We start from the raw sequence: 57,671 nt of genomic DNA, 5'->3' as shown, positions 1-57,671 counted from the left end.
GTGTATTATTTTAAAACGCTTAGAGATGATTTTTTGAGAGAGTTCCATAGTAGAATTGTAAAGAAAGAAGAAAAGTCTATTGATTTTTACCGTATTTGTAAGGAGAAGTTTTATAATTTATTTGGTTCAATTACTTACCTACCAAAATTTGAGGTTTATTATTACACCTCTGAAGAAAGATATATTCTTTTAACATCCGAAAACAAAGAATTACAAGTATTTTTCGCTGAGAAAATTCCAATGAATATTCTTTTAGAATATACAAGTGAAAAGGTAGAGTGGTTAGTCAATAATCCTAAATTAAAGAGAGATTTTGCTTTTATGTTAGAGCAAATGAACATGTATGATGATTATTCCGATTTGTTAAATGAAGTATTTGAAAACAAACAATCATATTTTACATATATCATAGCAGGTAGAAATGCAACAGTTAGTTATTCAGAACTATTTGAGAAATATTTGTTTGCCAATGTTCAAAATAAAGTATTAGAAAACAGTAAGTTATCGTATAGTAAGAAAAGATATAATGTTGATGAAGTTCTTATGTTAGAGTTTATGAAGCAAACTTCTTTTATAAAAGAATATTTTGAAGAATATGGAAACTTTGATAACTTAATAGATTACAACTTAGATGCAGAAGATAGTGCGAAGATAGTCTTGGAACAGATAAATAAAATCATAAAAGGTAAATATATAATAGATGAAAACGGAGAGAAAATAATTTATGATAATCAAGAAGATAATTATGTTCTGTTATCGAATGCATCATCAGGACAACAAGAAGTGATACGAATTTTGCAAGATATATTCATTAATATCATAGAAGAGAGAAAAGTATTTAGAGTAGTAGAAGAACCCGAAGCACATTTATTTCCTTCTGCTCAAAAACAGTTGATAGAATTATTAACTTTTTTAATGAATCAAAATGAAGATAATCAAATTATTATCACTACACATAGTCCGTATGTACTTACAGTTTTTAATAATTTGATTTTTTCAAAACGAATTACTGATAAAAACCCTGATGCAAATAACGAAATAAACGAAATTATCCAAAAAGAATTTTGGATAGATTCAGATGACTTTTCTGCGTATAATTTAGGGAAAACTGATGATAGTGAAAGAAAAGCACAATCTATAATAAACGAAAAAACAGGACTTATTGAGCAAAATTATTTAGATGAGGTTTCTGAAAAACTAGGAAATGATTTTCAAAAGTTATATTCTATTCATCAAAAATCATTTAGCAGAAGATGAGTAAACAAGAATCATTTAAAGAACTTTTAATAGAAAAATTCTCAACTGCAAAAGAAATTATCCAAGTAGAAAATAGAGAAGTTTTTTATATCACAGATTATGAAAACCAATCTTATATCGTTTTTGAATATGATGAAACCGATGCTACAATTTATTTTCAAGGAAATGATGAGATAATCAAAATTGAGAATATAAATGAAGACAATTTATTCAAAGTGGTAAATAAAAAGCAGACTGTTTTTGTTCCTATTGATGGCAAAAAAGGACTTATACAAGCTGAAAGTTCAAAATGTGATTTTATGATTTTTGATGAAAATACAGTTTGTTTTGTAGAAGTAAAACTAAATGCAACTAGCATAAGAGATGGGAAAATCAGCCATAATAGAAGCAAAGCACTTGAACAAATCATCAAAACGATATACACTTTTGATAAAAAATTAGATGAAAATTATAAAGGATTAAAATTAGAGGGCTATGTTTGTACACCTAAAATTTACCCACGCCAAAATGCAGCATGGGAAAATTTAGCCGTAGAGTTTTTGGAAGAATATGGTGTTCCTGTCTTTGAAACAAATATCAAAATATTTTAAAAAAGCGAAGGCATATCATTTTTTGTTTCTGTTTCAATTTTCTTTGGAGGCACTATGTTTTTATATCCTTTTTCTTTCAGTTTTTGAATCAGAAAAACAGCCATTTCTGCCGTTTTGATATTTTCTGGTTGATGTAACCAAAAATAAAATTCTTTTAAACCTTCTTTTATCCAATTATCCATTCTTTCTACCCAATCTTCCATTCTTTCATAATCTGTTTTGTCTAAAGAATTTCCCACCAAACGCAAAACCATGGTGTCAGAAGTCAATCGCATGTGCATTACATCACGCCTTCCCGAAACATCAGTCATGAGAGCAGTAAAATTATAGCGACGCATAACCGAAAAAACTTCGCTTACAGCTTCTCTACTTTCTTGGTTGGGATAATCAAACCAATCTTTATGACGAAATTCGATAGCAAGACGAGTATCAGCAGGGAAATTTTCTAAATAATTAATTAAAACTCCTGCTTTCTGTGGTGAAAAATGAGGGGGAAGCTGTAAAAAGCAAATGCCTAATCTATCTCCAAAAAGCGCAACTCTATCACAAAAGACATTTGTCAAGTCTTCACAATCTACAAGTTGTTTATGATGACTAATTCCTTTATATATTTTGGGGCAAAATAAAAATCCTTTAGGAGTCATCTCTTTCCATTTCAAAATTCTCTCTTCAGGTGGAATTTGATAATGAGTAACATTGAGTTCGATAGAATCAAACTGACGTGAATAATGATATAAAAAATCAGTGGGTTTTGCTTTTTGGGGATACCAAATTCCTTTCCATTCAGGTGTTCCCCAAACAGGTGCAGCAATACGAATAATAGGTTTTGGTGTTGGTTCTAATTTTGATAAGAATGCCTCCGTTTCTGGATGGTTATCTAGCAATGTAAAATCTATATTATTTATATTTTGTAATTTTCCAAATTCCATAATTGAATGATTTCTTGTATGTGTTACTGTCGTAAGGCGAATAGATAATCAAATTAAATTATACCACACGCTGATTTAAGTTCTGGTTTGTTTATAAAATATTGCATTTTATTAAATTTGACGTGGTTTCATCTAAAATAAATTAATTTTGTGGTATTTAAGTTTTAAAAAAGGTGTATTATTGTTATATTGTTTGGTGTGATTAATTTGATATAATCTTTATTTGTATTTTATCAAGATTTTTTGTTTGAAATAATTCCTATATTCTTTCAAACTTAACTCCCCAAATAATTTATTGTTTTTCATTGTTTTCCTTATTATGCACCCTTTTTTTTTCCATAAGAATGCCCTTAAAAATCTCTACACTCTTTTTTGTTTTATTATTTCTACTACCTAATTTTTTAGTTGGTCAAGATATTACTATATCTTACAATTCAACGGAAAAAACAATTAGTATTGCTGATAAATTGACCTATTTGGAAGACACTACAAGTCAGCTCATTTCAAATCCAAATCACATTTTAGATTTCAAAGCTAACTTTATCAAAAATGAAGGAGAGGTTCTGAATTTTGCTAATACTCAATCTGCATTTTGGTTTCGTATTGAAATAGAGCGAAAAGTAGATGAAAAGATATACCTTGAAATTAATAATCCTATGTTGGATTCAGTTATATTTTTTGAAAAAATAGATAATAAACTACAACAATTAGGTGTGTCAGGAGCTTCATTTGCCTTTCAAAAAAGAGAAATACAATATACAGAGCCTAACTTTTTATTACCACTGAATGAAGGAGAAAAGAAAGTATTTTATCTCTACATAAAAAGTAATTTTCCTACCCAAACTACTTTATCTATTGGTACAGCAAAGAAAATTCTTGAAGCACAACATCCTTTTGATATTGCAATTGGTGTTTATATTGGAATTATGCTTGTGATGGGACTTTACAATTTATTTGTGTTTTTTTCTGTTCGTGACAAACTCTATTTATATTATGTAATTTATGTTTTTGGAATTTGTCTAACTTATACGATGTTCAAAGGATATTCTTTTGAGTTTTTGTGGTCTGCTTCTGAAAAAATCAATTTTTATATTCCTGTTATTTCTTCATTTGTAGTATTTTTTATGCTTCTTTTTGCAAGAAGTTTTTTAGAACTACACAAAAATTATCCTAAATTAGACAAAGGTATATTTGTATTACTATTTATGACAATAGTGAGTATGATTGTTGGCTTGCTAGGAGTATATGGTATAAGTGCAATCATTGGACAATTAGCTGTTATTTTGATGGCTATTTATTTATTAGCAACAACTATTTATCTCTTAATTAAAGGATACAAACCTGCTCGCTTCTTCTTATTTGCTTGGTTTATTTATTTGGTTGGCTTAATCATATTTATCTTGCAACTTAATGCGGCAATTCCTCATACTTGGTTTACTAATAATGCTGTTCTTTTTGGCTCTGCTTCAGAAGTAATTTTATTGTCTTTGGCACTTGCAGACAGAATTAATTTATATAAAAGGCAAAAAGATACAGCTCAAAAACAAATTTTGGAAAAAACTATAGAAAATGAAAATTTAATAAAAGAACAAAATAAAGTATTAGAAATAAAAGTAAAAGAAGCTACAGAAGACTTACGTATTTCGAACGAAGAGCTAAATTCTACCAATGAAGAATTAAATGCAATGCTTGAAACAGTACAATCTCAAAATCAAGTTATTGAGAAAAGCTCAAGAGAGATTCTTACAATGAATGATGAATTGAATGCTACAAATGAAGAACTTAGTTCAACTAACGAAGAACTAAACTCTACCAATGAGGAATTAGTTGCGACAGTAGAAACAGTAAAAAGACAAAATAAAATTATTGAAGAATCAAATAGAAACATTACAGATAGTTTGCGTTATGCTCAAACGATTCAAGATGCTATTTTGCCTTTTCAAGAACGAATGGATAACCATTTGAGGGAATACTTTACTTTTTATCGTCCAAAAGATATTGTAAGTGGAGATTTTTATTGGCTTACAGACTTGAAGGGAAAAGTATATTTAGCAGTTGCAGATTGTACAGGTCATGGTGTTCCAGGGGCATTTATGTCTATGATTGGTTCGGCTGCTCTTGATGCGCTTGTTGATAGAAATGAATTAGAAGATTCAGATAGAATTTTGGAAGAGCTTCATCTGACTATCCAAAAAGCCTTAAAACAAAAAAATAGTACCAATGATGATGGAATGGATGTCGGACTTTGTATTATGGAATATTTAGAAGATGGAAAATGTAAAATCCTTTTTTCAGGTGCAAAACGTCCTTTGTATTACTTTAAAAAAACAACTCAAAAACTACACGAAATAAGAGGAACTAGACAAAGTATAGGAGGCTATTCAAAGAAAGAAAGAATACAATTTGAAGTAAACGAAATAATCTTAGAAAAAGGAGATGTTTTTTATTTGTGTAGTGACGGATATGCAGACCAAAATGACTCAGATGATAAGAAATTTGGTTCTCATAGTCTTAAAAAGTTGCTTCAAGAAATAGCTTCACTTTCTATGAGGGAACAAGGAGTAATAGTAAAACAAAAGTTTGAAGAACATCAAGGAAATGAACCTCAACGGGATGATATTGCTATTATTGGAGTAAAAATAGTGTAATTGAAAATTAGTTTTATTTTTCTTGTAAAATGGAAATAAAATTATCAATTAATACACAGCAAGTTATTTTGAGTTAATTATCACATCATTAAGTAAATGGGCAAAATAAAGCCTTGCCATTGTCGGTATCTTACCGACGACATAATAGATAATAAAGAATATTATAGTTGTGCTTTGCTTTATTCTGTAACTAAGAGAAAATTTATCTATTTTTTAGAAATTGTACTATTTCAAAAGGATATTTTGTTATAAGTAGGTTTTATGAAATATCTACTATCATAAGGCAATGTTTTAAAAAACTTAAATATTTTAGGTTTTTTGTCAAATAACTATGTTTTTCTTAAAAAAAAATAATACATTTATACTATCGCTGAAAAAAACAGACATATTTATAGCGTCTTCATGAAAAAACGTTTTTAAATATTATATAAAAAAATATTTTTTATGAAATAAATATGTGCTACTTATTACAATTAACAATCATTTACACTTCAATTTTGATGAATACGAAAAATACATACTCAAAGTTACGGATTGTTTTGTGTTTGCTTGCTCTTGGTATATTTACTACCACAGGACTTTGGCTATTTCAAAAGCTAAATGCAGATACTGAGCAAGTCATGACTTATCAGTTCGATGAGAACACAAATCCTGAATTCTTAAAGGGAAAAGAAAAACTGGCTTACTATCAATACTTATCTGAAAAATATGCAGGATGGACAAAGAAGGACATGAAAAAACTTCCTAAAAAAGATCGTATTGATTTAGCATTGCTTCAAGATCGTGCACGTACTGCTGATCCAAATACAGGAGAGGTTCCTGTCGATGCTCGTATAAAAGCGAATGAACAGACAGATATTAGAGTTGCTGATGCTATCAATCAACGACGCATAGACAATGTCAATTGGGTAGAGCGTGGACCTAATAATGTTGGTGGACGTACTCGTGCAATTATGTATGATCCAAATGATGTTACAGGCAAAAAAGTATGGGCTGGTGGCGTTGGTGGTGGTCTTTGGTACACCAATGATATCACTGTAACAAATCCTACGTGGGTTGCTGTAAATAACTTTTGGGAAAATATTGCAATCTCTACTATTGCTTATGATCCTTCTAATACACAAATTTTCTATGTAGGAACTGGTGAAGGCTGGCTTAATGGTGGTGCACAATTTGGAGCAGGTATCTGGAAAACTACTGATGGAGGTACTACTTGGAATCGTTTAGCATCTTCTACATTAGCTGTAACTGCTGAGTTTGCTTATATAACAAAACTTGTTGTTACACCTACAGGTAGAGTTTTAGCTACTTGTCGTAACGGAGGAAATGGAGGAGTTTACTCTTCTATTGATGGGGGCGCTACTTGGATTGAAGTTCTTAATGGAGAAGGTGGTGCTGATTTAGAAGTAGCAGCAAACGGAGATGTATATGCTTCTATTAATTTTTTGGCTCAGTATGCAGGATTTAGCACAGGACAGATTCATAAATCTACTGATGATGGAGCGACTTGGACAAATGTTACGCCTGCTTCTATTCCTGCTAATAGTGGTAGAATAGAATTAGCCTCAGCACCTACAAATTCTCAGATAGTTTATGCAGTTGCAAGTGATGGAAGTAATATTGCCTTTTTTAAGAAAACAATAAATGGAGGAACAACTTGGACGGATGTAACTGTACCAAAGTATCTTGAACAAGGAACATGTGCGCCAGGAACACAAGATTTTACTCGTGGACAGGCTTGGTATGATTTAATATTAAAAGTGAATCCAACTAATGCAGATCATGTAGTTGTTGGTGGTATTGATGTACACCGTAGTACAGATGGAGGAGCTACTTGGACTGGTATTTCTTATTGGACAGGTGGTTGTGGAGAATATGTTCACGCAGATGTACATGAATTCGCTTACAAGCCAGGTAGTGCTGATGAAATGCTTGTAGGTAGTGATGGAGGAATTTCTCGTACTGCAAATGTAACTGCACCAACTCCTAACTTTGCTGATAAAAATTCAGGATATAATGTTACTCAGTTTTATGCTGTAGCTATGGATCCTGCAAATCTTTCAGCTAATTTCTTAGCAGGAGCTCAAGATAATGGAACTCAACGTTTCACTATTTTAGGTACAAATCCTACTACTGAAGCAACAGGTGGGGATGGAGCATTTTGTTTTATTGACCAAGACAATTCTAATGTCCAAATTAGTTCTTATGTATATAATAACTATCGAATTTCTACTGATGGTGGAAACTCTTTTACGCCAGTAGCAACTTCAAATGATGGTTCTTTTATCAATCCAACTGACTATGATGATGCTGTAAATTTATTATATTCTTATAGAGCTACTAATGGAGGCTTATATAGATGGGCGATTCCTGCTGGAACAAAGACAAGTATAACAGTTTCTAATGCTACAGGAAATACTACACATTTAAAAGCATCTCCTTACTCTCCTGCTGGTACAACAACTCTTTATGTTGGTACAAGCACAGGTAGAGTCGTGAGAGTAGAAAATGCTCATACAGGAACTTCATTTACAGGTACTAACATAGCAGCTGCTGCTATGGAAGGTGCAGTTTCAGTTTCTTCTATTGAATTCGGTGCCAGTGAAAATGAGATTATAGTTACTTATTCTAACTATGGTAGTACAGTACAGAATGTATGGTATACAAATGATGGAGGAACTACTTGGACAAGCAAAGATAATGGACACGGATTACCTAATATGCCAGTACGTTGGGCTATGTTTAATCCTAATGATACTAGACAAGTATTAATTGCTACTGAAACAGGTGTTTGGAGTACTGAAGATATTACTGCTGCTCCTGCTGCGGATTTTTGGGAGCCTACTAGCACAGGACTTGCAAATACTCGTTGTGATATGCTTCAAATTCGTAGCTCAGATAATTTAGTCGCAGTAGCTACTCATGGTAGAGGTTTATTTACAACAAATGCATTCTCTCCAGCTGCTGCTCTCTTTGGCATAGATAAAAAAATTACTTATGCAGGTACAAATGTTCTTTTTACAGATTATTCTGCTAAAGCAACAAGTTGGAGTTGGGATTTTGGAGCTGGAGCAACTCCAGCTACAGCAACTACAGTAGGACCTCATAATGTAACTTATAGTACAGGAGGAGTAAAAACAATTACCCTTACTATAAATGGAGGAGGAAGTGCTGAATTAACAATGTCTAAAACTGTTACTGTAATTCCAAATCGTAATGTACCTTATACATTAGCTGATGGAGGAAATTTTGAAGTAAATACGAGTGACTTTGCTCCAGAAAATGTCAGTGGCTCTACACCATGGGAACGTGGTAACTCTGCTATTGCAGGTAAAAATGGAGTTGTAAGTGGTGCAAATGCTTGGGTGACTGGGTTGGCTGTTACTACATATGGAAGTAATTCTAATGCAAATCTTTATGCTCCTAACTTTGATTTTTCAGCAGCAGGTAATTATACGCTATCTTTTCAGGCTAAACACTCATTTGAAAGTGGTTGGGATGGAATGATAGTAGAATACTCTACAGATAAAGGAGCATCTTGGTCTAAATTAGGACCAAGTGTTACAGGTACAAACTGGTACAACTCAGTTACAGCAGGTAATGGAACAGGTTTTGGAGTAGGTGGTACTCCATTCATGTCGGGAACACTTACTAATTATACTACAAAATCACTTGATGTATCTAGCTTAAGCGGAAACGCAAATGTAGCATTTAGAGTAGTATTTAAATCAGACACAAATACAGAACAAGCAGGTGCAGCAATAGATGATTTTGAAATTTCATTTGTTCCTAATACACCTCCTGTGGCTGTGAATCTTTCAGTAAGTGCAAATACAGGCTCAGAAGCTGCTGCAACAGCTATTACAGTAACAGCAACTGCTGCCTCTGCTGTAAATGGAAATCAAACAGTAAATTTAGGTGTTAGTGGAACAGGAATTACAACAGGAGATTATACTCTTAGTAGTCCTATTATCACTATTTTAAATGGTCAGACTACAGGTACAGCAACATTTACTATAGTAGATGATGCACTTTTTGAAGGAACAGAGACAGCAACTCTTACTATTTCATCTCCTTCATCTGGACTTACATTAGGTGGTACAACTACTCAGAATATTACTATTACAGATAATGAGGCTGCTCCTACAATTTCATTGGGTGCAATTGCTCCAACAACATATTGTGCAGGTTCTACTATTAGTGTTCCATTCACAACAACAGGAGTATATGCTGCTGGAAATACGTTTACAGCTCAGCTTTCTGATGCGACAGGAGATTTTACTACACCAACAGCTACTCAAGCAGGTACAACTCCAATATCTTTGGTAATTCCGAATACAGCAACAGGAACAGGTTATAAAGTAAGAGTCGTTGCATCTAACCCTAACACAACAAGTAATTCATCTGTTGATATTACAATCAATGTACTGCCTACTAACATAACAACAGTAGCAAACCCTGCTACTATTGCTAGTGGAGGAAATAGTGATATTGAGGTACCATTATCTCAGGCAACTGTAAGTTATCAATTACAAGATGCAGGAAATAATAATATAGGAACTCCAGTTGTAGGAACAGGTGGAACGATTACATTAAATACAGGAAACCTTACTACAACTACTGTCTTTAAAGTAGTAGCAACAAATACTACAACAAGTTGTTCTCGTACATTAAATAATGTAACAGTTACAATACCAGGCACTGGAGGAGGATCAGCTCCTGTAACTGTAGGTGTTCCTACTCGTTTTGTAGCTACTGGAGTTTCTACTTCACAAATTGATTTGAGTTGGACTGCTGTTGGTGGTGCAACAGGTTATCTTCTTTATGAAGGAAACACACTTCTTGCTACTATTAATTCAGGTGCTACTGATAGCTACGAACATACAGGTTTAGAAGCAGATACCTATCACGCTTATAGATTGTTTGCACTCAATGGTTCTGTTCGTTCTTCACGAGCAGCTCAAACAAATGATGCTACTTTCCCTAATGCTCCTACTGTTGTTTCTACCACACCAAGTTGTGGAACAGGTTCAGCAGGTGTTGTTCTTAGTGGAAGTGGAGCAATATTTAATGTTTATACAACAGAAACAGGTGGAACAGCAGTTGATCAGACTGATAATAACAACTATTCAACGCTTACTATTTCTGAAAACACAACTTATTATATTAGTATGATTGGTGTTTATGGAAAAGAAAGTCAGACTCGTACCCAAGTAGATGTTGTAGTAAATACACCATTTGAAGCAACTATTTCAGAAGGTACTTCTGTTCGTAGTTGTGGTGCAAGTGCTACCTTGACTGCTAATGAAGTAGCAGGAGCAACTTATGTATGGCTAAAGAATGGAGTTGAACTTACTGATAGTAATTCAAGTTCTTATACAGTTACTGGTAGTGGAAGTTACCAAGTACGTATTATGAGAGAAACGTGTACAACTACTTCAAGTAGAAGTCGTGTTATTCTTAATTATGCTCCTATTGCTGAAATTACTAATGGTACTTTAGCTCGTTTCTGTGATAATGGAACGCTTAGAGCAACTGAATCTGCTAATGTTGCTTATTCTTGGACTCTTGATAATGTAGTTGTTGGCACAGAAAGAGAAGTTTCAGTTTCTCAATCAGGACAATATATACTTACAGTTACTGAAGATGGTTGTACTGCTAGTGATAGCATTGAAGTTGAAGTTACTTCTTTAGCTCCTATATCATTTACTGCTTCTGATTCTGTATTCTGTTTAGGTGAACAAGTAACTCTTACAGCTGATTCAGTTAGTGGTGTTACTTACAACTGGAGCAGAAATGGAGTTGTATTCCGTAGTAATGTAGGTAATTCTATTACAGCTAGTTCAAGTGGATCATATAGTGTTACTATTTCTCAAAACGGTTGTACAAGTGCTTCTTCTGCCTCAGTAAGCATTGAGCGTTTAAACATTGGCACAACTTATCTTCGTAATACAGAAACTACTCTTTTCTTAGAGCCAGCAGACGAATCTACTGAAATTAGTAGTGTAGTTTGGTTCTTCAATGGAGAAGAAAGTGCTAGTTTGAGTGGTGAGACAATTACGCCAACAGAAAGTGGTAATTATTCTGCTCTTGTGACATATTCAACAGGTTGTACTTTCCAAACTCGTACAGTATCTTTCAGTATTCCAGTAGTAGTGGTAGGTGAAGAAGAAGAGTTCATCAAAGCTCTACGTATTTATCCAAATCCTAGTAATGGAACTTTCTTAATTGAATTAGGAGAAGTTAAAGATGCAGTTACAATTACAGTGGTTGATGCTCTCGGGCGTGTAGTAAAAACTGATATTATTCCAGCTAATACAAGTTCTTATAACTTGAATTTGGCAAGATTTACTTCAGGAGCTTATACTGTTCAACTCAAAACAGATAAAGGTATAATTGTTAAAAAATTGATGAAAGAATAATTGTCAATTTTATATAATTTCTTTATATAGAATAAATAAAAAAAGGAAAGTCTTAATTGACTTTCCTTTTTTTTATTTGTAGATTTTTTTATTCCATAATCAAAACAATAAGTACAAATTTCGTCAATCTCAAGTTTAGATAATTTTGCTTCCAATTTTTAATTTAGTTGTGTTTTTTATAGTATGGTAAATTTTCGTTGGTTTGTTCATTTTTGTATTGTGCCCAATGTTTTGGCTGTGAGTAGATAACATAATAGTCAACTATATCAATCAAAAAAATTCCTCACTCCTTTTTTTGATTGGAATGAGGAATACTTGGTTATTATAAATACTTTTAAAGCATGATATTTCAATACATTTATAGGTTCTTAGTCTATTGGAAAAATCTCAAAATCAGTATATTCTTTCCAATTACTTGTCCATTCATCAAATAACTCAGGTTTATTTGTTTCCATAAGTTGAAAACAAATACTTTGTTCTTTATTAACCCAAGAGTTTAAGTAGTAAAGACCTTCAGGAAGCATTCTTCCTTTCTTATTCCATAGTTCATTATTTTTTTCTAGGCAATTAGGTTTGAATTTTTCAACAACCATAAATTTTTTCATAGCTTTATTTTTTTAAAATGTCTAACTTGTTTAGTAATTATATTCCAAAATAAGAAAATAATCATCAACTACACAAAAAAACTCCTCACTCCTTTTTTTGATTGAAATGAGGAAATTTTCTAGTGCAAGATTCTATCTTGTACTTGTTCTTTTGCAAGCATATGCTTGTTGAAACGATAGACACAAAGTAGAACCTTGCGTCAGAAGGGAATAAAAAAATGACTAGCTACACAAGTCTAAGCCCAACAGAGGAAACTAAATAGCAAATACAAAAACCACGGCTACAAGCCGAATACATATAAATCACTCGTTAAAAACGAGCGATAGCAATTTTTGGATAGCCGAGCAAGAGCAGGGTTACATAATATTTGCTAGTTTTCCAAATTCGTCTTTGGTGGTCATCATAACGGCAAGCCGAAACTAAAGACTAACAACGGCAGTAGAATATTACTAACAGATGAGATTTATGGCATTTTTTTATAATACCTTCTGAACTTATCAGACTGTTTCAATATTTTATTGATTTCAATTTGTTCTATTCCTATTAGATTTACTATCATTGCATAAAATAGAATTTGAGAGTGATAAAATAAATATGATAAGTCATATATTTCCTCAATATTTCCATCATGATTTACATGAGTTAGTGTATTTCGACAATCCTTTATATTTTTTACAAACTCTTCAAATTCATTCTCGTTGATAAAACCATCTAAAGCCACTTTTAATTTGTTCAGATAGTGCATTACCTTTTGCTTATAATCTATATCACCCACCTGTTTAGGTACTTTAAAGTATTTGTTATAAAATTCTAGCTCTTCATCTGTAAAGTTTAATGTTTCCTTATTTTTTAGAATTTTATCATACCCTTTTTGCTTTAGTTCGTTTAATGCCTTTCTATTTTGAGAGTAATCTATTTCATTATCTCGGTTATAAAATGTTTCAATGGCTTGACAGATATTAAGTAAACCATTAGTAAATTGAACATTTGTTAACCTAGTATTTCCTTTTTTCCAAAAAGGTAAAACAGCATGTAAAAAAATATCAATAGAACTGTGATATATATCATAGTTTTTAAACCAATTAGACAAATAGTTAACTAAAACTTCTGGTCTAATATGTTGAGAGCAAAAGAACATATGGTGAGCAAAAAGTCTTTTATTATCAATCTCTTGATTTGAGTAAGTATTAAAAACTTCGATGCCTCCTCCCTTATGCCATTCGTCTGTACTGTTTGTTATAGCAAATTCATCTATAGTTGAAATGGGGTAGCCAACAGCAAAGGTTAGAAATGCTCTAAACTTTGCTGATAAATTGAGGTAGTCTTGAAGAGAAGTAGGAGTATCAAAGTTAAAATTGACATAATGTTTAATTTCTAAGTCATAGTTTCTTAATAACAAACCACCTTTAGAGTAAAACTCTCTACTTATAGTTACAGAGCAGTTTTTTTCAATTTGAAACTCTGTATCAGGGACATAAGGTATTGTAATAACATTGTCCTTTTGAGACGAGTGTGTTTTATAAAAAAACAGTTGTGTCGTATCAATCCAAGAATCCAAAAAGTTATAACGAAATGAATAGCTGTTGAATTTAATGTTTTCAGTAGAGTAGAAGTGTGTACCAATAAAAGCAAAATTAGGTCTGTAAACAGATTCATAGAATTTATTAGTAATGGATTGTTCTAACATTGGCGCACCATCTTCACCCCCAGAGTGATCATAAAGTGTTATATAATCTCCTTTAGAGGTAACACCTAAGATGATTTTACAGCAATTAATAACTTCCCATCCTTGTTCAGTTATAATTTCACCTGCAATATCTCTTTCAGAAAAGAGTGTTAATTTAATTTCGTTTTCTTTCTGATTGATAATAAGAATGCCTGGAATTTTGATTTCTTGTTGTTTGGGAGAAAACCACTCACCTCTATATTCTTGTAATTCTTTCACTTTAAATAATTTAAAAAAATACTATATCTATAAAAACCCACCCGTATAATTCCCTTCCACTTTAGCCAATTCCTTTGGTGTTCCTTCAAAACAAAGATGTCCACCATTTTTTCCTCCTTCTTTTCCTAAATCAATGACCCAATCGGCTGCACGAATAACCTCTACATTGTGTTCGATGACAAGTGCCGTATGTCCGTGTTCGATGAGTGCATTGATAGATTTTAGGAGCTTCGAAATGTCGTGGAAATGTAAACCTGTTGTGGGTTCATCAAAAATAAATAAAATATGTTCTCGGTTGGCTCTGTCGCTGGCACTTTTGGTAAGAAAAGCAGCTAATTTTACACGCTGAGCCTCTCCACCTGAAAGCGTATTGGAAGACTGTCCCAACTGAATATATCCCAAACCCACATCTTGCAAAGGCTGCAAACGTGCCATAATCGGTTTCGAATCTTTGAAGGTAATCAAGGCTTCATCAACTGTCATATCCAACACATCAGCGATATTTTTTCCACCAAACTCTACTTCCAATACTTCCGACTGAAAACGTTTTCCTTTGCATGACTCACACGTCAAATAAATATCTGCCATAAACTGCATTTCTATTTTTATTTTTCCTTCGCCTTGACAGGTTTCGCAGCGTCCACCTTCCACATTAAACGAAAAATAAGCAGGCGTAAAACCTCGCTGTTTTGAAATAGGTTGGTCTGCAAAAAGCGCACGAATGTAGTCATATGCCTTCACATACGTAACTGGATTAGAACGAGAAGATTTACCAATCGGATTTTGGTCGACCATTTCTACGCTCGTTACTTTCTTCAAATTTCCGTCTAATTTATCCATTTTTCCACTCTCGTCATTGTGATTTCCTAAGTGTTTGGCAAGAGCAGGATATAAAAGCTGACGCACCAAAGTAGATTTTCCAGAACCCGAAACACCTGTAACTGTCGTCAAAACCCCCAAAGGAAATTTGACCGAAATATTCTTTAAATTATGCTCTCTTGCGCCTACTACTTCAATATATTCATTCCATTTTCTTGGCGTTTGAGGAACAATTACTTGCATTTCATCACGCAAATATTTTGCTGTATAGCTTTCCGAATCCTTTTCCAATTCTTCTAAAGTTCCTTGAAAAATAAGATTTCCTCCATGCGCTCCTGCATCAGGTCCAATATCGATAATTTGGTCAGCAGCTCGCATAATTTCCTCTTCGTGTTCGACTACAATAACTGTATTTCCCAAATCACGCAGTTTTTTTAATACTTTTATCAAGTTTTGTGTATCTCTTGGGTGAAGTCCAATACTTGGCTCATCCAAAATATACATCGAACCCACCAAAGCAGAACCCAAAGAAGTTGCTAGTTTTATACGCTGAAATTCTCCACCTGAAAGTGTTGCCGTTTTTCTATTTAAGGTCAGATATTGCAAACCAACTTCATTGAGATATTGCAAACGGTTTCTAATTTCTATCAAAATTCGTTTCGAAACGCTTTCTTGATGTTCTGTAAGCTCTACTTCTTGGAAAAACTGAGTGAGTTCGTCTAAAGGAAGCAAAACTAATTCTTGAATTGATTTTTCACCTATTTTGACATAACCAGCTTCTTTTCTGATGCGTGTTCCCAAACAGTCAGGACAAACTCTTCTACCTCTATATTTTGACAACAAAACTCTATATTGAATTTTGAAACTCTCTTTTTCTAAATCTTCAAAAAACTCATCTAATCCTTTAAAATATTTATTTCCAGTCCAAAGAAGTTGTTGCTGTTTTTCTGTCAAATCTTGATAAGCACGATGAATAGGAAAATCAAAATCAATTCCTTTTTGGATAAGTGGAGTAAGCCATTTACTCATTTTTGGCGTTCTCCAAGGCGCAATTACACCTTCATAAACCGACATTGTTTTGTCAGGAATTACTAAGTCATCATCAATTCCCAAAACCGTTCCGAATCCTTCACACGTACGACACGCCCCATAAGGACTATTAAAACTAAAAAAATTGATATTTGGCTCTTCAAATAACATTCCGTCGGCTTCGAAACGGTCTGAAAAACTCGTTGTTTCTACTTCTTTTCCTTTTTGATAAATTTCCACAACACAATCTCCTTTACTTTCATAAAATGAAGTTTGAACAGAATCAGCAATACGGAAACGGTTTTGTTCGTCGCCTTTTTTGATTACTCCTCTATCAATCAGTATGTAAAGCGTATGTTTTTGAAGACGTTTGAGTTCAGCTTGTTGTTCTTTTGTTAGTCTTGAAATAGGTTCTTTTGCTTTAGTCGCTTTCTTTGTTGGCTTTTTTCCTGCCTTTTTTAATTTTTTCTTTTCTTCTAAATAATCTTTCTGGTTTTCGCCTTTGTGTTCTTCTAAAAAGCTCTCCAAATTCTGCTCGGTTTGGTCTTTTCCACTTTGTGCTTCTGGGTCAATTTCTTTTGGTAATAATTGCTCTATAAAAATGACCTCTTCTCCAGCTTTTATTCTTGTAAAACCTTGCTGTAAAAGGATATTTAATTGGTCTTCAAAAGTTCGTTCTTCAGGAATTACCAAAGGCGCAAGAATCATATACTTTGCGTTGCTTTCTGTCTGCTCATCTCCATAATTTTCAATAAAATCTACTACATCAGAAATAGTATCTTTCTTTACCATCTCTCCAGAAATAGGTGAGTAGGTTATTCCAATTCTTGAAAAGAGAAGTTTTAGATAATCATAAATTTCTGTCGTCGTTCCCACTGTCGAACGTGGATTACGAGTATTTACCTTCTGTTCGACGGCAATAGCAGGAGAAACGCCACGAATCCAATCCACATCGGGTTTTTCCATTCTACCCAAAAACTGACGAGCATAACTACTCAAACTTTCCACATACATACGTTGCCCTTCTGCAAAAAGTGTATCAAAGGCAAGCGACGATTTTCCAGAACCCGAAACGCCAGTAATGACAATCAGTTTATTTCTTGGAACGGCAAGACTAATATTTTTGAGGTTATTTACTCGTGCACCTTTTATGACAATATTTTGTTTGGTATCATAACCTTCTAACTCTTTTACTCGCTTTTCTTCTGCTTCTTTTGCTGCTATTTCTTCTTTTGTGAGGGCTTTTTCTGTGGTAGTGGGCATTTTGGGAATAATCTATATTTTGAATTATGTAAAACAGACATCCCTGTCTGTTTGAATTTATATTTATCGTTTTTAGACAGACTGGGAAGCCTGTCATACAGTTGTACAATTAGCAAAAATAACCATTTTTAGCCAAAAAAGTTAGCAAGAAGTTAGATTTTAATTTAAGAATTAGCAATAAGATGGTAATTTCTTGATTTAAAAAAATCGTCAAATTCTGTATTTTTTGTAGATGGAAACTCTGTTTCAATTTCACTATTTAAGGTTTCTATTATTTTATTCCCTATTAGTTTATTATGAGTTCCTCGTAAGGCTTTTTCATACCAATTTATCAAATCTATTTCTGTTACAATAGTCTGTATTCTTGACTTCCAACCTAATTGATTGAGAAGAGAAAGAATTATTTTTTCTTCTGCTTTTTTACACACAATCACTATTCTATCTGCTGTAATAGAATTTACAATGCTTTCAGCCATTTCTTCATTCAATGATAAATGCTTTATTTGAATAGCTAAACCAAAACTAGACCACATGTCCAAACCTCTATCTGCTGCATTTGTAACACCAACTCTATGAATTTTTGCTTTCGTTTTGAAATGATTTTTATCTGTTGAAAGGTTAAGAATACGAGAAGTAAAATCAGAAAAGTCTTCTAAAATAGGCTTTTTAGAAGGGTTATAAGAAACTTCAATATCAATTTCTAAGGTTTCAATTAATGACGAAAAAAGCGCAAAAACCACTATTTCATAAATTTTATCAATACTTCTTTTTAAACCTTTCTCTTTCCAAAATAAATCTAAAAATTCTGTAAGTTGGAAATTAGTTTTATCGTGCAATTTGCAATAATCTAAAGCACTATTCATTTGAGTAAAACGCTTTGAAAATTGTGTATAAATATGAGCTTCTATTTTTCCATTTGTTTTTCTATTTTCTTTTCCTAAAATTTCTAATAAAGCAGGAGGAACAGCATTCTGATTGAAAATATCATCTTGATAGCGAGCTGAAGAAGTGCTAACTCTACCCAAAAATTTAGTACAAATTATGTCTCTCCATTTTTTAGAAGGATTGCGATACGTTTCCAAACTGGCAAGGTCAATATCTTTTTCTACTCTATCTCTATACAAAATTTCAGCAATTTGGATAGGTTTGTATAAATGAACTCTTGACTTTTTGATGACATTATCTAGTGCCTGTATTGCTATTTGAATATTCATAAGTAGAGTCTAAAATAGTAAGTTGTTTTATTATAGGAATGATTTTTTTGTTTTCTATTGCTTCTATCATATTCTTTGCAACGGCTTCAAAAACTGGAATAGCGACACTATTTCCTGTCAGTTTTCGCATGGCTGTATAACTAACTACCACTTTAAAATCTTCTGGAAAGCCCTGTAATCGTAAAAGTTCTTTTTCAGAAAGTCTTCTGTTTCCATTTACTAATAAATAATTATAAGAACCTCCTGCACGCAAAGCACAAGAATAAGGCAAAACAGAAATATTTCCTCCTTTGTTTTCGTGCCAAATAGAAGGAAAAAAAGGTTCTTTTTTTAATCTTGTTTGTCTTTTATCTACGATTTTTTGAGAAGCAAATAGTTTTTTATCAACTTCGTTTTCAGGTATCAAAAATTCAGTAAGTGGAGGGTATTCTCCTACAGGTTTTGGAAATTGAAAATCAATATTTTCTTTAAATCCTACAATAATGGTACGTTCTCTTTTTTGTGGAAGCCCAAAATCTAAAGCATTCAAAACGGTATGATGTACGAAATATCCTAACTCTTTTAATTTTTGTAAAATAACTTTAAAAGTTCGTCCTTTATCGTGTGAGCGCAACTGTTTTACATTTTCTAATAAAAATGAATACGGTTTTTTTGCTTTCAAAATTTCTTCAATAGTAAAAAAAAGTGTTCCTCTAGTATCTGCAAAACCTTCTCGGTTTCCAATTACTGAAAAAGGCTGACAAGGAAATCCTGCTAATAAAATATCATGGTTTGGAATTTCTTGTGGCAAAATTTGAGTAATATCTCCATACGGTTTTTCATCAAAATTTGCTTCGTACATTTTTTGAGCGTCTTTATCCCATTCTGAAGTAAATACATTCTGACAATTATACTTCTCAAAAGCCAAACGAAGTCCTCCAATTCCTGCAAATAAATCTATCGTTTTTAAGTTTTTCATAGAACAAAAATAACCATTTTTAGCCAAAAAAGTTAGCAAGAATTAATATTTTATAGAAATGTCGTAACAAATATCTAAGCAAAAAAACTCTATAACTACGTTTTGTAATTATAGAGTTTATATCAAAAAAAGAAAACTTTAATTTAATTGTCTGTTTTTTCAAAGTTATCTACTATCCTAATAAAAATATTCTAATTGAGCAATTCCACCCCACTCATTAAAATTGCGTTCTCCTTCTGTTAGGATAGTTTGGTAGGTCGGAATTTGTCCATTAGTTATACGAGTATTTGGAAACACTAAATACACTACATCACCAGATTGCCCTCCATTTTTAGGATTATTATTGATTCCTAATAGTTCGGCTGCTTTAATAGATGCTTCTCCCAAATGATTTGTTGGTCCTACATCGGCATAAATAGCATAACAAAACTTACCATTTCTTTGATTATAAATCACTCCAAAATCGCCTAATTTTGCTCCCATAGCCTTACTAGCTGGCAAGACTAAAAATGGAATTGTCTCAGAATTTGCATATCTACGAGGTTCACGGTCAGTATATCTAGCATCTACCATTGCTGTTGTAGAAACATAATACCCTGGAGTAGGTTCAAAAGAACGTTGAATGTAAGGAGTTCCACTTGAATTAGTAGCAATTCCCCACCAATTCCCTGGATAACCTGCATTCGCTAAATAATCTAAACCAGTATTGCTAGGATTGTAGGCATTAGGAGAACCATCAGCATTGATTGTCATTTCATTTTCAAAGAAAAATCCATTTCTACCTGAAAGTTTCCATACTGTTGTTCCTACTGCGACATCATACTGCTGGCGAGAAGTAATTAAAACTACATCATCTTTGATAGTAATTGTCTTGTTTTGAGTCGTAACAAGCGTACTTCCATTATAACCTTCAATTTTTAAAGCTCTATTTGTACCTACTCCATTAAATGTATAGTCAAATGAATAAGCATAATTAGAAGGTATGAGTGTATTTAACAAAAAATTATCTACATAAAACTTAACAGAAGTAAGATTTGCAGCTTTTCCAGCAAAAGTAACTGCTTGTCCTTTTGTTGCAGGATTTTGATACGTAGAAGTTAGACCAAAGGTAACTAAATAAGCATTTTGATAATTAGGAGCTATGTTTTTGAACATCATTGCTCTATATAAAAGTGAAGTTGCATCAGCACGAGTAGCATTTTTGGTTGGTTCTAATTTACGTTTATCGGGATAATTAATAATAAATTTATTCTGAACTGCATTTGCTATGGCTGTACTTGCCCAAGTCGCTATTTGAGAATAATCATCAAAATAAGCAGGTAAAGAATTAACATTTCCACCACTCACATTAAGACCATTGGCAATAGCAACAGTAGTTTGAGTTTTGGTAATGTTCTCTTGTGGTTTAAAAGTTCCATCTGGATAACCTGACAAATAACCTGCTTTTGCAGCTTTGAGAATATTTTGTTCTGCCCAATGCCCACTAATGTCTGAAAAACTAAGATTTGCATTTTCAGGTTTTGGTGCTGGATTCAAACAACTGACAATCATTGTCGCAAACTCAGCTCGTGTAACATTATTAGCAGGTCTGAATGTCCCGTCTGTATAACCTGACATATAACCATTATTTGTCATGTAATTAATCTCAGTTTCTGCCCAATTTCCTGCCACATCAGTACTGCTCATTTGGCTTATTTGAATAGAAGAAGAGGTTTTTTTGTTCTTTTTGGTATCACGATTTAATAAAACTTCAGTTTCATCTTCTTTGAGTTCACAACTGAACACTAAAAATGAAAGAATAAACAATAGCACACTTAACTTTTTCATAATAAATTTTTATAACAATAATAAGGGAATAAAAAATAATAGGTAGTAAAATTTATTAATATTGAGTTTTAAAGTTAATTTAATTAACTTATAATTCCTAACTATTTATTGAAATAATGCAAAACAAGCACTTTTACTCAAAATGAATTAGTATTTCTTTAGCATTTTATCACATATGCTAAAATTTGTTAATTATTTGTTGTTTTTAACTCAACTATAAAAAAATATGAATAATTTTATTTGGAATTAACTCAAAAAATAATTCTAACAACTAAAAATAAGGGGAGAGCGTAAATTTTTAATCAATAATTTTTGTTTTATTAAATCTTACAATCTCAATGCAATTACTTCATTTTTTCAAAATTTTATTTAAGAATAAACTTCATTTTATTGCCTTTTTAGGCATTTTTTTACTTCTTTTCGTTTCCTGTAATAAAAAAACAGAAGAAGTTTCTCCAATACAGATTCCTGAACGTTTGGAAATATCTCCACCCTCTCAAAGCATAGCTATTGGTGAAACAGCCAATTTTACAGCTACTTTTTTTGATAATATGGGAAATACAGTTTCTACTCCTTCTGATATTGTTTGGACAAGTAGTGATTTGTCTATTGCAAGCATGACATCGCAAGGTACTGCAACAGGACTCTCAGCAGGACAAACGACTATAAAGGCAACCTACCAAACCATAGAAGCAACAGCACTTTTGACTGTCGTAACTGATAATAATCAAGTAGCTACCGTGACAATTACTCCATCAAATACAGAAATTACATTGACAGAAATGGCAAGTTTAGATTTTTCTGTAAAGAATAATTTGGGACAAGAAATTACAGGAAAAACAGCTACTTGGACAAGCAGTAACATAGAACTTGTAACTGTAGAAAACGGACAAGTTACAGCAGAGAACTATGGAACAGCAAATATTACAGCAACAGTCGACGGAATCCAAAGCAGTCCTGCAACAATACAAGTAATACGCAAAGGAACATTTACAAATAGAGGTTCGGGAAGTGTAAAACTTCGTATTGAGAACGAGGTTTTGCAAGTTGTGTTGGGAGATGATTTTTCTACGTCTTCTTCTCCTCCAGATTTGAGAGTATATTTAGGAGATACTAATAATAGTGTCAATGGTGCAGTAGAATTGGCTTCTTTACGCTCTTCTAGTGGCTCTCAAACTATCAATGTTTCTTCTGAGATTTCAATCACACAGTACCGTTATGTAATTATTTGGTGTAAACAATTTGGTGGCGTTTATGGTGTAGCTGATTTGGGAGAGTAATTTTAGTCTAAATTTTACCTAACTTTGATAGAAAAGTCGCTCAAACTTTGTCAGTAGTCTGTAATCAGACTCTGACAATAGTTTAGATTAAACTGACACACTGCCTTTGTTGGTGTTTTAGCGAAGCGACACCAACAAAAATAAATTACAAAAATGAACTTCAAAACTCGTTCCTACAAAAAGGAATTAATGGACGACTTAAATCTCGCTTCCGAAGACCTTAAAAAAAACCTTGATGAATTAGAATTCATAAACACAACTTTAGGAGGGTATAAAGTTCTGACTTCGGCTTTAGATACACTTTACAAAGAAAATAAAATAAGTAAGAATCAAGAAAAGCAAAATCAAAAAACGGTAACTCTTGCCGACATTGGAAGTGGAGGAGGTGATACGCTTCGTCAGATTGCCAAATGGTTTGAGAAAAAAAATATCAAAGCAAAATTGACAGGAATTGATGCCAATGATTTTATGATAAATTATGCTCAAAATAAATCACAAAATTTTCCTCAAATTAGTTATGAAAAGCTAAACGTCTTTGATATTGATTCAAAGAATGAAAATAGATATGATTGGGCTACGATGTCACTTTTTTGTCATCATTTTACAGATGAAGAGCTTGTTTTGATTTTTAAAAATATTCAAAAACTCACTTCAAAAGGTTTTATCATCAATGATTTGCATAGAAATCCAATTGCTTATTACAGCATTTATTTTCTAACTCGTCTTTTTAATGGCTCATATTTAGTCAAAAATGACGCTCCTCTTTCTGTTTTGCGTGCCTTCAAAAAACAAGATTTAATCAAAATTTTAGAAAAAGCAGAAATAACAAACTACAGAATAAAGTGGCAATGGGCGTTTCGTTTTCAAGTAATCGTTGAAAAAACCTAATGGTAATTTATAAGTGATAAATGAATTTCTTTTGAAAAAGGTGTGTTCTATTTTATTCTATCAAAAACATATTCATTCAAAAAACAAAATTATGGCTTACTCTCTCTCTTGGCTCATTTCAGAATACGAAAACTTGCAAAAACAAGATAAAAACTTTGATTATTTATTCTTTTGGGGACACAAACCAACTCCTGATGGAAGTCTTAGCAAAACTATTTTTAGTCAGTGGTGGCAAAAGGAATTTTCTGTGAATGGAATAATTTATCCCACAGCAGAACACTTTATGATGGCAGAAAAAGCTCGTTTATTTGATGACACAGCTACTTTAGAAGAAATTTTGAAAGCAAAAAGTCCAAACGAAGCCAAAAAACTAGGTAGAAAAGTGCAAAACTTCAATGATGAAATTTGGAAAGAAAATCGTTCTAAAATTGTTGTAGAAGGAAATTATCATAAATTTTCTGACCCAGAATATAAATCGTTTTTACTTGGGACAGGAACTAAAATTATTGTTGAGGCAAGTCCGATGGATACAATTTGGGGAATTGGTCTTTCTCAAAATTCTAACAAAATCTATAATCCAAATACGTGGCGAGGACTAAATTTATTAGGTTTTGCGCTGATGGAAGTAAGAGATAGATTGAGAAATGACAATTAACTTTGAATTATAAAAAAAGCCATCATAAAAATTATAATGGCTTTATAGATTCGCTACTACTACGTGTGCGAGTTATTTTTTATGTTTTTATAAAGCTTATGGTTTGAATTATTCATCATACCATTCTCTGAACTGCTTAAACCACTTTTCCATTTTGGCTGCTTTATAAACAAAATTGATTGTTCCTTCTGCAATTTCAGCTTCGTTGTTTCCATCATTATTAGAATACATTTTTACAGTCATTTTGTAAGTTTGTCCTTCTTTAAACTCAGCTTTGTTTTGGTATAATGTGTACATAAAAGCATAATCAATGATGTTTTCACGAGAAGAAATCATTTGATGACCACTATTGTAACAAAAAATATCAGTTTTCTTTTTAGCAGAAATCATTTTATTCCATTTTGCAGTAGAATTACGAAGTGCTACACGGTCGCCTTTTTTACCATTCATTTCATAAACAATATTTAGCTGGCAGTCAGAGCCACAACTTGTCCCAATTTTTTCTTTGAAGTAAGCACCTAAGAAAATATCATCTCCCATATCTCTTGTTTTGATGAAGTTACTAGGGTTTTCTGTTGGCTTATCTCCATATTTATAATTGAAACGAGTGTAACTATCTACAAAAACTACTTTACCCACATTTTCTTTATAGGCTTTGTATTCCATCAGTTGCGCTCGTTTTTTCTCATCTTCTTTTGATTTGCCTTTGTTCATCATTTGCTCAAATTTTGCTTGACCAGTTTCCATGTCATACACTTCTAGCTTGGCAGCATCTTTAGCAAAAACGTCAGTTACTGTTTCACTACCATCTAGCTCATATCTATGTGTACTTTTGTTGTTCAAGCCTATTAGAACACCCTCTTCTACTTCTATAAGCCAAATAGATTGAAAGCTACCATAACGATATACATTTGCTCCTAATTTTTTGGTTTCTTTATCGTTGAGTGTAAACTCGTACTTAGCTCCCTCTTTGTTATAGAAAACTTCTAGTTTGTTTACAAATTTATCGCCATCACGTCCAGTAAATTTCATTTTTAATATTCTCTGGCGACGTTTTGCACCCATTGCATTCTCAAATTCTACTCCGTCTAAGGCTGTGTATGTTCCTGAAGTTCCTGTATCATCTGAAAAATCTTCGCCATAAGGGTCACCTGCTTCTTTTGCTTTTTTTGCTTGCCCAGCAACTTGCCCACCACCTTCGGCTGCTGCTGCTGCTTTAGCTAATTTTTCTTTGAGTTTTTTTCCAAATTGTGCATTTGCATCATTTGAAATTCCGATTGCACAAAACATTGCTGTAGCAAGTGTAGCTGTTTTGAATAAATTGACTAATTTCATAATATTTTTTTTAAGTAGTACGATATAATTTAAAATGGTTTTTCTGATTAGATACAGAAATAAAATTGTTGTTATTGAAAAATAGGATTAAGTTGAAATTTGATGATTCTTTTATTTTTCAAGTTAATTTGATTATAAATACTTTGAAAGTTTGACAGTTTTCCCACACATACTATCATCTACTTCAAAGATAAAATCGTCTTTACTACCATTTGGAGCAGTATATATTTTTCTCCCATTATTGCAGCTAATACTTGTAGAGCTTCCATTATTCAAACTCACCACACCCGAACCTGTATGAATACGGATTTTGCTGCCTGTGTCATTTATGAGTTTGAAAGAACTTGCATTTGGAGCAACAGTAGCTTCAATCTTGATAGAATGATTTGTAGTTTTTACACTTTGATTACTATAAAAGCTCATCATGCATGCCATCATTAAAAGAGATAAAAAAAGAGTTTTCATTTGATTTTTGAATTAAATTGAGATAAATAAATTTAGTATGTCGTTGGTGAGGACACCAACAACAGCAAAAGTGTATCAGTATTGGTGAAACTACCAATAAGAGTGAAGTGAGATTGATATTTCTTGGCTTTCTTTTTAAAGGCTATTTTGGTTTACCAGCCAAAACTGACTGAAGAGCTACGAAGGTTTACAGAGCCTTTTGAACCTTTTCTTCCATCATAAGGACTATGATTTTCGTGTTTTCCACCATTACCTCCTTGATTATTAATGGTATAATTGAATGTTGTTACACTTGGGTCTTTGATGATAGTTACATCTCCACCGTCTCCACCATTTCCTCCTCGTGTGCTATCTCTGCCATAACTTCCACTTCCACCTTGTAAATTGAGCGTAAGAGGAGCATTTGGACTCATTTTTAATTTTCTCAAAACTTGTCCTGAACTGGCATCTTTGATTTCTATTTGATTGACTTTTTCTCCATTTCCTGTTGTGGTTGCTTTTACAGAAACAATTACATCTTTTCCATTTCCTCCTCTATATCCTGCCGAAACAGTCAGATGAACAACCCCTCCACGTTCTCCAAAATAATTGACATGTAAACCTGTATTGTAATGTACTGGAAGTTTTGCTGTAGTTTTTATAGTTGATTGATATTTGGATTGAACATTTACTACAAGATTATCATTCGGAATTACATCTGCATTTTCTGCTATGGTAATTGTTTCTTCTCCAAATAATCCACCTTTTACAGTGATTTTGAAGTCGTCCCAAGGCATTTTCCCTCCTAGATTTTTTGTTTTGAGAATTTTTCCATCTGCTAGAGTTGTCTCAATTCCGTAATTTACTTTTACCAAATGCCCTGTTTCATTTTTATCGCTAATCCATTTTAGAGCGATACTTTTTACTTGTTTTCCTTTTAGAGAGTTAGCTAATGCTTCGGCTGCATCTATTTTGGCTTGATTGGCTGCAATTTCTGCACGGTCTTCAGATTGTGCAGCGACTGTTTTTTGGATATAATTTTCTATTTTACTGATATGTTCGTCGTGGTCTTTTCCAACACTTTCATTTTCTGACAAAATATATTTGATAGTTGCTTTTCCTCCCGACCATTTGATGTAATAAAAGTTGCCATCAATAAATACAACTCTGTGTTTGATGTCTTTAAAATAAGCAGGATGTTCTGCCAAATCAGGTTCATACGGCTCTTCTATAATACCTGCTCGGTTGATGACAACTTTTGAAATAGCATCGCCATTTTTTTCAATGGTAATAGGCCAAGGTTTGGAGGCTTTTTCAAAAACGTATTTGTGATATTTTGGCTCTGTGAGTTTGAAAACATTGAGCGAAGTTGCTGTAAAGTTTTTTAAGAGTTCGTTTTGGCTTTGTTGTGCAAAAACTGTATTAGAAAGCAAAACAGGATAAATACACAAGAAGAGAAAAGCAATTTGAAAATTTTTTGTTAAAAGTCGCATTGTACTAATTGTTTTAAGTTAATAGTTGTAGTAGTTTTTTGGCTTTTTCCGTTTGATTATGTTTCAAAACTACGCTATTACTATGGAAGTACAATGTTTAGTTTCATAAATGGTAGGTTTCATTACACAAATGGTACAATATTGCTGTTAAGCTATTTTAAGAAATTGTATATTTGTGAAAACTTACTTTTCAACTATTATTTTATTCTCATGAAAAAGTTAATTTGCTTACTTGTCTTTAGTTTTATTACTTCATTGGTTTTGGCTCAAGATAAAGAAATAGATTCTTTAAATCAATTAATAAAAAGTGCAAAGGGAGAAGAAAAAGCTAAATTACTAGGAAAACTTGCTCCAATACAATATTTATATTCTACAAAAGATGCCGTTCAGACAGCTTATATGGCTTGGGAGCTTATTAAAGATTCTGATAATAAAAAGCTGAAAGCGAATATTGCAGCCTTACAAACTGGCATACAAGCAAGTGTTTTGCATCAGCATGATAGTTGTGTTTTTTGGGCAAGAAAAGCAATTGCATGGCAAACAGAGATTCAAGATTCTTTAGGTTTATCTAAGACGTTGAATAATATAGGTAATAGTTATGGTTCTTTAGAACAGTATGATAGTGCTATTTTTTATTATTTAGAGTCTATCAAAATTGATGAAAAACTAAACAATCCTAGAGATTTGGTTCATTCTTATGGAAATTTGGGAATGATTTACGGAACATTAAAGCAACTCGATTTATCTCTAAAGTATCAAAATAAGGCTTATGAATTAGCAAAAGAAGGTAGTTTTCAAGGAGAATTATTGCAGTTATCTGTAAATTTAGGACATTCTTATCATTTGATTGGAGAGTCAGATTCATCTATTTATTATATGAAAAAAGCTGTACTTCTTTCTGAAAAACTTAACTCTCAAATTGGTTTGTATCGAACACAAACCAATTTAGCAGAATATTATTATCTAAGAAATGAAAATAATCAAGCCCTAGAGTATATCAACCGAGCCATGGGTATTTTAGAAAAAGAAAAACTCCCCAATTATTCAGGACATGCATTATATATAAATGCCTTAATTCTAAAAGAAAAAAATCAATATCAAGAAGCAAAAGAAAAAGTGTATCAGTCTTTATCTTTTATGAAAGATAATAGCAAAGAAATAAAAGAAAATTATAGTCTGTTGGCTAATATTTATGCCTATCTCAATAAACCTGATAGCGTAAATGTGTATTTGAAAAAGCATCAAAAAATAACAGAATTACTCAATCAACAAGATATTTCAAAAGCAATTGCAACCCTCCAAACCAAATATGAAACTGAAAAAAAAGAACAACAAATAAAGGATTTAGAACAACAAAAAACGATTGATGAACTAAAGAGTAAAACTGAAATATCCTCTCTTCAAGCACAGCGTTCAATTTTAGGATTAGTTCTTTTAGCTCCTATTTCTTTGCTTATTGGTGGTGGCTGGTATGTAAATCGTCGTCGTTTGTATTTAAAGTTGGAAGCCGAACAAAAAGAAAGAGCCAAACAACTCAGCGAACTTAAAGCCTTACGCTCTCAAATGAATCCTCATTTTATCTTTAATGCACTCAATTCTATTCAAGATTTTATTCTGCTTTCGGAAAAGGAAAATGCACAACATTATTTAGGTAAATTTGCAACGCTGATGCGTGGATTTTTGGATTCTTCCTCTAAAGAAAAAATTAGTTTAGAGAAAGAATTACCTCTATTAAAATCATACATTGAACTGGAAGGTTTGCGATTAGGAGAAGAGTTTAGTTATGAAATTATTTTTGATAATAAAATTGATGAAGAGCAGTTAGAGGAAATTGAAATTCCTCCACTACTTATTCAGCCTTATTTAGAAAATGCTTTTAAACACGGACTTTTACATAAAATGGGAGAGAAAAAACTACTTTTAGAATTTGATAAAGTAGAAAAACAAAACGAGAATTTTCTTCAACTAAAAATCACAGACAACGGAATAGGAAGACAAAAATCAGCAGAAATAAATGCACGAAAAGCAAAAACACATCAATCTTTTGCCACTCAAGCCACAGAAGAACGACTAGAACTTCTGAAAAATCAATCTACAACAAATAAAAACATTGAAGTAGAAATAAATGATTTGAAAGATAATCAAGGAAATGGAAAAGGAACAGAAATTGTAATTTTGATTCCCACTAATGAATAATAATTAAAATGACTCTTTAGTTGTTATACTAAAATCAATATTAAATTGCACTAATAAATAATTGTAGCTTACTCTTTAGAGTGAGAAAATGTACCAAATGCTTCAGCGTTCGGCTGATACACAAAAATAAATTTATAGAGCAAAATAGATTTTATTTTGGTATTACAACTTTTTAATGTAACAAAACATTGTTTTTTAAAACCTGTATCATTCTCTTGGAGGAAATAAGCTTTTATAGTATATATAAATACTCATTTTAACTTGATCTGTACCATAAGTCTGACCAAGTTAAAATAAGATGAAATTTTTTCTCTTTTTTAGAAGAAAAATTTAGCTAACGGCCAATCAAAATTTGTAGAAGTGGCTTCTCCACCTTTGACCTTAGTCATCAGTTTTTTGTCAATAGCAAATTTTTCTAATTTTTTTAATTTATTTTTGTTCATAATATTGAGTTTTTTAGTATTTGGAATTATATATAACTAGGATGTTACATTTGCACAATATATGTAAAAAATATTTTTAGTGCAATTTGTTTTGAAGAAAAAAAATACTAAAATGGTTTTTAGTCATAAAAAGAGTATCTAGAACTTATGAAAAATCAGTCTGTTTCAAATAAGAACATCGAAGTAAAGATTAATGATTTGAAAGATGAACATGGAAATGCAAAAGGAACAGAAATTGTAATTTTGATTCCCATTAATGAATAAAATAATGTAGGTTAAAGGCTCGCCTTTGACTTATTTATCCAGTAATTTTTATAAATGCAGTCAAAGGCAAGCCTTTTGACCTACCAACTGAATATATGAAAGCCATAATTATAGACGACGAACTCCGAGCAAGAAGAATTTTGAAAACTCTCTTGACAGAACATTGCCCTCAAATAAATATTGTTGGAGAGGCTGAAAATGTTCCTGATGCTGTTCAACTTATTCACAAAACAAATCCAGATATTGTTTTTTCAGATATCGAAATGCCTGAATATTCGGGTTTTGAGCTTCTCAAATTTATAACAAATATTGACTTTGCACTTATATTTGTTACGGCATATCAAGAGTATGCCATTCGTGCTTTTGAGGTTTCGGCAGTAGATTATTTATTGAAGCCTTTAGAAATAGATTTACTCAAAAAAGCTGTCGAAAAAGTAGAAAAACACCTTCAACTAACAGGAAATTCAGAAAACAATCAAAAAATGGAAACCCTAAGACAAAACTTAAAAGGTGAATATATTACTCGTTTTGCACTTCCAATGGCAGACGGATTGATGTTTGTCGAAGCTGATGATATTATGTATTTGATTGCAGAAGGTTCTTATACAGAAATTGTTTTTTCAGATAAAAAGCGAGTATTAGTTACCAAAAAAATAAAATATTTTGAAGAAAATTTAATAAATCCTTGTTTTTTTCGCTCGCATCGGTCATATATTGTTAATCTAAACAAAATTAGTCAGTATATCCGAACAGGAAATTATATTATCATGGATGATGGTTTTAAAGCAAGCCTAGCAAGAGATCGAAAAGATGAATTTTTGCAAATTTATCAAGGTTAGAATAAATGTTATTACAGTCAATTTTTTATGTGTGGAGTTTCCAAAGCTGAATTTTGATGTTTGCTCACAAACATGATTGAAGCAAAATTTGAAGTGTTTGTATAAATCTTTCAAAAACTCAAAACTTATTCTCCTTTTTTCTGTTCTACATCCATACTTATTACCGTATATGAAACAGATATTTTTTTATTCTTTGTTCTTTACTTTTCTCGGTATCAGTATTTTCTGTTCTACACTTTCTTTTGCACAACAAAATAGTAAGCAAGACCAAAATACACAAAATGTTCCTAATGTGCCTTATCAAGAGGCAGGGTTACTTTTTGTGAAAAATTATTCTCCAAAAGAATACGATGCTTCCACTCAAAACTGGGCAATTGAACAAGACAAAAATGGTGTAATCTATGTAGGAAATACAACTCATTTACTCTCCTTTGATGGCAAAACGTGGGAACGCATCAAAATTGGAGGTTCTGGTGTAGTGCGTTCATTAGGTTACTCTTCTATTACTGATAAAATGTACATTGGTGGTGTCAATGATTTAGGATATTCTTATATTGATTCTTTAGGAAAAACAAAATACATTTCACTTCTCAATCAAGTTCCAGAAAAATATAGAAAATTTAATGATGTTTGGAAGACAGTTGTTTTGAATGAAGAAGTATTTTTTCTCACAAAAAACTTTATATTAAAATATGCTGCCAATAGATTTGAAGTTATTCAGCCACGAGCAAATACATTTTTATCAGCCTTTGTAGCTAATGAAAGATTATATGTTCAGGAGTCAAAACTAGGCATTTTTGAATATAAAAATGACTTTCTCAATAGTATAGAAAATACACATTTTTTATATCAAGAACTCATTACAGGAATAATAAATTATACTGAAAATGTGGTTTTGATAGCAACAAAAGAGGGTGATTTTTATACATATAATGTCATTAAAAATACTATTAGCAAATTTGAAGTAGAACGCAATAACTTTTTTAAGAAAGCTAAAATTCATCACCTTTCAGTTCTCAAAAATGATCAAATTGCAATTGCTACAGCTAGTGAAGGCATTGTATTGATAGATAAAAATGGAAGATGGAAAAATCAAATCTCAGAACTAAAAGGTTTACAAGATAAATCTGTTTGGAATCTTCACACAGACAAAAATGGTAATTTGTGGGCTGCACTCAGCCAAGGTATTTCTCATATTCAAACCTCATGGTCTTATACTTATTTTGGAGAACAAAGCAGGTTAAATAAAGTACATAAAGTAATCCGTTTTGATGATATTTTATATGCAGCTACCGAACAAGGAGTTTCTTATTATGATACTCAAAAACAAATTTGGCAAAATATAGACGGAATTTTAGGACAAGTATGGGATTTAGAAATTTATCAATATAATGAAAAAAACTCAGCCTTACTTATTGCAGGGCAAGCAGGAATTTTTGTATTGAATCCACTTAGAAAAAAGATAGAAAAAGTAAGTGAGATAGAAACAAAACATTTTTTGGTTGATAAAACAGATAAACGAAGAGTATATATTTCTACGTCGGAAGGACTTAAAGTAATGATGTATTCTTATTATCAAATACAAGATACTTTTTTGGAAGAACCCTTAAAGAGAATTGTACAAATAAAAGGTAATCAACTTTGGGCAGAAACACAGTATAAAGGAATAATCAAAATTGATATAGATTTAGACAATGAAAAAGAGTACAAAATAACTTCGTATGATTCTCTAACTAACGTTCCGAATGTAGAAATAAAGCAGTTGGTCTCAAGTAATAATCAGCTTTTTGTAGCTACATCAAAAGGAATTTACTATTTAGATACACTCAAAAACGAGTTTGCGTCTGCTGTCGTTTTAGATAATACTAAAGAAAATACTAATTTTTCGGCAAATGAATTTGTCAATGCTGATATTTCTTTGATTGATAAATTTGTTCATTATTCAAATCAGAATAATGTAATTTCCAAATCTTATTGGGTCGTAAAAGACAAACAACTTTTCTATTATAAGAATGATACATTAGTTGAAAGTGCACATCTTAATCTTCCCTCTGCTGAGTTTTATTCTATCTATGAAGATAAAAAATACATTTTTGAGGAAAATAATATCAAAAAGCCTATTTTTACTTGGATAGCTACTTCAGAAGGGCTGTATAGATATGATAATACACAAACACAAAAGGTACAACAAGACTCTTTACAAATTTTTTTACGTCATATACGGATTGGAGATTCGTTAGTTTCTAATTTTGAAAAACATAAATTACGTACTGGCTTTAGTAGTTTTTCAGTTCAGATGGCAAGTCCTGCTTTTGGAAAGAATGAAGCATTGTTATATCGCTATCGTTTACTTCCTTCTACAACCAACTGGTCACCTTGGATGCCAAAAGATAAAATTGAATTTGCAATTCTACCTTCTGGACAATATACACTAGAGATTCAAGCACAAAATGAAGAAGGAGAACTAAGTAATACTTTTTTACTGGATTTTGAAGTCGAAACGGCTTGGTATCAACGTTGGTGGGCATACGTTATTTATATTGGACTTGTATTTTTGATAGCTGTTGGTTTTACTTATTTGCACGAAAAAAATCTAAAAAATAAAAATAAAGAATTAAACGCACTAATAACAGAACGTACACAGGAAATTAGCCAAAAAACAGAAGAGTTAGAAGCTCAACAACAAGAGCTACTGAACCAAAGTCAAGAAGTATATAATCAAAAAGAAGAATTAGCTTCTCAAGCTGAATATCTCAAGAAGGCAAACCGAGAAGTAATGAAGCAAAAGCGTGCTTTAGAAAATTCTAATAAACGTCTTAAAAAGTTAAGTAATATTACGCAAGAAATTACATCTATTCTTGATACAGAAGAACTAGTAGCGAAAGTCTTTGAGCGTGTAATTGGTCTTATGCCAGCAGAAGGTTTTGGAGTTGGTCTTCTAAATGAAAATAAAAATACGATTGAATTTAATGATTTTATAGAAAAAGGAACTAAACTTGAGCCTCATGAAGACTCAATGAAAGAAACTCATCTTCCATCTGTGGAATGCTTAAAAACAGAAAACACAGTTGCTATAAATAATGTAGCAAAAGTTTGGAAACAAAAATTTGAAGAACAAAATATAAAAGTAGAAAAGGGTGATTTACCTTATGCGTTTATCTATGTTCCTCTAATTGCAGAAGGACATAAATTTGGTGTAATGACTGTTCAGACATTCTATGAAATGGATTATTCAGAGCAAGACATTCTACTTTTGCAGTCTATTGGTTCTGCCACAGCCATTGCTCTTTCAAATATTAAGGCTTACAATTTAATCGAACAAAAAAATAAAGAAGTAACAGATTCTATCCGTTATGCACAAACTATTCAAGAATCAATTTTGCCAACTGAAAAAGAAATAAAACGCTCAATAGGAGACCATTATGTAGTTTATCAGCCTAAAGATATTGTAAGTGGAGATTTTTATTGGATTGGTTATAACGATGGCTATCAATACGCAGCTGTTGCAGATTGTACAGGACATGGAGTTCCAGGAGCATTTATGTCAATGGTAGGAAGTTCACTTTTGAGAGAAATTCTGTATGAAAAAGAAATTACTTCGCCAGCCGACATGTTGGAACATTTAGATGATAGCATTCGTCTTTCACTTCGACAAACAGGAAAGGAAGGAAGCAATACAGACGGAATGGATGTCGTTTTGATTCGCTACCTATATAGAGAAGATGGAAAAATAGAACTTGATTTTGCTGGTGCAAAACGACCACTTATTTATAAAGAGGTAGAAGGAGAAATTATACAGTTACGTGGAACTTCTCGTTCTATTGGAGGATTGCAGCGCAAGAAAAAACCTTTTGAAGAAAAACATTTGACACTTTCACCTCGCACAATGCTTTTCCTGACTTCTGATGGTTTAATAGATCAGCCAAATCAAAAGCGTAAAAAGTATGGTACAAAACGTTTCTTAGATAAAATTTCTGAATGGGGACATTTACCAATCTCTATGCAAAAGACCTCTTTATTAGAAGATGTAGAAAATTTTAGACAAGAAGAAGAACAGCGAGATGATATTACAATAATGGCAATTAATTTGTAATTTTGTAGCAAAACAACTCATTCACCAAAATCCTAAGACTTTTAAAAAAATAGGATTTAGATATGAAAATTATGCGTATAGATATTATTAGTTGCCTTCCTCAACTCATCGAAAGTTTTATTGGTCATTCTATTTTACAAAGAGCACAAGAACGCAATATTGTAACTCTAAATCTTCACGACCTCAAAAAATATAGCCAAGACAAACACGGACGAATCGATGATTATGCCTTTGGAGGTGGCGCAGGAATGGTCATGACTCCAGAACCGTTAGCTGCCTGTATTGAAGAATTATTGAGCCATAGAAAATATGATGAAATAATTTATATGACACCTGACGGAATTACATTCAATCAGACAATGGCAAACTCATATTCTCTGAAAGAAAATATAATGATAATCTGTGGACATTATAAAGGTATAGATGAAAGAATACGCCAAAAATACGTTACTAAAGAAATTTCAGTAGGCGATTTTGTGGTTTCTGGTGGAGAAATTCCTGCTGCTTTGGTAGCTGATGCTATTATTAGATTAGTCCCTCGTGTGATGAATGATGAAACCTCTGCCTTGACAGATTCTTTTCAAGATGATTTATTAGCTCCCCCTGTTTATACTCGTCCTGCCAATTGGGAAGGAATGGAAGTTCCTGAAGTGTTGCTATCTGGACACGCTGCCAAAATTGAAGATTGGAGATTACAACAAGCTATGGAAAGAACAAAAAAACGTCGTCCTGACTTGTGGAAAAAATATAGTGAATAATACTATTTTGTGATTGCTTCGTTTTTAATTAAATTGGGTATATAACAAATACGATTTTAATGAAAAAGCTATTCCATCCTCTTATTCCTTTATTTATCTTGTTTCTTTTGGCAGGAAAATACAGCTATGATACTTTCTTTTCTGAAAAGTATGATGAAAAAACACTTGACCTTTTAGCTGCAACAGCAGGAGGAGGCGAAAATGTTTCTAGTGGTTATTTATATTTAGAGGATAAAATTAAAGGGAGTATCAAAAATCAAATTACAGAACAGGGAAATCCTAAAAAGCTATTAACTATTTTTCCAAAATTAGATAGTTTGGAAGCAATCTATAAAAAATACGAGCAGCAGTTTGATTCAAATAAAGACCTAAAAGCCCTTCAAATTGAACGAATTAAAAACCTTACAGATGATAAGTTTAATAAATTTTCTAATCAGAATTACTCTATTCAGAATCTCAATTTACAAACTCTTTTTACAAATTATTTGAAGGAAATAAAACAGTTTGATAGCTTCCTCTTTGATAAATACAAAGATTATGTTTTTGAAGAAAATCAAACAGACAAAGAACTAGAAAATAAATATCTAAAAGGAAGAAAAATAGAAATTTTGATTCATTTGGCTCGTTTTAAAGCAGAGTTAGCACAAATTTATGTACAAGCTGTCGATACTTTGGTAGAAGAATATGTTTATTTTCCAGAAACTGACAAGTATGAAAATGCTATATTTCGTCCTATCATAGAAAAAACGTCTTATTCAGATTGTAAAGATTGCTATGAAATTGAAGTACAAGAAATCATGCCTTTAATTATATATAGAGATACAACAGAATTGCGAAAGCAAATCGAAACAAACGTAAATTATTACTTTGATGAAAAGGGGTTTTTAATAATCGATGAAAAGAATTTTGACATCAAAAAATTGAAACTAAAATGGAAACTTTATGAAGGGGTTAATAATTTTATGAAACAAACATATTTAGAATATGGAAAGGAGGGAGTACAATATGAAAAATAAAACTATTTTTTATTTTATCTCTGCTTTTTTATGGCTTGGATTAGCTTTTTTTACGTACTTTATTTATCAAAATTCAGATGAGCAAGAAATAGAAACGATTGTAGAATCTTCTACTAAAATAGACGATTTGTATCAAGAATATTATTACTTAGAATATGCTTGGTGGGAAAGAAACAAATTAGCTTCATTTGTTTATCTAAATAAGAGAGAGATAGAAATAATTAATAATTTAGAGAACTCAAAACAAGCTATTAAAACATTTAGAAAGTCTGATAAAATTACTTTTTCAGAAATTGAAAAACAATTTCCTAAACTAAGTGAATATCAAAAAGAAAATTATGTGTATCCAATTGAAGACTTAGTTGCTAATGAAAGGGTTTATTTGAATTCTAAATTAACAAATTTATTGTACAAGAATATTCTCTTACGGGCTTTCAGGATAGAATGGCAAATAGAAAGAGATTATAAAATCCACGAGGGATGCGTGTTTTTTAATACTAAACCCAAACTAGATGAGGTTGAAAAAAGGAAAATTGCTCTTTTCACTCAAAGTATATTTGATCATTATACAGTTGGGTATTTTTCTTTTCCAAATAACAGGGAACATGTAATACTTACTGAATCTAGTAAAAATTTTGAATTTGAGATGACTACTAAAATACTAGGCAGAAATCCAAAAGTGATAACTAAAAAATACAGAACATTGCTCAAAGAAGGACAAGAACTAAGAGCTTTTGATTACGAAGAAATAGAATGAAAAATAATAGTAATTCTTTCAAACTTTATTTTATCTCTGCTTTTTTGTGGCTTGGGGCAGCTTTTTTTGCGTACTTTATTTTTGATGTGAATAAAAGAAAACTAGAAAACACAGAGCACAATATCATCAAATCAGCCAAAAAATTAGAAAAAAGTCATCAAAATTTGTTTGCAATAGATGAAAAATGGTGGGAGAGGAGAAGTGCAAGAGATATTTATTTTGCTACTAAAAATCCAAGAGATAGAGAAATAATAAAGTTTTTATAAAAATTCTAATAAAATTATTTTAAATGATATTAAAGATTCATTTTCTAAAGATACCTTGTTTCTGAATAAGTTCTTTATAGACCAAACTAATCAACTTATTTCTAATGAAGAGTTATATTTGAAATCTAATTTTACAAGTATTTTGTATAAAAATGCCTTGCTCCAGCAGTTTAGAAAAGAACGAAATAGTGTAAAAGTAAGATTTTTTGAATCGTGTGGATTTGATAAAATGTTTTCTAAACTAACCATTATAGACAAAAATAGAATTGGAACACAAAGTGATAAGAGTAGGTTTGTTCTCAAAAATGTTGTCTATAAAAATTACCCTTTCACAACTTCTCAAATACTCAAAAATGATTTTGAGTTTGAAATGATTGTTAAAACCTTAGGCAGAAACCCAAAAGTGATAACCAAAAAATATAGAACATTACCAAAAGAAGGACAAGAATTAAAGCCTTTTGATTACGAAGAAATAGAATAAAATACTATACAAGAAAGAATAATTTTTAATTCGTACAAAAAATGAATACATTTAGTGTATTAAAGTTATTTCAACTATCTTTTTTACCTAAGATAATAATTTTATCACAGCAAATAGTTTTAAATTGTAAGTTGCTAGTATTTAGTGAATTACATTCGTAATTAACTGCGTTGTCTTTCAGTTCGTAATTTCTAATTCGTAATTATCCTCTATGAAATCGGTTTCTACCTTCATTACTTTTTGTGTTCTTACTGCCGTTCTTATTATTTCGGCTGTTCAAATCATTCCTGTTGCACCACAAAATACAGATGTAAATTTTTCGGCTGATAGAGCTTTTACGTATGTACAAAGGATAGCCAAAACACCTCATCCAACAGGTTCGGCAGCCCATGATAGTGTTCGCAATTACATTGTTTCTCAGGCTAGAGCAATGGGTTATCAGACTGAGGTACAATCGACTAGTTTTATTAACGATGGAAAAACACCTCAAATAGCTTTTTTAGAGAACATTTTAGTGCGAGTAAAAGGCAAAAATTCTATTGACCAAATAGAAAATACTGTTTTATCAGATTCTATATTGTTAGATTCCACTACAGCAGATTCTACAATTAATTTGGTAGATGTAGCAACACCAAAAAATACGATTTTGATAGCTTGTCATTATGATTCACGTAGCAATGCAGCAGGAGCAGCAGATGATGGAGCAGCCGTAGGAGCAATTTTGGAAATAATGGATATGCTCAAAACACAAGTAACTAACCAACCTTTCGAAAATGATATAATTTTTCTCTTTTCTGATGGCGAAGAAATAGACCTTCTAGGAGCGCAGGCATTTATGGAGCAACACCCTTGGGCAAAAGAAATTGGAGTCGCTTTTAATTTTGAAGCACGAGGAGCAGGAGGAATGTCAATACTTTTTGAAACATCTGACAAAAATCAAAATCTTCTTCATCATACACAAACAGCTTTCAAAAAAGCTAAAAAAACAGGAAAACTAAGAGCCTTCGGAACTTCCTTTGCAAATATTGTTTATCAAAATATGCCCAACGGAACAGATGCAAGTGTTTTTGGAGAAAATGATATTCCCTTCCTAAACTTTGCCTTTATAGGAACACATACACATTATCACACTCCATTAGACCGACCTGAAAACTTAGATAAACGCTCATTACAACAACATGGCGATTATATGCTTTCACTTATTCGTTATTTTGGTGACTTAGAAAACCTCAAAACTCAAATTACGTCTGATGAAAATGTTACGTTTTTAGGAATTCCATTTGGTAATATTTTAGTTATGGATATTAACCAAGAATACTTAGAATGGACAATTTATGGAATGATTATCTTTTTTGTTCTGCTATTTCTTTCTGGGTTGCGTTATTGGTTTTGGAAATTGGTTGCAGGTAGCTTGTTTGGTTATTTAATTATCGTTTTAGCTATTGGAGGACTTGCGACACTTCTTTGGAAAGGAATTTTGATGACACATTCTGCTTACACTTGGATGCCTTATGGCACTACTTATTTTGCTTTTTGGTATCAAATTGCTTTTGCTCTTATCTTTGTAGGTGTTTCTTTACTTGCTTACTCAATATTTTTTAGAAGCAAAAAACCTGCATCTGTTCTTTTGGGTGTTCTTCCTTTTTGGATTGGATTGAGTGCCCTGACTGTTTTTGGTCAAGATTGGATAGGAATGGATTTGCGCCCTGCTGCTTATCTTTTTGTTCTTCCTACTTTATCTATGCTTGTCGCTTGGTTTTATTTACTGTTGCGTAATAATGCTAAGTATCTTAATCCATTTGATACAATTCTTTTGTTACTTCTTTCTATCCCTACAATTTATATATTCTATCCTGTTTTGGCTATCGTTCCAGAAGCCTTAGAAGCTGTAAATGTAGGAGGTTTTGTTTTATATGGTTTCGCCCTAATGGCTTTAATTATTGCTCTTTTAGGAGGACTTTTAGTTCCTGTAATGCAACTTCTGACTCAAAGTTGGAGTTGGTCGCTTTCTTTATTTTGTATGATGGTGGGAATAGGAATTTTATTTTGGGGAGCTTTAGAAGCTAATTTCACACAAGAAAAACCAAAACCGAATAGTATTTTTTATCTCTACAATCTAGATGAAAATAAACAAACTTGGATTTCTTATGATGAAGAAAGTGATGAATTTACAAAACAATTTTTTAGTGATTCGGCTGCTTTTGATTCTATTCCAAAAGGTCTTTTTCCAAAAAGAACAAAAAATCTAAGTGGAAATTGGAATTTTCTACAAGAAAGCAAAATTATAGAATTAGATTCTTCATTTAATTTTGAAGCTCCTTTACTTTCTTTAGTTTCTGATTCAATGATAAATGACACTACTTATCGTTATCAATTTTCTATAAAATCGGCTCGTAGTGGAGAATGGATTCAAATCCATAGTTCTGTTTTGGAAGCAATTTGGAGTGATACAACTAGAATTCCTTTGATTGGGATTGATAAGTATTATAGAAATGTAAGCATTTGGGCATTACCTGACTCGGGTGCAGTTATAGATATAGAAACGTCAAAGCCTAATCCAGAAATTTGGATAAGTGAGTTAAAATACGGTATATATGAAGTAAATAAACTTATAAAAACACCAAGAAAGGAATATAAAAATATGATGGCTGCTCCCTATCCATATAGTGAAAGTGTTATCATTCAGAAAAAATATAACTTCTTAAAGGAAGATAATTAAGGACACTGTTTCTAAAGTCTGTAAGTTTTAAAAGGTGCTTTTAATTTTCATCACTTTTGAAAATACTTGTTCCATCAACTCCTCTGTTGTAGATGTGATATATCCTTCTTTTAACATAGTTGAATTTTTATTTGCAAAAAAACTTTGTTAGTAGTTTTTGGTAATTCGAATCATCGTAACGTTACTTAGGAGAAATATAACTGAATCTAAAAATAAAAATGTTATTTTGAAATTGATACATCAAACCTAATAAGTATGCAGAAAAATTTAGAAAATAGAGTTTTAGTAGCGATAATGAATAATAAGAAAGATTTTTTAATAGCTCAAGAAAAGGGTTGGTACAGAATTCCTGTCAAGTCTGCTCCTAAAAATATACGTGACGAAACGGTTGTAAAGTATTTGGCATTTTATCAAACCAAAATATTTGGAGCAGAAAAATATACTATAAAGTGGTATGCTGAAATAAAAAATATAAACAAAGTCTTTCGTGAAGAACTTTTTAAAAATGAATCTCCAAGTAACAAATCAAATAAAGAATATTACAAAATAGATTTTGAGGAGTTAAGACAACTAAAACAGCCAATAGTAAGTAAAAAAGGACGTAGAATATTATTTATTCCTACAACAGAACAGAAATTCTTTTCAGCAAAAGAAATAAATTATCTTTTCAATGAAAGCCCAATAGAGGATAAGTTTTGGGAAGCCTTAGTCGACCATAATATAGAAGCAGAACGACAATATTTTATCAATGCACAAGGAAAAAATCGTTTTTTAGACTTTGCTATTTTTTGTAAAGACAGAAATATAAATGTAGAATGTGATGGCGACCAGTATCACACAAAAATAAATGATGTAAAATATGATAAAGTCAGAAACAATGAAATTAGTAGCTTGGGATGGAATATCTTGCGATTTACAACCTACCAAATAGAATCAGAATTAGAGCAGTCAATCTCTTTAGTAAAAGACACTATCAATCGTTCTGGAGGAATTATACAAACTACTAATTCTAAAAAATCTACCTATTTTCCTAAAGATGATGGTGGGCTTTTTAGTTAGTCGTGCCAACTATTGACAGCCTTATGAAAGGACTGTCAAAGTTTTAAGAAATAGTGTAAACTTATTACAAACTTTTGAGCTTGATTAAACTTTTTACTTGATTTTCCATATAGTTTAACTTAGGCTGTACAATGTCTAGTCCTGAAATAGTGTTACAGTTTTTTAGATAGATTAAATATATATCAGGCAGTCTTAAGATTGTCTGATTTTTCTTTTTTATAGGTTCTTATTTCAATATTTTCCTTTTGATGTGTTTGCTCTGGTGTTTGCATATATAAAGAAAAATGAGGTCTTTCTTGATTATATATTTGTACACTTTGTTGTACTAATTGTTTCATCCAAGTCAAATACGATTGTTGAGTTTCTAGTAAAAACTCTTGTTTGAGAATACCATTGACACGTTCTGCTACTGCATTTTCGTAAGGGTCATAACATTCTGTCATACTACAACGAATACGATTTTTAGTTAAAATCGTCTGATATTCATCACTACAATATTGGACACCTCTATCTGAATGATGAATCAATTCTCGTAACGGATAATTTCTGTTTTTCAATGCCATTTTTAAAGCATTTGAACAACCAACAGTCTCTAAGCTATTAGAAACATCAAAACCAACTATTTTCTTTGAATACGCATCAGTAACCAATGCCAAATACATCGGATTTTCTCGTGTTCCAATATAGGTAATATCACTTACCCAAACTTGTTCTGCTCCATCTACCTTCAAGTTTGCAATTAAATTTTTATGCTTTTTGAAACGATGAAAGGAGTCTGTAGTAACATGATACCTCCGTTTAGGTAAAATAAGAAGATGATTAGCTTCCAAAATACGAAATAGTTTATCTCGTCCCACTTTTAAAGCCTTTAAAGGAATTTTTAAAATGTGGTAAAGTTTACGAGTACCCACTCGTGGCATTCGATGTCTAACTTCTTTGACTAAATCAACTACTTTTTGAGCTAATTCTTTGTATTTATCTGTCCGAAATAAAGAATAATAATATACCCGTCTAGATATCCCAAGCAATTTACAGGTCTTTTCAATACTGGTTGCAGGCTGTTCACTAAATGAACTAACTACTTGGGGTTGGAGTTTTTTCGTATAGAAATTTTATATTCTTTTTCGGCTAAGTCAATCATCATGTCAAACAAAATGGCTTTCTTATCTAAGGTAGATAATTCTTCTTGTAGAGTGGCATTTTGTTTTTTAAGAAGACGAATTTCCTGCTCTTGTTCCATTAAACGTTGTTCTGCTGTTTTCATAGGACGAATTACTTTATAAGAATGATCAAAATTACCGTATTTTTTTAACCAGTTCACAACAGTATGACGACATTGAATACCATAATTCCGTTGTGCTTGAGTTATTGTAAAAAGACCTTGTTCTATTTCCTTAACTACTTGAAGTTTGAACTGCATGGTATAGTCTTTCTGTGTACGTTTTACATAGGTACGTTCCATAATAAAATTGGTTGTGTAACACTATGTTAGGACGAGACACAAACTATAAAAAAAATTCCTCGTATTTTTGAGTTACTACACAACAAAAAATACCGAGGAATATGTCTAAACGACAGTATGAATATAGGATAAAAAACTGGAAATCCAAAGCTATGGCACGCAGAAAAGAAAACGACTATTTAAAAAGTCGTATTAAAGAACTCTTAGATAGCCGAGATTCTTGGAAAAAAAATATCAAGCAGAAAAATTACAAGGCAAATTAAACTTGTCTACTAAAAAAGCAAAAAGACACCAGTATAGCTTACAGGTAGTCAATTTTGTACTAGAACTATATAAATATGGTGGTATGAGTTTACGCAGTTGTCGTCATACGTTAGTTTGCTTACATCTTTGTTTTGGTTTACATGGCAAATTACCAAGTCATAGCAGTATCCGTAATTGGTTATGCAAATGTGGAGCTTATCGTCTTGAACACACAGAAAACCAAAGTAGCGAGTATGTGGTCTATGTGGATGAAAGTATTAGTTTTGGTAGTGAAAAAATACTTTTGCTACTAGGTGTTTCAGTAGATGCTATTCCTAAAAACCGAAGTTTATCTCATAGTGATATGGAAGTTTTGGCAGTAGAAATTGGTAACGAATGGAGAGGCGAACAAATAGCGAAAGAATTAATTAAAATAGCCTCTGAAACAAAAATAAAATATATTGTTAGTGATGAAGGTACTAACTTAAAAAAGGCTTATAAATCATTGAATTATACCCATATAGAGGATTGTACTCATATTTTAGCTAATCATTTAAAGCGACTTTACCATCAAGATGCTGATTTCAAATTATTTAGTAACCTTGTCGGTCAATTACGACAAAAATGGAATTTAAGTAAAGATAATAGTCAGTATATGCCTCCTTCTATGAGGGGAAAAATGCGTTTTGCAAATATCTTTCCTTGTGTTAATTGGGCAAAAAAAATAGTACAAAATTGGGACAATTTACCCTCATGTTTTCAAGAACAAGTTCTTTTTTTGAAAGAAAAAGAGGAGTTTATAAAAGGACTAATACAGGTAGAAAAAGTATTTAAAATGGTTTGTCAAGAGCTTAAAACTACAGGATTTGGAGTTTTACAAAAGAAAAATATTCTTAATAAATTGCTACTTATTGAGTCTCAAGCAGGAGACAAATTAAACCCAAAAGCAAAAGTTTTTATGGAGAACGCTAAATTATATTTGAATAATTTAGAAAACAAAAGTAAGAGTTTGAAGGAGGAATTTATTCTTTGTAGTTCTGATATTATTGAGAGTTATTTTGGAAAATTTAAAACTAAAATAAATCCCAACAGCAGAAGTGGTTTAACTGAATTTATTTTTACAATAGCTACTTTTGGAAGAGCTTTTTCAATAGAAGAAACTCAAAATGCGTTAGAAAACATAAAATGCAAAGAGTTAAAGTTGAAAAAAATAATGAAAAATGTTGCTTAAATCAAGGTCAAAAAATTAGGGAACTTTTTGACCTTGATTGAACAGCCTAAGTTTAACTGCATCTCAAAATCATCTTTCCATTCTGTTATAGAGTTGTTTTTTATATTATTCAATTCATGCACACTAATTCCAAAAGGCTTATAATCTATTATTTCCTTATATGCCTTTTTTTGATTCTCAATATAATTTATCTGCATCTCAAAATCATCTTTCCATTCAAGTTTAGCTCTTTCTCTAATTATTTCATCTACATTCGTTTGTCCAGTTGAGTTGTAAACTTCTTTTGACAAACTTTTCTCTTCAGATTTAGATATTAGAGTTGATATGTTATTCAGTATTCTGTCTCTCTTGGATTCCCAAATTTGTTGTTTAATGTGGTTTTCAATATTAAACTCCTTTTCTAATTGTTCTTTTAGTTGATTAAATCCAGCTTTATTATTTATAATAAACCCTTGTGTAAGAGGAATAACTTCCCCTATGTCAGATAGTGTCTTTGGAGGAACAATTAATGGAATATGGTTTATAGTTTTTATCCAAGTCGCTCCCATTTCACAAAGACATATACGACTTTCATAAAAGTTTTCTGATAAAATAAAAATTACAGTAACATTATCATCTAGTTTCTCTTTAAGAACTTGTAACCAGTTTTTCCCTAAGTCTATACCATAACCATCTAACGAAGTACAGAATATATCTTTGTGATTAATTCCTATTGTTTCTAAAATATCTACTACACTTCTAGCAATTTCTGAATCCTTTGAGGAATGACTGACAAATATGGATGGATTTTTACTCACTTTTGTATTTGATTTTGTTATTAATGGAATTCTTTCTAACAAGCTTTGTAGATATTCTATTCCATTCTCAAGAATAGTATTGATTTCAATAGCTTTATAATTTTCTATTAAAACAACCTCACTTTTGGTAGTTTTTCTGTATTCTAAAAGATAAATAGTATTAGAAAAGGAAGTTTCCAAAAGAGTACTGTTAAACTTATGCCATCGCTTACATTTCTTGTATAATTTTTTAAATTCCACACTTTCATAACTAGGGGTAGACGACATTAATTTTTCTCCTTCATTTATTTGTTTTTTTAGATAATTAGCTAAATCAATTACATTAATTTTTAGTTCTGTCATAGATGATTTAGATTTTAAATTACATAATATCAATAATTATACTCTTAAAAGAAGTATAAAGTTACAGAAAAATAGTGCTTTGCTAAAATAAGTTAGAAAGAATTAAAATCTAGCCGAAAAAACCTCAACTCCAAATACTGCACATCGCCATTGAGATTGTATTTTTCTAAAAGCAGAATATTTCATTCAAATTAGTTTAAATAAACTTTAAATCAAATAAATTAAAACTTTGACAGTCCTTTAATAAGGCTGTCAATAGTTGGATTTCAGTTTTTATAAAAAATCGTCGTCGTCTTCAATTATCCAGTTTTCAATCAAACCTTCATCAATTTCTTCATTATGAAATAGCGTGTATTCTTCTTTATTTCCAAACCATTCTAAAACTTCTTTTCTATCCAAACGAGTTGTTTTATCTGATAAATGACTGTTGTAAGAAGAATAAGGATAGATTTTATAATCTTCTTCAAATTTATGTTTTTTTGGATTTTTATGGATATACGAAACAAGATTTGAAAAATAACTAGCATTATCAACTTCTATTCGTTTAAATGGACGTTGAAAAAGTGTACCTGTACGTATTGGTCTAAGATATTTATTAAAACCTTGAGCATACGCATTAAAAAAGTGAGAAAATTGTCTGCTTGGTTCTACCGTTTTGGTAGCTTTTTTATTGACTTTATCCTGCGAAAACTTTGGATATAAATCGCCATAAGTAGGCAAAATTTCTTTTATTCTTACCAAAAAATGAAAATGATTTCCTAGCAAACAGTACGCATACGTATCCACGATACAAGAACAATGCTCGTCATAAAGTTTCAAAAAATGCTTATAATTTTCATCACTTTTAAAAATGCTTGTTCCATTAACGCCTCTATTGTAGATATGATATGCCTTTCCTGCTTCTAAAGGTAGGTAATAATTTTTTGCCATAGTTGTATTTTTATTTAAGAAAACTTTGTCAGTAGTTTTTCGGTAATCCGAAATAACTCTGACAATAGTTGCTCGTCGTTTCATGCGTATGCGTATTTCTAACTATTGACAGCCTTCTGAAAGGACTGTCAAAGTTAAATAAGTAGTTCTATTTAAAACCTAGTCCCAACCACCACTCTCAATTTCAAATACTGCACATCACCATTGAGATTGTATTTTTCTAAAAGAAGAATATAATGTCCTATTCTCACTTTTCTACCATCATCGGCTGTTCCGTCCCAACGAATAAAGGTGTTTTCTAAGGCTACTGACTGATTTTGAACCAAATCACGAACTTTCCTTCCTTGTGTATCATAAATTTTGATAGTGATAAGATCGCCTATTTCGGCACAGTCTAAATAGAGTTGTGTAAAATCTTCAAAACCGTCGTTGTCTGGCGAAAAAACTTGTGGTTCTGCTCTCAAGCATTCATCAGAACTTGGTGTAGAGTTCGATTTGCTTTGTGAGTTTTTGTAGGCAGGTGTTCCAAAACCTACACTCTGTGCTGCCGAAGACCAATTATTTCTGTCTTGTGTTGGTGCGTCTGCGCTGATTCGTTCCAAAGAAACGCCTTCATCATCTTTCAGAAGACCTAAATGAAAATCTTCATCGTAAGCAAAACGGTCTAGTTCAGTATCTTGATTATCAAACAAAATTACTGTTCCTTCTGTATCTGAATAAGTTGGTAATTTTGCTTCAAAAAATCCTTCTTCGTTTCCATTTGGATATTGATTCAAAAGCTGTTCGTTTGAAGTAGAAATAGCAATGTATTCGAAGGGTTTCAAAATCAAAACTTCTTCCGAAATGGTTTCTTGCGTTCGGATTGTTCCGTCGGTATTTAGATTGGCTAAACTGAAATTTTGAAGATTAATATACTTATCCGAATTATTGAAAAGTTCGACAAAATCCGTTCCGTCAGTAGGTGGATTAAACAAAATTTCATTCAAAATAATATCTCCAATTTCGGCAGCTTCTGGCAAAATAACTTGTGTCGTGGTATTTTGAGCAATTAAATTTCCTGCACAATCTGTAATCGCTTCTACTTCTAATGTATAAACCGTTTTGAGTTCTAAAGGATTTGAAAGTATCAAAGTCAAGATTTTACGAGTTGCATCTAGGTTTTTATTTATAATTGTAATGTTGCTATTTTGAATCAAAATTCTTGACTGAACGGCTTGTAAACTATCCAGTTTTTCATCAAAAACAATGCGTACCGTTGTTTCATTTACAGCTTCTGCTCTCACTATTTTTGGTGCAACATTATCGCCACTTGTTCCATTTACAGAATTTACTTGCGCTGGCGTTCCTCCCAAATTAGAAATCGAAGAAGTCCAATTTTCTCGCTCTTGGCAAAAACTAGACATATCAATCATTTCTAAAGAATAACCTCCGTCTTTTTTGTCGTTGTCGGAATGCCATGCATCATCATACGTTATTTCAAAAAGTAGTTTTCCTTCATTATTTCTCAAAATCAAAGGCTCGCCACCATTATCAAGCGTTCTAAAACTAGACATTCCGATAGTCTTTCCAAACCTTGAAAAAGCTGTTACCGAACTTGTTGGACACAAAATAATACGTTCATTAGGCAAAAGTTGAAAAATAGGAAGTGCAGAAGTTCCTGTCGCATCTGTCAGTGTAACTCCATTTATACTCAAAATTTGGTCTGTATTATTGGTCAGTTCTAAAAACTCACTTTCCGGAAGCCCAACAACTGGCGCAGGGTCAGCCATAATTTCAGTAATTAAAAGTTCTCCAAATTTTGGATTTGTTCCTTGTCCGAAAGGCAAACGCAGATTTGAAATCGTATTATTCGAACAATCTTTAATTCCATTTACCAAAATTTCATACAAAGTAGCTGTTTGAATGGCATTTTGTAGGTTGATTTGAATGGATTTTGAAGTAATAAATTCTATACTTTCAATTATAATAGAAGGCGAAATAACATAATTAGAAGCCGTAACAGCTGAAAGAGAATCTACTTTTTCATCAAAAATCAAAACTAAAGTCTGATTATTTACCACTTGTAAATTCGTAACCTGTGGACTTTGCGTATCAGGATTTACTCCAAAAACAGAATTTTGTGCGCTTGGCGTTCCTCCTCGTGGGTCGTTTGAAGAAGTCCAATTGTTTTGCTCTGCACACGGATTATTTGTATCAATCATTTCTAAAGAATAACCACCGTTTGCTTTCTCTGAATCTGTGTGCCAGTTACTTTCATAATTTATTTCAAAAACAAGCTGTCCATTTGTGTTTGTCAAAATCAACGGTTCGCCTTCATTTGCCAAACTTGGAAAAGAAGTTACTCCCAAAACATTAACATTCGCATTTTGAAATTCTTGTGCTGCTGTAGTACTCGTTAAAGTCAAATATTCATTCGGTTGTAAGATTTTTGAAGGCAACGAAATTGTATTTGTGGCATCAGTCAAAGTCAGTTCTGATAAATCTAATCGCTTATCAGAATTATTGAAAATCTCAATGTATTCACGATTTGGCAAACCAATAACTGGGTCTGGGTCAGACATTATTTCGGTTATCAAAACTTCAAATTTTAGTGGCATTGCACCAATTCCTAATTCAAAAGTTTGAGTTTCTGAAAGCATATTTCCTGCACAATCTTCTACATTACTTATCGTCAGAATTACAATTTGATTGGGTTGTAAAATAGGAGCAAACTCAATTTCTACTTGTTGATTGGTTTGCCAAATTATGTTTTCAATACTTGCATTTTGTAGCGTATAATTTGAAAGATTCACGATAGAACTACTATCCATTTTTTCAGAATAAATAACTGAAATTCTATTATTTCCAACTAAAGAAACAGTCGTAATTGTAGGTTTTTCATTATCTGGATTTGGTGCAGCTACTGAATTTTCTTGACTTGGCGTTCCTCCTCTTGCGTCATCGCTACCTTTCCAATTTTGAGATTCTCCACACAAATTATCTATATCAATCATTTCAAGCGAATAACCTCCATTTGATTTATTCGAATCTCTGTACCAAGAAGTTGAATAATTTACTTCGTGTAAAAGCTGTCCATTTGTGTTTCGAAGTTGTAAAAGTTCGCCTCCATTATTCAAGCTAACCATCGAAGGAACACCCAAAATATTTATATTTCTAACTAAAAAAGAATCTACTTTTGAAGTTGTTGTAAGAGTAAGATAGGTTTGTGGACTAATAGCCACTTGTGGCAAAATTATGTTACTTGTCGCATCAAAAAGACGAACTGTTCCTAAGTTTAAAAGGTCATTTGTTTTATTATAAATTTCTAAATATTCAGTTTTTGGTAATCCTACTGTTGGATCTTCATCTGCCATAATTTCGGTAATTAAAAGTTCTCCATAAATAGGCATTCTCCCAATTCCGATTGTTTTTGTAGTTGGTAAAATTACGTTTCCTGCACAATCTTTTACATTTTGAACAGTCAAAGTATAGCTGTTTGCAGGATTTAAAATAGTTGAAGTAATTATTTTTATCTCGTTATTTGTAGGTTGAGAAATCGTAGCAATTCCAATTCCTGTAATAGAATAATTTGCAGCATTTACGGCAGAAAGTGAATCTAATTTTTCAGAAAAAGTAAGTAAAAGCTCTGTCGAATTTGCCATATTTGCAATTATTCTAACCGTTAATAAAACAGGTTTTTCAGTATCAGGATTTGATGCAAAAACAGAATTTTGAGTGGCTGGCGTTCCTCCTCGTGGGTCATTGGAAGCTATCCAATTCGAAATTTCTCCACAAAAATTAGTTGGGTCAATCATTTCTAAAGAATATCCACCGTTTGCTTTTGCAGCATCTCCATACCAAGAAGTTTTGAAATCTACACTATGAATTTCTCTATTTGCAGAATCTCTCAAAACTAATTTTTCGCCTGTGTTATTCAGAGATGGAAAACTCGTTGTACCCAATACATTCTGAACACCACCCGAAACACTAGCTAAACTATCTACTTTTGAAGTCGAAGTCAAGACTAAATATTTATTTGGCGCAAGAAGATAAGAAGGTAAATTAATTGTAGCTGTTGCATCAGAAAGTTTTACAGTTCCTAAATTTAAAGGCGAATTTGTCGTATTAAGAATCTCTATGTATTCTGCTTTTGGTAAACCTACTTGTGGGTCTTCGTCAGCCATAATTTCAGTAATTAAAAGCTCAAAACGATTTGGCATTCTTCCTTGTCCAAAAGTAATTTGGTTATCAATTCTATTTCCTGCACAATCTTCTAAATTCTGAACTGTCAAAGTATAAATTGCTGTTGATTGTATGGCAGTAGAAAAATAGAGAATTACTCTTTGAGTATTTTTATAAACAATTCTTGAAATAGAAAGTCCGTTATCAACTGAATAAAAAGTTGTGTTTACTAAGTCTAAACTATCCAATGATTCAGAAAAATTAACTTCCAAACTATCAGTTGTTCCACTTCTTCTTAAAAAAATACTTGTAATACTTGGGGAAATGGTATCGTTTACTGTTCCAAAAACAGAATTTTGAGCTGCTGGGCTTCCTCCTCGTGGGTCATTTGAAGCCTTCCAATTTGCAGGACTTTCACAGTCTGAATTTATATCAATTCTTTCTAATGTATAACCTCCGTCGTCTTTTTGTGCATCCTGATACCACGCAGACGAATAGGTAATTTTTGTAATTTCTACGTTATTTGCACCTACCAAACGCAGCGTTTCGCCTGTATTGGAAAGCGAAGGAAAAGACGTAACAGCAAGCGTATTTCCAAACTGTGAAAGACTATTAAAAGCTGAATTTCCACACAAAATCAAATATTGACCTGCTGGCAAATCATAACTTCCCAAGGTAGCAAAAGAAGAAAAACCTGTTCCATCATATAATTTTGTTCCTTGTAATTGTTGTGTTGTATTGGAAGCATTATAAATTTCAATAAACTCGTATGCAGGAAGTCCAACTTGTGGGTCTTCATCAATCATTAATTCTGTAATTACTAATGAATTTGGAGTTGGAGGAGTTGGTAAAGCAAAACTAACGGTTTGAGAAACAAGTGTATTTCCGAGCAAATCTTGAACAGAGTTTACAGTCAAAGAATAGGTTGTAGAAGGCTGAAAATCAGAATTAAATTCTAACTCAACTTTTGTAGGAGAAGTCAAATTTGCATCAATCGGCTGTCCAAAACTTGTCAGGTTATAATGATTTAAGGCTTCGGCTGTTTGTTCTTCAATCGATTCTGAAAAAGTCAATTCAATTTCATTACTACTCAAAACTGTAACAGTCAAAACACTTGGTGGTTGTGTATCTCTACGGAAAATATGCTCAGAAACTGGCGCAATTTCTTCGTTTTGAAGATTGAAAAAACCTGCTGTAAGCGTATAATCGGTATTTGGAACAAAAACAGAGCTAAAAGTAAGGCGTACTTTTCTAGGTTCTCCACTAATAATCTGTGCTGATGAAGGACCAAATATGGAATTATCAACGCCATATTTTCCAACATTTTGTGCATCGGCTATAGTAGGAGGATAATCAAAATCAACCTCCAAAACTGTCGGTGAAACAACCAAAACATTTGTAATTCTAGGGCGATAAACGAATGTTCTTGAACTTGAAATAATAGCATTAGAACTCGCATCCTGCACGTTCTGAACTGTTAGGGTATAATTTTCTGATATAGTAAAGTCATTTGGAAAAGTTAAAATAATAATATTGGGAGAAAGTGGAGCAAGTACTATCGGATTACCAATACCATTATTTACGTTATAATTTGCTGTATTTTGAGATGTCGAAGCCTCTATATTTTCTGAGAAAGTGACTTGAATCTGTGTTCTTGAAAGAACATCTATTTTAGAAATACTTGGAGGAAGTGTATTAAAAACAAAGGTTTGAAGAGCCGACGGATTGCCTTGTAAATCATTTACATTTTGAACAGATAAAGTAAGATTTGCAAAATCATTTAAAGAACTTCCAAAAGTAAGGCGTACTCGCTTTGTATCAAAAGACAATAAAACGGCACTTGTAGGATTTCCAATTCCATTATCAAGAGAATAATTTGCTGTATTTTGGCTTGATGAACTCTCTACTATTTCTGAAAAAGTAAGTTCAATTTGATTGTTAGGTAAAAGAACAGCAGAAACAACTGAAGGAGAAAGAGGGTCATACGAAAAATCTCTTGTCCTTGTTGTCATTGCATTGTTTTGTAAATCTTTTACGTTTCTGATTCGTAATTGATAGATTTGTTGAGGCGTAAAAGCAGAAGAAAAATTGAGTAAAACTGTACTTGAAGTTTCCAAAACAGTAGAAGTAGGATTTCCAGTAGCTCCCAAAACTTCATAATTTCCTAAAATTTGTGCAGAAATTGGGTCTATATCTTCGTCAAAAATTACTCTAATTTGATTTGTAGAAATAGCTTGTACACAACCAAAAAAACATACATCTGGACGATTTGTGTCATACGTAAAAGTTAGATTTTGAGGCGTTGGCATTGTATTTCCTGCTGGGTCTGCAATATTTGAAATTTGAAGAATAAGAAGATTATTATCATCAAATTCACTAGAAAATGTCAAATAAACACGCTTAAAATCACTATTGTCCCGAACGGCAGATAATACGGTATTTCCTACAAGAATATAATTTGCATTATTTTGTGCTGTAGCTATGGTTACTTCTTCTGTAAAATCTAATTGTAAAGTTGTCGGACTCAAAACTGTAAGAGTTTGCCCAAGTGGTGCAGCATTATCAGCAAAGGTAAAAGGCGTAGAAGAAGGCACAATTATATTTCCAAAACGGTCTTCTATTGTCTGAACATTTAATGAATAAGAAGTTCCCACTATGAAGTTGTTGGCAAAGGTAAGTCTAAAATTTTGTGCTTGATTGGGTTCGGCAGTGATTGACGTAGGATTTCCAAAACCTGCAACTGTAAAATCTGTATTTTGAAGAGAAGATAAATTTAATGCTTCATCAAAAGTAACTCGTAATTGATTTGGCGCAGCACCAAAAACACCTGTTATCGTTGGAGGTGTATTATCAATATAGGGCGCAATAGTTACATTATCAAAAATGAAGTTATTACTTCTTGAATTGGCAGAGTAATTATACAAAATGCCAAAATGATTGGCTGCAAAAGTAGCTGTTTCGGTTGCTTCTCCTTGCAAAATATTGTTTGCATAAACGAGCCAAGAGCCACCTGAACCCGAATCAGCAATATAAACAACACGAATATTTACACTAACAGGACTAGAAATAGGTGTAACTGTTCCGTTTGAAAGTGGTAAAACCGTTTCCGTTGTACCAACTTGTTTTTGTAGAGTTACTTGGTCAGCAATTTCTATGAAATAACCATTTAGAGAATTGGAGAGATTATTTTGGTCAGAAAAAAGATAGATTTTGGCTTTATTTGTGGTATTTGGTGGATTTGGACTTGAAAAAGTGAGTTGTACTTCAAAATTCCATTCGTAATTTGTAGTTGCTAAATCTAATGTAATTGGAGTGGATAAATAGGCGAAACGAGTTCCACTTCCTCCACTTGGAATATCTGTTTGAAGGCGATTACTTCCATTTACTACAAAACCAGTTGTTGCATTGACAGAGTTTGCACCTGTCCAAGTAGGATTTGCTGTAAAGTTTCCATCTGAAAAATCATCAGTCAGTTGAGAAAAGGCAGGAATCAAAAAAGCAAAATAGATAAAAAGGGAAAGTAGAAATGATTTCATTTTCTTATATAGTTTTAGGAGAGATTTAGCAATTTTTTAGTTTTCCCTAAATTACAAGATTTTTTTGAAAGTGTGTTTCTTTGAAATTAAATTGTTTGAAGGAGAAGGGTTTGGGGATAAAAAAACTCTCTAACAAATATATTTTTGATAGAGAGTTTGATAATTTTAAGAAAACAAGTCATTATTCAATAATAATCTGCTTAGAATATACTTTATCATTTTGGTTGAAATTAATCAAATACATTCCTTTCGATTGATTTTTCACATCAATAACAAACTCTTGATTTCCTTTTTCAAAAGTTTGTGTATGTATTTTTCTGCCAATTCCATCAAAAATAGTTACTTCTGTATTTTCTGATAAAGCAGTTTCAAACTGAACTTTGAATATTCCATTACTAGGATTTGGATAGATTTTAAAAGTACCTACTTTTAGGTCTTGTTCTCCTGTAATGATTTTGGGAGAAAAGTAAGCTACTCTTGTTTGGAAAATACATCCGTTTTGATTGGTTACTTTTGCAGAATAATACCCTTTCTCTGTTGGTGTAATTTCTATATTATTGCCTAATTGAGGGTTTAATTCTCCTTCAAAATACCATTCTACATTTGTAATTTGACTTTGAGAGTTTGCTGTTTCTACAAAAATAGATTCTCTGTTTTGATTTTTTCTTAGATAGACAACAAAATCGGCAAAATGACTGATTTGAATGGAATTAGAAACCGAATTGCAAGAACCATTTTGAATAGAAATTGCTCGTACTTGATATTCTCCTTTTTGATTTGTAGTGATAGAAGAAGCATTTTGATATAAGTTTCTGCCATTTCTAAACCATTGATAAGTAATTCCATTTTCTATATTTTCAACAGAAATTGTAGTTTCATTATTTTTACAAATACTGTCTTTTGTAACTGCTAGAATTGGAATTTGTGGTTTTTCTGTAATGATTACTTCAATTGAAGTGCTATCTATACAAGTTGCTGTACTAACAATAAGTAAATAGATTCCTTCTTCTGAAATCTCTAAATTAGGATTGTTTCCTACAACTGAATTATTAAATTTCCATTGATAAGTAGCATTTAACATATCATTTTGAGAAGTTTGGATAGCATTTAGAATTCCATTAGCACAAAAAATAGTTGTTTGATTTTGCTCAATTTGTGCTTTAGGACTTTGATTCAAAAGAACTTTTATTTCTTCCGACATATAGCTACAATTCCCTTTTGTGGTGCGTAATTGATAATTTCCTGAAAAAGAAGCTATTAATTCTCTTCCTGTATTTACTTGCACTCCATTTCTAAACCATGTGTAAGAATCAGCATTTTCCACTAATTTAGCTTCTAAAAGCAGAGAGTTAGTACAACTACTTTGAGTATTCTCTCCCAAGATAACAGACTCAAAAGGAGTTTGTATCTCTACATTTACAGGAAGTCTTTCACTTTCTTTTCTACTATTTCCTACAACAGAAACATAAAAAATAGTATCTTGATTTGTAAAAGGTAACTCAAAATTATCATCAAAACTTTCTAAAAGCAAAGTTCCATTTGTTAGTTGATTATAAACTCTATAAATACTTCCTGTGGCTGTTAGTTTTATATTGGGTTTACCACCATTTCCACAAACAGAACCAAGAGAAACTAAGATAGGTTGCTCTGGTAATGTCCATTCATTATCAGCAGAAGGTAAAGAGTTTATAGAATTAATTACAGCAATGAGTTTGTATTGATAGAATGTATCTGGAGTTAGATTTTCATCAAAATAGGTATCGGTAGTTGATGAAATTTGTTCTACAAAACGTTCATTTCTATATAACAAATAAGAAGTAGCTTGTGTATTAAGAGTCCAATCCAAATTTATTTGTGTGCTAGAAACGGCAACAGCATTTAATTTTAGATTTGCTTCTATTGGTGCTGGAGGTGGTGGTGGAGTTACATTTATTTTTGTTGCTTGAACGGCAAAGTCATAAACAGACTCATCACAATCAGTATTATTTATAGTAATAATTGCAGAAGACAGTCCCAAATTAGCAGCAGAAAAAGTAACATCAAATGTAGAAGTAGAACCTGCTAAAACCGTAGTAGGAATTGTAGATACTACAAAATCTGTATTATTACTGGTAATAGAAGTAATATCTATGTTTTCTGTTCCCGTGTTTTCTAGTGTATAAGTGATTGTCCTAGAAGCACCAACATTACCAAAATCTGTATTGTCAGTTGTTGATGTTGTAGTCGTTCCGTCTGCAATAGAAATTCCATTTCCTACAAGATTGATTTCTTTTGCATCTGAAATAGTTACAGTTTGATTTGCTGTTACTGTATTTCCATTTCCATCATTTGCTGTCCAAATTACGTCTGTAACGCCGATTGGAAAGTTTGTAGGAGCATTGTTTGTAAATGTTACTGTTCCACAATTATCTGTTCCTGTTGGAGTTCCTAAAGTTACGTTTGAAGCTGTACAAATTCCTAAATCTGTATTTGCTGT

General features: G+C 32.0%; 35 protein-coding genes (2 of these 35 running past the window's edge). 18 read left to right on the top strand and 17 right to left on the bottom strand.

Going from position 1 to position 57,671, the window contains the following annotated elements:
- Together V9L05_RS04560 and V9L05_RS04555 are read left to right on the top strand one after the other, a co-directional pair.
- Positions 1-1,257 carry the 3' portion of an AAA family ATPase gene (locus V9L05_RS04560; protein ID WP_338814550.1) on the top strand. The gene continues 117 nt to the left of window position 1, outside the view, so 1,257 of the gene's 1,374 nt are visible here — the last part of the coding sequence; the start codon falls outside the window, past its left edge; it ends in the stop codon at positions 1,255-1,257.
- Positions 1,254-1,847: a hypothetical protein gene (locus V9L05_RS04555; protein WP_338814549.1), complete on the top strand. Its 594-nt coding sequence runs from the start codon at positions 1,254-1,256 to the stop codon at positions 1,845-1,847. Before V9L05_RS04560 ends, V9L05_RS04555 begins: the two co-directional genes overlap by 4 nt.
- On the opposite strand, the gene V9L05_RS04550 is transcribed toward V9L05_RS04555, so the two are convergent.
- Positions 1,844-2,776 (bottom strand): DUF72 domain-containing protein, encoded by a 933-nt coding sequence (locus V9L05_RS04550; protein ID WP_338814548.1) that lies wholly within the window; start codon positions 2,774-2,776, stop codon positions 1,844-1,846. The genes V9L05_RS04555 and V9L05_RS04550 overlap by 4 nt on opposite strands.
- Before the next feature lie 344 nt (positions 2,777-3,120).
- On the opposite strand from V9L05_RS04550, the gene V9L05_RS04545 reads away from it, so the two are divergent.
- Both V9L05_RS04545 and V9L05_RS04540 read left to right on the top strand, forming a co-directional pair.
- Positions 3,121-5,424: a 7TM diverse intracellular signaling domain-containing protein gene (locus tag V9L05_RS04545; RefSeq protein WP_338814547.1), complete on the top strand. Its 2,304-nt coding sequence runs from the start codon at positions 3,121-3,123 to the stop codon at positions 5,422-5,424.
- A 500-nt stretch (positions 5,425-5,924) separates the two neighbouring features.
- Entirely contained in the window at positions 5,925-11,846 is a 5,922-nt protein-coding gene (locus V9L05_RS04540) for a T9SS type A sorting domain-containing protein (protein WP_338814546.1), read from the top strand.
- Positions 11,847-12,214: 368 nt separating this feature from the next.
- Here the strand turns inward: V9L05_RS04540 and V9L05_RS04535 are convergent, their stop codons facing one another.
- The 6 genes from V9L05_RS04535 to V9L05_RS04510 form a co-directional block, all read right to left on the bottom strand.
- Entirely contained in the window at positions 12,215-12,451 is a 237-nt protein-coding gene (locus V9L05_RS04535; RefSeq protein ID WP_338814545.1) for a DUF3303 family protein, read from the bottom strand.
- Positions 12,452-12,915: 464 nt separating this feature from the next.
- On the bottom strand, positions 12,916-14,397 hold the full coding sequence (locus V9L05_RS04530) for a HEPN domain-containing protein (protein WP_338814544.1): 1,482 nt from the start codon (positions 14,395-14,397) through the stop codon (positions 12,916-12,918).
- A 27-nt stretch (positions 14,398-14,424) separates the two neighbouring features.
- Positions 14,425-17,508, bottom strand: a complete 3,084-nt coding sequence (gene uvrA / locus V9L05_RS04525) for an excinuclease ABC subunit UvrA (protein ID WP_338814543.1) — start codon at positions 17,506-17,508, stop codon at positions 14,425-14,427.
- Between the two features lie 164 nt (positions 17,509-17,672).
- Complete coding sequence (locus V9L05_RS04520) at positions 17,673-18,722, bottom strand: HaeII family restriction endonuclease (RefSeq protein WP_338814542.1); 1,050 nt, start codon at positions 18,720-18,722, stop codon at positions 17,673-17,675.
- A complete protein-coding gene (gene dcm, locus V9L05_RS04515) occupies positions 18,688-19,680 on the bottom strand; it encodes a DNA (cytosine-5-)-methyltransferase (RefSeq protein WP_338814541.1) in 993 nt (330 codons plus the stop codon). Before dcm ends, V9L05_RS04520 begins: the two co-directional genes overlap by 35 nt.
- Positions 19,681-19,857: 177 nt before the next feature.
- Positions 19,858-21,507 (bottom strand): S-layer homology domain-containing protein, encoded by a 1,650-nt coding sequence (locus V9L05_RS04510; protein WP_338814540.1) that lies wholly within the window; start codon positions 21,505-21,507, stop codon positions 19,858-19,860.
- A 338-nt stretch (positions 21,508-21,845) separates the two neighbouring features.
- Here V9L05_RS04510 and V9L05_RS04505 point away from each other — a divergent pair, with 338 nt between their 5' ends.
- From V9L05_RS04505 to V9L05_RS04495, 3 genes are all read left to right on the top strand, one after another.
- Complete coding sequence (locus V9L05_RS04505) at positions 21,846-22,787, top strand: DM13 domain-containing protein (RefSeq protein WP_338814539.1); 942 nt, start codon at positions 21,846-21,848, stop codon at positions 22,785-22,787.
- 153 nt (positions 22,788-22,940) lie between these two features.
- Positions 22,941-23,675: a methyltransferase domain-containing protein gene (locus V9L05_RS04500; RefSeq protein ID WP_338790120.1), complete on the top strand. Its 735-nt coding sequence runs from the start codon at positions 22,941-22,943 to the stop codon at positions 23,673-23,675.
- Positions 23,676-23,766: 91 nt separating this feature from the next.
- Positions 23,767-24,330, top strand: a complete 564-nt coding sequence (locus V9L05_RS04495) for an NADAR family protein (RefSeq protein ID WP_338814538.1) — start codon at positions 23,767-23,769, stop codon at positions 24,328-24,330.
- Between the two features lie 108 nt (positions 24,331-24,438).
- Here V9L05_RS04495 and V9L05_RS04490 read toward each other — a convergent pair whose 3' ends face one another.
- The 3 genes from V9L05_RS04490 to V9L05_RS04480 all read right to left on the bottom strand — a co-directional run bounded on the left by V9L05_RS04490 (position 24,439) and on the right by V9L05_RS04480 (position 27,602).
- A complete protein-coding gene (locus V9L05_RS04490) occupies positions 24,439-25,665 on the bottom strand; it encodes a hypothetical protein (protein ID WP_338790125.1) in 1,227 nt (408 codons plus the stop codon).
- 132 nt (positions 25,666-25,797) lie between these two features.
- On the bottom strand, positions 25,798-26,130 hold the full coding sequence (locus V9L05_RS04485) for a hypothetical protein (RefSeq protein ID WP_338790126.1): 333 nt from the start codon (positions 26,128-26,130) through the stop codon (positions 25,798-25,800).
- A gap of 152 nt (positions 26,131-26,282) precedes the next feature.
- The gene (locus V9L05_RS04480; protein WP_338790127.1) at positions 26,283-27,602 is read right to left on the bottom strand and encodes a hypothetical protein; all 1,320 of its coding nucleotides are present in this window, start codon (positions 27,600-27,602) and stop codon (positions 26,283-26,285) included.
- A 210-nt stretch (positions 27,603-27,812) separates the two neighbouring features.
- Between V9L05_RS04480 and V9L05_RS04475 the strand changes: the two genes are divergently transcribed.
- Entirely contained in the window at positions 27,813-29,798 is a 1,986-nt protein-coding gene (locus tag V9L05_RS04475) for a histidine kinase (RefSeq protein ID WP_338814537.1), read from the top strand.
- Between the two features lie 317 nt (positions 29,799-30,115).
- On the opposite strand, the gene V9L05_RS04470 is transcribed toward V9L05_RS04475, so the two are convergent.
- Positions 30,116-30,241 carry a hypothetical protein gene (locus V9L05_RS04470; RefSeq protein ID WP_338814536.1) on the bottom strand — a complete coding sequence of 42 codons (126 nt, stop codon included), beginning with the start codon at positions 30,239-30,241 and terminating at the stop codon, positions 30,116-30,118.
- 359 nt (positions 30,242-30,600) lie between these two features.
- On the opposite strand from V9L05_RS04470, the gene V9L05_RS04465 reads away from it, so the two are divergent.
- The 9 genes from V9L05_RS04465 (at position 30,601) to V9L05_RS04425 (ending at position 42,493) form a co-directional block, all read left to right on the top strand.
- On the top strand, positions 30,601-31,344 hold the full coding sequence (locus V9L05_RS04465) for a LytTR family DNA-binding domain-containing protein (protein ID WP_338790129.1): 744 nt from the start codon (positions 30,601-30,603) through the stop codon (positions 31,342-31,344).
- A 169-nt stretch (positions 31,345-31,513) separates the two neighbouring features.
- Positions 31,514-35,437 carry a SpoIIE family protein phosphatase gene (locus tag V9L05_RS04460; RefSeq protein WP_338814535.1) on the top strand — a complete coding sequence of 1,308 codons (3,924 nt, stop codon included), beginning with the start codon at positions 31,514-31,516 and terminating at the stop codon, positions 35,435-35,437.
- Positions 35,438-35,508: 71 nt separating this feature from the next.
- Positions 35,509-36,195, top strand: a complete 687-nt coding sequence (gene trmD / locus V9L05_RS04455) for a tRNA (guanosine(37)-N1)-methyltransferase TrmD (RefSeq protein WP_338815412.1) — start codon at positions 35,509-35,511, stop codon at positions 36,193-36,195.
- Between the two features lie 59 nt (positions 36,196-36,254).
- Positions 36,255-37,211 (top strand): hypothetical protein, encoded by a 957-nt coding sequence (locus tag V9L05_RS04450; protein ID WP_338814534.1) that lies wholly within the window; start codon positions 36,255-36,257, stop codon positions 37,209-37,211.
- A complete protein-coding gene (locus V9L05_RS04445; protein WP_338814533.1) occupies positions 37,201-37,968 on the top strand; it encodes a hypothetical protein in 768 nt (255 codons plus the stop codon). Before V9L05_RS04450 ends, V9L05_RS04445 begins: the two co-directional genes overlap by 11 nt.
- Positions 37,965-38,234 carry a hypothetical protein gene (locus tag V9L05_RS04440; RefSeq protein ID WP_338814532.1) on the top strand — a complete coding sequence of 90 codons (270 nt, stop codon included), beginning with the start codon at positions 37,965-37,967 and terminating at the stop codon, positions 38,232-38,234. Before V9L05_RS04445 ends, V9L05_RS04440 begins: the two co-directional genes overlap by 4 nt.
- Positions 38,235-38,289: 55 nt before the next feature.
- On the top strand, positions 38,290-38,715 hold the full coding sequence (locus V9L05_RS04435) for a hypothetical protein (RefSeq protein ID WP_338814531.1): 426 nt from the start codon (positions 38,290-38,292) through the stop codon (positions 38,713-38,715).
- 211 nt (positions 38,716-38,926) lie between these two features.
- On the top strand, positions 38,927-41,434 hold the full coding sequence (locus tag V9L05_RS04430) for a M28 family peptidase (protein WP_338814530.1): 2,508 nt from the start codon (positions 38,927-38,929) through the stop codon (positions 41,432-41,434).
- A 255-nt stretch (positions 41,435-41,689) separates the two neighbouring features.
- A complete protein-coding gene (locus V9L05_RS04425; protein WP_338814529.1) occupies positions 41,690-42,493 on the top strand; it encodes a DUF559 domain-containing protein in 804 nt (267 codons plus the stop codon).
- 182 nt (positions 42,494-42,675) lie between these two features.
- On the opposite strand, the gene V9L05_RS04420 is transcribed toward V9L05_RS04425, so the two are convergent.
- The gene (locus tag V9L05_RS04420; protein ID WP_338815411.1) at positions 42,676-43,539 is read right to left on the bottom strand and encodes an IS3 family transposase; all 864 of its coding nucleotides are present in this window, start codon (positions 43,537-43,539) and stop codon (positions 42,676-42,678) included.
- A gap of 32 nt (positions 43,540-43,571) precedes the next feature.
- Positions 43,572-43,955 (bottom strand): transposase, encoded by a 384-nt coding sequence (locus V9L05_RS04415; RefSeq protein WP_338811880.1) that lies wholly within the window; start codon positions 43,953-43,955, stop codon positions 43,572-43,574.
- 346 nt (positions 43,956-44,301) lie between these two features.
- On the opposite strand from V9L05_RS04415, the gene V9L05_RS04410 reads away from it, so the two are divergent.
- Complete coding sequence (locus V9L05_RS04410) at positions 44,302-45,429, top strand: hypothetical protein (protein ID WP_338814528.1); 1,128 nt, start codon at positions 44,302-44,304, stop codon at positions 45,427-45,429.
- On the opposite strand, the gene V9L05_RS04405 is transcribed toward V9L05_RS04410, so the two are convergent.
- From V9L05_RS04405 to V9L05_RS04390, 4 genes are all read right to left on the bottom strand, one after another.
- Complete coding sequence (locus V9L05_RS04405; protein WP_338814527.1) at positions 45,426-46,568, bottom strand: toll/interleukin-1 receptor domain-containing protein; 1,143 nt, start codon at positions 46,566-46,568, stop codon at positions 45,426-45,428. The genes V9L05_RS04410 and V9L05_RS04405 overlap by 4 nt on opposite strands.
- Before the next feature lie 273 nt (positions 46,569-46,841).
- The gene (locus tag V9L05_RS04400) at positions 46,842-47,582 is read right to left on the bottom strand and encodes a hypothetical protein (protein ID WP_338814526.1); all 741 of its coding nucleotides are present in this window, start codon (positions 47,580-47,582) and stop codon (positions 46,842-46,844) included.
- 68 nt (positions 47,583-47,650) lie between these two features.
- Positions 47,651-55,195, bottom strand: a complete 7,545-nt coding sequence (locus V9L05_RS04395; RefSeq protein WP_338814525.1) for a lamin tail domain-containing protein — start codon at positions 55,193-55,195, stop codon at positions 47,651-47,653.
- Positions 55,196-55,376: 181 nt separating this feature from the next.
- Positions 55,377-57,671: the 3' portion of a BspA family leucine-rich repeat surface protein gene (locus V9L05_RS04390; RefSeq protein ID WP_338814524.1), read on the bottom strand. The gene runs 5,922 nt beyond the window's last position; only the last 2,295 of its 8,217 coding nucleotides appear in the window; its start codon lies off the right edge, out of view; its stop codon occupies positions 55,377-55,379.

The organism is Bernardetia sp. Wsw4-3y2 (assembly GCF_037126295.1).
In the GTDB taxonomy this organism is placed as follows: Bacteria; Bacteroidota; Bacteroidia; order Cytophagales; family Bernardetiaceae; genus Bernardetia.
This window is presented reverse-complemented; position numbering and strand designations above follow the sequence as displayed.

Coding starts and splice junctions, on each gene's coding strand:
- V9L05_RS04555 (WP_338814549.1), top strand. CDS start 1,254: ATGAGTAAACAAGAATCATTTAAAGAACTTTTAATAGAAAAATTCTCA.
- V9L05_RS04550 (WP_338814548.1), bottom strand. CDS start 2,776: ATGGAATTTGGAAAATTACAAAATATAAATAATATAGATTTTACATTG.
- V9L05_RS04545 (WP_338814547.1), top strand. CDS start 3,121: ATGCCCTTAAAAATCTCTACACTCTTTTTTGTTTTATTATTTCTACTA.
- V9L05_RS04540 (WP_338814546.1), top strand. CDS start 5,925: ATGAATACGAAAAATACATACTCAAAGTTACGGATTGTTTTGTGTTTG.
- V9L05_RS04535 (WP_338814545.1), bottom strand. CDS start 12,451: ATGAAAAAATTTATGGTTGTTGAAAAATTCAAACCTAATTGCCTAGAA.
- uvrA (WP_338814543.1), bottom strand. CDS start 17,508: ATGCCCACTACCACAGAAAAAGCCCTCACAAAAGAAGAAATAGCAGCA.
- V9L05_RS04520 (WP_338814542.1), bottom strand. CDS start 18,722: ATGAATATTCAAATAGCAATACAGGCACTAGATAATGTCATCAAAAAG.
- dcm (WP_338814541.1), bottom strand. CDS start 19,680: ATGAAAAACTTAAAAACGATAGATTTATTTGCAGGAATTGGAGGACTT.
- V9L05_RS04510 (WP_338814540.1), bottom strand. CDS start 21,507: ATGAAAAAGTTAAGTGTGCTATTGTTTATTCTTTCATTTTTAGTGTTC.
- V9L05_RS04505 (WP_338814539.1), top strand. CDS start 21,846: ATGCAATTACTTCATTTTTTCAAAATTTTATTTAAGAATAAACTTCAT.
- V9L05_RS04500 (WP_338790120.1), top strand. CDS start 22,941: ATGAACTTCAAAACTCGTTCCTACAAAAAGGAATTAATGGACGACTTA.
- V9L05_RS04495 (WP_338814538.1), top strand. CDS start 23,767: ATGGCTTACTCTCTCTCTTGGCTCATTTCAGAATACGAAAACTTGCAA.
- V9L05_RS04490 (WP_338790125.1), bottom strand. CDS start 25,665: ATGAAATTAGTCAATTTATTCAAAACAGCTACACTTGCTACAGCAATG.
- V9L05_RS04485 (WP_338790126.1), bottom strand. CDS start 26,130: ATGAAAACTCTTTTTTTATCTCTTTTAATGATGGCATGCATGATGAGC.
- V9L05_RS04480 (WP_338790127.1), bottom strand. CDS start 27,602: ATGCGACTTTTAACAAAAAATTTTCAAATTGCTTTTCTCTTCTTGTGT.
- V9L05_RS04475 (WP_338814537.1), top strand. CDS start 27,813: ATGAAAAAGTTAATTTGCTTACTTGTCTTTAGTTTTATTACTTCATTG.
- V9L05_RS04470 (WP_338814536.1), bottom strand. CDS start 30,241: ATGAACAAAAATAAATTAAAAAAATTAGAAAAATTTGCTATTGACAAA.
- V9L05_RS04465 (WP_338790129.1), top strand. CDS start 30,601: ATGAAAGCCATAATTATAGACGACGAACTCCGAGCAAGAAGAATTTTG.
- V9L05_RS04460 (WP_338814535.1), top strand. CDS start 31,514: ATGAAACAGATATTTTTTTATTCTTTGTTCTTTACTTTTCTCGGTATC.
- trmD (WP_338815412.1), top strand. CDS start 35,509: ATGCGTATAGATATTATTAGTTGCCTTCCTCAACTCATCGAAAGTTTT.
- V9L05_RS04450 (WP_338814534.1), top strand. CDS start 36,255: ATGAAAAAGCTATTCCATCCTCTTATTCCTTTATTTATCTTGTTTCTT.
- V9L05_RS04445 (WP_338814533.1), top strand. CDS start 37,201: ATGAAAAATAAAACTATTTTTTATTTTATCTCTGCTTTTTTATGGCTT.
- V9L05_RS04440 (WP_338814532.1), top strand. CDS start 37,965: ATGAAAAATAATAGTAATTCTTTCAAACTTTATTTTATCTCTGCTTTT.
- V9L05_RS04430 (WP_338814530.1), top strand. CDS start 38,927: ATGAAATCGGTTTCTACCTTCATTACTTTTTGTGTTCTTACTGCCGTT.
- V9L05_RS04425 (WP_338814529.1), top strand. CDS start 41,690: ATGCAGAAAAATTTAGAAAATAGAGTTTTAGTAGCGATAATGAATAAT.
- V9L05_RS04415 (WP_338811880.1), bottom strand. CDS start 43,955: ATGGAACGTACCTATGTAAAACGTACACAGAAAGACTATACCATGCAG.
- V9L05_RS04410 (WP_338814528.1), top strand. CDS start 44,302: ATGAGTTTACGCAGTTGTCGTCATACGTTAGTTTGCTTACATCTTTGT.
- V9L05_RS04405 (WP_338814527.1), bottom strand. CDS start 46,568: ATGACAGAACTAAAAATTAATGTAATTGATTTAGCTAATTATCTAAAA.
- V9L05_RS04400 (WP_338814526.1), bottom strand. CDS start 47,582: ATGAAACGACGAGCAACTATTGTCAGAGTTATTTCGGATTACCGAAAA.
- V9L05_RS04395 (WP_338814525.1), bottom strand. CDS start 55,195: ATGAAATCATTTCTACTTTCCCTTTTTATCTATTTTGCTTTTTTGATT.